Origin of the sequence: Actinoplanes auranticolor, from assembly GCF_018332655.1 — a bacterium.
Taxonomy (GTDB): domain Bacteria; phylum Actinomycetota; class Actinomycetes; order Mycobacteriales; family Micromonosporaceae; genus Actinoplanes; species Actinoplanes auranticolor.
The window spans coordinates 397,032-449,300 of the sequence record NZ_BOQL01000018.1; the positions used below are offsets into that span (position 1 = coordinate 397,032).

Genomic DNA, 52,269 nt, shown 5'->3' on the forward strand with positions numbered 1-52,269 from the left:
GCGAGCTCTGCTGCGGCTTCGCCCTCGGCGGGGGCGAAGGCGGCGACGTACACCAGGGCCTTGATCTTCGGGGAACGTGCCTTCACGTTGGTGATGACGGCGCCACCGTAGGAGTGGCCGACGAGCACCACGGGCCCGTCGATGCCGGCGAGACGTGCGTCGAGGGCGTCGGCGTCGGAGAGGACTCCGCGCAGGGGGTTCGCCACGGCGACAGCGGCGAAGCCGCGCCGCTGCAGCCGCTCGATGACAGGGGTCCAGCTGCTGCCGTCCGCGAAGGCGCCGTGGACGAGGACGATCGTGGGCTTCTGCCCGGCGGGATGGGCGGCCACCGCGTGCGAAGTGCCGAACAGAGCGGGTCCGGCGACCGCGACGAGCGCGGTCAGCAGAGCGGCGATACGTACGGTGACGCGGTTGTGCGGGTGCATGTCGGGTCTCAGTCTGCGAGGAAGGCGATCAGGGCGGCGTTGACCTCGGCTGCGTGGGTGAGCAGCAGGCCGTGCGGAGCGCCGTCGATCTCGACGTAGCGCGCATCGGGCAGGCGGTGACGGAACTGCCGGGCGGTGGCGTCGATCGGCAGGATGCGGTCGGCGGTGCCGTGCAGGATCAGCGACGGTACGTCGATACGGTCCACGTCGGCCCGGAAGTCCGTCAGCCACGCCGGGACACACGCGTACGCCGCGACGGGCGCCGAGTTGATGGCGGTAGCCCAGTTGGCCCGCAGCGCGGCCTCGCTGAGCCGGGACCCGAGGGTCTCATCGGTGTTGAAGAAGTCGACGAAGAAGTTCTCGTACCAGGCGTAGCGGTCGGCCTCGGCCTGCTCGGCGATGCCGTCGAAGACCGTCTGCGGCACCCCGGTGGGATTGTCCGGGGTCTGCAGCAGGAACGGCTGGAGCGCGCCGAGGAAGGCGGCCTTCGCCACTCGCTGCGAGCCGTAGGTACCGAGGTAGCGGGCGACCTCGCCGGAGCCCATCGAGAAGCCGACGAGGACGACGTCACGCAGGTCGAGCTGGGTCAGGACGGTGTTCAGGTCGCCGGCGAAAGTGTCGTAGTCGTACCCCGTCATGGTCCTGCTCGACCGGCCGAAGCCCCGGCGGTCGTAGGTGATGACCCGGTAGCCGGCCTTGACCAGCGCGTCGGTCTGCTTCTCCCAGGACTGCCCGTCCAGCGGGTAGCCGTGGATCAGGACGACCGGCTGGCCGGAGCCGTGGTCCTCGTAGTAGAGCTCGACACCGGTCGAGCCCTCGGTGCCGACGGTGATGGTCCCCATGGTGTACCTTTCCGCCCGTCCACCGGGTGCGGACCGGGCATGGCACGAACCTAGGGAACCGGCGGGATCGCCCGCATCCGTCAAACGACGTCTTCGGCGTACGTCATCGTGCCGCGCAGCACTGCCGCGAGCTCGCCGCGGGAGGTTACGCCCAGCTTGGGGAACATCCGCTGGAGGTGGGTGCTCACCGTCCGGGGCGAGACGTACAGCCGCTCGCCGATCTCCCGGTTCGTCAGCCCCTCCGCGGCGAGCTGAGCGACGTGCAGCTCGGTCGAGGTCAGCCGGTCGGCGGCGGCCGGGTCCCGGCGGGGGGACGACGTGCCCGCGGCGCGCAGCTCCTGCCGGGCCCGATCCGACCACGCCGATGCGCCCAGGGCGTCGAACACCTCCCGCGCGGCCTGCAAGGTCACGCGGGAGGCGGCTGGCCCGGTCCATCCAGTGGGCGTCCTCCACGACCACCAGCAGCGGCGCCTGCACTGCCGCGTCCGACAGCAGGGTCAGCGCCGCGAGGCCGACGAGGTAGAGGTCCGGCACGGCCTCGTCGACGAGCCCGACGGCTGCGCGCAACGCAGCACGTTGCGACCCCGGCAGGTTGTCGATCCCGTCCCGCAGCTGATGAACCAGCTGGTGCAGACCGGCGCAGGGCACGTCCTCCTCCGACTCCACCCCTACCGCTGTGATGACCCTATGTCCCGCGGCTCGCGGCCCGTGCTGCCGCCTCGGCGACCAGCGCCGACTTGCCGATCCCCGGAGCGCCCCGGACGACCACCGCGCCGCCCGACCCGGAGGCCGCCTGCTCGACCAGGGCAGCCAGTGCGCGGCGCTCCGTCTCGCGGCCGAGCAGCGCCCGTCGTTGCATGCCTCGCTCCGTCTTCTCCGTGCGACTCCCGGCACAATGGCACGGGCGCCGCCCGGCGGGGTACGAGGGGGTCCAGGTCCAACAGGCGTATTCGAGCACCGGCCTGGACATTCGACGTACGTGCTGGACAAGGAGATGGCTCAGGTCACGTCCGGTTGAGGAGCCCGACCGGCTCCCCAGGTGAGGGTGATCTCGAAATTGCCCTCGGTCGCGGCCCTGGCCACCAGCCAGTTCGCCGTGCCGGTGACCTTGACCCCGAACTTCACCTGAACGGTGTCGGGGGCCATGGCCCGGGTCTGCTCGAGGACCTCCCTGGCTGCCGCGATGGCCGGCTCGACGGCCCGCCGGACATGACCCGCCACCTGCTCGACACCGACGGGAACGAATCCCTCGACCGGATTGATCTCGATGGACACCGCCTCGTCATCGTCGAGGGCATAGGTCACGACCTGCGACTCGGACATCGAACCTCCTGAGAGCGGCGCTCGGGCGGAAAACCAGTCTGGACGGTTGCAGCATGTGATGCAAACATCTACGGATGGTCATCGAACGGGCGGGCGGTCGACATTTCGCCGGGCCCGGTTACGACCCCTGGACGGTGACGATCTTCGCCGGCACGGCTCGTACCCCGCTGGGCTGCGGTGTGTTGATCGACCGGCGGCGGGTGCTCACCTGCTGGCACGTGATCGAGGGCCAGAAGGCGATGACCATCGCTTTTCCCAAGGCCGACGTACCCCGGACGGTGCGGGTGGAGGTCGCCGAGGCCCGCGGTGACCACCATCTCGACGTGGCGGTGCTGCGGCTGGCCGCGGACGCGCCACCGGAGGCAGCGCCGGCCCCGCTCAGGTCACCGCGCCCGCAGGATCTGACCGGCGACCGGTGGTGGGCGTTCGGATTTCCGCGGGAGTCCGAATCCGGGGCGGACGCGCACGGGCAGATCGGCATTCGCCTCGCATACGGGCGGGTCCGCCTGGAAACACAGTCGCGGTACGTCGTCAAGGCGGGCTTCAGCGGCACCGGCGTCTGGTCGCGCGACTTCAACGCGGTCGTCGGCCTGGTCGTGCAGGCCCAGCCGGGCGGCCGCAACGCCGGCGACGCCGAGGCGATCACCCTCCACCAGATCGCCCGGGAGCTTCCGGACGAGAAAGTGCAGGCGCTGGCCGCCTGGTCGATCGCCGCGGCCGGGGACACCGCTCTCGAAGCGTGGGGCTGGTCGCTGACCACCGACCGGGAGGCGGTACGGCACTGGCGGCCCCGGGCGCGCGGCGTGTCCATCGACACCGAGGGCGGCTACCGGTTCCGTGGCCGCACTGTTGCTCTCACCGAGGTCGTCGGCTGGCTGCAGCGCGCGGTTCCGGACACCCGGGTGCTGGTGGTCACCGGATCTCCGGGGGTCGGCAAGTCGGCCGTGCTCGGACGCATCGTGACAACCGCGGACGAGGCCGTCCGCGCGGCGCTGCCCACCGACGACCGTAACGTCCGGGCACCTGTCGGCTCGGTGGCCTGCGCTGTCCACATGAAAGGCAAGACCGCGCTGGACGTGGCCGTCGAGATCGCCCGCGCTGCCTCCATCCGGATGCCTCGGACCGTCAACGACCTGGCGCCCGCGCTGCGCGACCGGCTGTCGCGGACCCGCGGCCGGTTCAACCTGATCGTCGACGCACTTGATGAGGCAGCCACCCCGGCGCAGGCGCGGCTGATCGTTTCCGCCTTGCTCCTGCCGGTCGCCCGCACCTGCGCCCCGTTCGGCGCCCAGGTCATCGTCGGTAGCCGCCGCGCCGACGACAAGGGTTCCCTGCTGCGGGCCTTCGGCAAGAGTGCCCACCTCATCGATCTCGACCGGCAGCAGTACTTCGCCGAGGCCGACCTGGAGGCGTACGCGCTGGCCACGCTCGCTCTGCTGGGAGCCGAGCGAGCCGGTAACCCCTACGCCGACAGTGCGGTCGCCGAGCCGGTGGCACGCCGTATCGCGACCCTGGCCGACCGGAACTTCCTCATCGCAGGTCTCATCGCCCGCTCGCACGGCATGTACGACGAGGAGGCCATCGAGCCCGACTCCCTCTCCTTCACCGCCACCGTTGACGAGGCGCTCACCGAATACCTCAACCGGCTGCCCCCGGTCGACGGTGTGCCGGCAACCGACCTGTTGACCGCCCTCGGCTATGCCCATCCACCGGGGATGTCGATCGACCTCTGGCGGGTCGCGCTGGAAGCTCTCGACGTGCACATCGGCCGTGAAGGGCTGCTCTCCTTCGCCGGCTCGTCCGCCGCCAACTTCCTGGTCGAGTCGAGCCACGACGCCGGTACGCCCCGGTACCGGCTCTTCCACCAGGCACTCAACGATTCGCTGGTGCGGAGACGGACCCTGAGCGACCGTCGTGGCGCCGACCAGCTGGCGCTCGCACAGCACCTCATCGGCTACGGGCGGCAGGCGGGCTGGGCGCAGGCCGATCCGTACCTGTTGCGCACCCTGCCGACCTATGCCGCCTGGGCCGGCCTGATCGACGAACTGCTCGCCGATGACGCCTTCCTGCTCCACGCCGACCTTCCGCGCCTGACTCAGCTCGCCGAGCACGCGCTGACCCCGGGTGGGCGAGCCCGTGCCCGGCTGTTGCGGCTGACCCCACACGCGCTCAATGCGTCGCCGGCCGAGCGGGCGGCCCTGTTCGGCGTGACCTCCGCCTTGGAGCAGCAGCCGAACACCTTTGCGGCCTGGCCGGGTGCGCCGTACCGGGTGGGGTGGGCGGCGGTGCCCAGCCGCGCCGAGCACAGCATTCTGGAAAGTCATACCGGCGCCGTGCGGGCGATCTGCGCCGTGACGGTCGACCGGAGGTCACATGTCGCCTCGGTCGGTGACTTTCCGTTCGTACGGCTCTGGGATCCGGCGACCGGCCAGCACTGGGCGGTGCCGATCAGGACCGGTGAACAGGGCAGGCAGGCGCAGGCCGAACCGCTCTTCGCGGTCTGCCCGGTGACCGGGGGTGAGCGGCCTCTGCTCGCGGCCGCCGGAAAGAGCGGGACGATCTACTTCATCGACGCGACCAACCGACGCCTGGAGGGTACGTTCGCCGGGCCGACCACAGCTGTCCGGTCGCTGTGCACCGTCACCATCGAACGCCGTACCCACCTGGTTGCCGGTTGCGACGACGGCATGATCCGGGTCTGGGAACTACGGACCGGCGCCCAGGTCCGCGTCATCGCGGCGCACAGCGGCTCGGTACGGACGGTGTCGGTGATCGAGTCGACCCGTGGCCCCGCGGTGTTGTCGGCGGGGGACGACTTCCTGGCGCGGGTGTGGGATCCGCACGGGTGGGAGGTCACCATTCAGTTCGCCGGTCATGTCGACCGGGTCCGCGCCGCCTGCGCCCTGACCGTCGGTGGCCGGATGTCGATCGCCGCCACCAACTACAAGAGCGTCCTGATCCACAACCGCGGTGCTCAGGGATCGCCGATCGCGTCGAACGGGCACAGCAAGGCGATCCTCGGCATCGCCCCGTGCCGGGTCAACGGCCAGACGGCACTGGCCACGGTGTCCAGCGACGGCGACGTCCGGGTGTGGGATCCGCGAAAAGGCCACTGCCTGCGGGTCCTGGCCGGTCACACCGACGTGGTCCACGCGGTCTGCACGGTCGTCCTGGACGGCCACGAGTACCTGGCGACGGGCGGGAAGGACCGCACGGTGCGGCTGTGGGATCTGACCGCCGACGAGGGCAGGGTCGGAGCAGCCCGTCGCGGTGGCCGGACCAGCGCGGCCTGCACCGTCCGGCTGCGGACCGACACGGTTGCGGGCGTGGACGGCACCAGCGGTGTGATCCGTCTGCAGACCGCCGAGACCGGCGCCGAGATCCGATTGATGGGCGGCGGCCTCGGAACCGTCAACAGCCTCTGCAAGGTGCGAGTACAAGACCGTGAGTTCCTCGTCGTCGCCAGTGACTCCGGTGTCATCCAGACCTGGGACCCCATCACCGGCAAACAGATCCTGACGGACATCCGCCGCTTCGACTATCTCCAGGCGGTCTGCGCCTTCCGCACCGAGGACGGCGAGGATCTGCTGGCGATCGCGGGCCCCCGGAACCGCGGGGTGACCCTCCAGTTCTGCCGGCCGGAAGACGGCCGGATCGTCCACCGATCGCGTCTGACCGACCGGCTCAACTTCGGCGCACCGATCGACGACATCCAGCGGGTCAATGCCATCCGGCAGCTTCCCGGCGCCGACCGGCTGCTGGCCGCAGCCGGCGACGACGACGTGCTGCTGTGGGGTCCGACCGGCCGCTACCTGACCACTCTCCGCGGACATGGCGGCACGGTCCGGGCGCTGACCGCGATAGCGGCTGACGGTAAGTGGCTGCTCGCGTCCGCGGGCGACGACCGTAAGATCCGGTTCTGGAACACTCAGACCCAGACCTGCACCGCCGTACTGACCGGCCACCTGGACGGAGTCAGCGCCCTGTGCCCGGTCACCGTCGGCGGGCGGTCCCTGCTCGCCTCCGGCGGTCGGGACAGGACGATCCGCTTGTGGGAGCCCACCGGCGGTTCCCCGATCCTGTCCATTCCCGTCCACTATCCGGTGCTGGCCTGCCTGGAGGTGTCCGGTCTGCTGTTCGTCGGCCTCACCGCAGGCTGTCTGGCTCTGAACCTGAACGCCAGTCATCAGGAACTGCCGAACTTCTGGGAACGCTGAATGATGCGGCCGCCCCCGGCTATGTGACGCGGTAGGCGGCGTACCGGACCCGGTCGGCCTCGCGGATCGCGGACGCGATGAAGACGTTCTGCTCCAGGGCGGCCAGCGCCGGCACCGAGGTCTCCAGTCGGACGCACAGGCGGAAGTAGTAGTCGGACGGGTCGACCGCGTCGCCCCGTAACAACGCTTCGAGGATCTCCGGACGCCCGCTGCGGACGCCGAACGTACGGATGTAGACGTGGCCGCCGCCGGCGGTCAGCGCCGAGTAGCGGGTGTCGATCTCGATCGCGCCGTCGGCGCGGACCAGCTGCCAGTCGGCGCCGCCGGGGAGGATGTCGGCCGTGAAGAGGCCGGTGACCCGGCCGCCGACGACCGGCACGACCCGCCGGTGACCGGCGCGGGTCACCCCGTGGTCCTCCAGCGCGCCGAGCCGGGCCTCCACCTCGAACGCGGGCTCCAGACCCGGAGCCGCCGGCGCACTCATGGGACGTCCCGGGTCTGTGTGAGGGCGTCGCGCAGGCGTTCCAACGCGGGCACCGCGGCGGCCAGAGCTGACCGGTCCCCTTCCGGCAGGGTGGCCACAGCGCGGGCGACCAGGTTCCCGCTGGCGAGATCGAAGCGGTCGAACAGGTCGAGGGCCTTCGCGGTGGCGCGGACGTCGACGTGCCGAGGGCTGTCGGGACGGGGGCGGCGCTCGACGAGACCGTTGGCCTCCATCGTGGTGAGCAGGTTGCTGACCGTCGAGCGGCTCAGGCGGAGGCGTTCGGCGAGCTCGCCGGGGGCGGCCACCGTACCGCGGGGCAACGCCCGGATGATCTCGATCTGTGCGTCCGGGATCTCCGGCAGGTGCTCCGCGGCCCGGGCGGCGGCCAGCAGTGTCCGGCGCAGTGGCGAGATGACGGATGCCAGCCGGGCCGCGTCCAGCTCAGTCGTTTCCCGGGCGGTCACGGCAGGATGCCTGAGAACGCTGTCGGTGTCAGGGAAGCGCGTTCGTTGAGAGCAGCGGGGAGAAATCCTGCTGCCTTCTTGTACCCGGTGGCGATCTCGGTGAGCTCGTCCGGGGGGATGACGTCGTGGATGTGCTCGAATCCGGCCGGCGCCCGCTCGTGGGCGAGCACCATCACGTGTTCCGGGCCGTGCCGCCGGTTGCTCAGCACCAGCGCGGTGGTCGCCGGACGCCGGTCCGCCTCGTAGGCGTCGAGCGCCTGCCGGACCGTCGGCGCGGTGGCGAGGTGGAAGGCGAGCGTCCGGGCGTCCAGGATCGCCTGCGACGCTCCGTTGGAACCGTTCGGATACATCGGGTGGGCCGCGTCCCCGAGCAGCGTCGTGTTCTGGTGGGTCCACCTGTCGATCGGATCCCGGTCCACCATGGGGTATTCGAGGATCTCGTCGGTGGCGCCCAGCAGTGCCGGCACGTCGAGCCACGGGAAACGCCATTCCTGGAAGAGCGCGATGACCGGCGCGGGATCGACGGCCTGATTCCAGTCCGCGTTCGTCCCGGCGAAACCGGGACCGCGTCGCTCGGCGACGACATTGATCAGGTCAGGACCGATCGGGTACGCGACGAACTTCCGTTCCCCGTCCCCGGCCATGATCATGGTTCGCCCGTCGAGGAATCCGGGCGCCCGCGCCGTCCCTCGCCACAGGGTGAGCCCGTTCCAGACCGGGGCTCCTTCGCCGGGCTGATGGTGCCGGCGCAGCGCCGAGTGGATGCCGTCCGCCCCGATGATCAGGTCGCCCTCGACGCTGACCTCTCCGGCTGCCGTTTCGAAGCGCGCGACGCCGTTCCGGACGCCGACGAGTCGGTGCCCGGTGCGCACCACGCCGGCCCCCAGCCGTTCCCGCACCACCGTGAGGAGTTCCATCTGGAACCGGCCGCGGTGCACGGACAGCTGCGGCCAGCGATATCCGGCGGCCAGGCCGCGCGGCTCGCTCCAGATCTGCTGGCCGTGCCGGTTGTAGTAGGCCAGCGTGCCGGGCGCGACGCCCAGCCTTTCCACGCGTTCGCCGAGGCCCAGCTCGGTGAGCTCACGGACGGCGTGCGGAAGCAGGTTGATCCCGACGCCGAGCGGCCCCAGCGCGGCCGCGCGCTCATAGACGGCGATGTCGCGAAAGCCGGCCTGGTGCAGGCTGAGCGCGGCGGTGAGGCCACCGATACCGGCGCCCGCGATCACGATCGCCACGTCGTCGCTCCCTCCGCCGCCGCAACCACCAATGGCACAGTTTTGTGACAAAAGTGTAGTCACGTCAAGGGTTTCCCGGCGAAAAACCGACGCCACCGGAATCGCTATGCCGGGGACCGAATCACATTCTTGACAATCTATGTCTTCTGCCTGACGCTGATCAGCGCGGTCCCGCGGTGCCATCGCCGCGGCGGCCACGTCGACTTCTCCGGGTGTGCCAACGTCGCCCCACGGAAGGGCTCGTCATGAAGAAGCTCACCGCCCTTGCTGTCCTCGCCGGCATCGCGATCGCCCTGACCGGGTGCACGGACTCCGATGCCACCACACCGTCTTCCGAAGCCGGTGGCGACCTGCGGAAGGTCCGCGTGGCGGCCCTGCCCATCAGTGAGACCGCCGCGCTGTGGGCCGGCATCGAGGCGGGCACCTTCCGCAAGCAAGGACTCGATGTGGAGGTGCTGCCCGCACAGGGTGGCGCGCAGGCCATTCCGGCGCTGATCAACGGTGACATCGATTTCGCCATCGGTCAGCCGTTCGGCCCGTTCCGCGCCGATCTGCAGAACCTCGGTGTCGTGATCGTCGGTAACTACGCGTCGTCCTACGCCGACGGTGACGACATCAATGCGGTGGTGGCATCGGCGAAATCCGGCATCACCCGGCCGGCCCAGCTCGCCGGGCGCAAGGTGTCCGTCAACAGCCTCGGTGCGGCCGGCGATGTCACGATCATGGCGGCGGTCGAGAAGGACGGCGGCGACCCCGCCAAGGTCGAGTTCGTCGAGGTCGCCTTCCCGGACGCCCCGGCCCAGCTCGCGGCCGGCAACATCGATGCCGCCTGGGTGACCGAACCGTTCATCACCCAGCTCCGTGAGCGCGGCGACAAGCTCGTGGTCGCGCCGTACCAAGCCACGATCCCCGGCCTCACGACGCTGACGACGATCACGTCGAGCAAGCTGAGAGAGTCCGATGCCGCGCTCGTCACGGATTTCTCCACCGCCATGAAGGAAACGCTCGCCTGGGCCAGGGATCCCGCCAACGAGGGGAGCCTTCGTCAGGCCATCAAGGACAACCTCGAGCTTCCGGACGCGGTCGCGGATTCCGTGCGCCTGCCGGCGTTCGGGTGGGAGCTCGACCGGGCCGGCCTGGAGCAACTGGCGGCGCTGGCCCGCAAGTACGGCGTCCTCGAACGGCAACCTGACTTCGACCGCCTCATCCAGCAGCAGTAGGCGGCAGTGCACAAGGTATCGCTGGGCGCCACCGGTCTGCTGGGGTTCGCCGTCGTCTGGCAACTGATCCCGGCGCTCGGGCTGGTGGACCCGCAGTACCTGCCGTACGCCACGGACGTGTTCGCCTGGCTGGTGCAGGAGGTCCGTGACCTCGCGTTCTGGCGGCGACTCCGGCTCACCATGACGTCCTGGGCGGTCGGCCTGGCGATAGCGACGCTCGCCGCGGTCGTCCTGGGCACGGCGGTCGGGCTGGTGCCGTTCCTGCGTCGCGCGACGCACACGATGGTCGAGTTCCTGCGCCCCGTACCGTCGGTCGCGCTGATCCCCCTGGCCGTCCTGATGTTCGGCCTGCAGATGCGCGCCGCGCTCGTCATCATCGTCTACGCCGCGTTCTGGCAGGTTTTCGTGCAGGTGATCTACGGTGTCGCCGACATCGACACCGTCGCGCGGGACACCGCCCGCAGCTTCGGGCTGACCCGCCGCGAGCGTTTGCGGTATCTCGTGCTGCCGACCGCTCTGCCGTACCTGATGACAGGTCTACGCCTCGCCGCGGCGGTCGCCCTCATCCTGGCCATCACCGCGGAGATGGTGATCGGCAATCCCGGCCTGGGGCGCTCGATCGAGCTCTCCCGCTCCGCCGGAGACGCTGTCGGCCTGTACGGCCTCGTCGTGGTCGCCGGGCTGCTCGGTCTCCTGGTCAACATCGTGTTCCGCTTCATCGAACGCCGATCGTTGACCTGGCACCAGTCGGTGCGCTCGGAGGAGACCCGATGAACACGCGTCCAGCCGGCCCGGTGGCCCGGGCCGCCGCGAACTTCCTGTTCGCCCTCGGGCTCCCCTTCCTGACCGTGGTGCTCTGGGGCATCTGGTCGACCGCGTCGACGAGCCGGTTCTTCGTCGGTCCGCTCACCATCCTCGACGCGTTCCGGCAGATCTGGATCGGCCCGGCGTTCGTCGACGACGTCCTGCCGAGCCTGTACCGGCTCGCCCTCGGCATCGTCGCGTCGATCGTCCTCGGCGTCGCCGCCGGCGTCACGATCGGCCGGTTCCGCCGGCTGCGCGAAACCCTCGAGCCCCTGCTGGAGTTCTTCCGGGCCATTCCGCCGCCAGTGCTGATTCCGGTGGCGATGCTCCTGCTCGGCATCACCGACACGATGAAGGTGGTCGTCATCGTGTCCGGCGCGATCTGGCCGATCCTGCTGAACACGATCGAGGGCGTCCGGGCAACCGACAGCGTGATGGTGGAGACGGCGGACTCGTTCCAGATCCCTTCCTGGGAACGGCTGTGGTTGCTGGTGCTCCCGGCGGCCAGTCCGCGCATCATGACCGGCGTACGGCAAGCGCTGTCCGTGGCCCTGATCCTCATGGTCATCTCGGAGATGTTCGCGTCGTCCTCCGGCCTCGGTTACCGGATCGCCTACTTCCAGCGGAACTACCTCATCGCCGAGATGTGGAGCGGCATCCTCCTGCTCGGTCTCATCGGCGTCTCCCTCGCCGTGCTCTTCGGTCTCGCCGAGCGCCGCGTCCTGCGCTGGTACCACGGAATGAAGGAGATCACCCGTGCCTGACGGGAGCCCCCTGCTGAGAGTCGAGCACCTGCGGAAGGTCTATGCCACCACCACGGGCGAGGTCGAGGCGATCGGGGATCTCAGTTTCACGATGAGCCACGGCGAACTGGTGTGCATCGTCGGGCCCTCCGGATGCGGAAAGACCACTCTCCTGAAATGCCTGGCCGGATTGCTCCGGCCGACGAGCGGCCGCATGGAGATGGACGGAGCGCCGGTGACGGGCCCGAGCCCGGCCATGGCCGTGGTCTTCCAGGAGTACGGCCGCAGCCTCTACCCGTGGCTGACGGTCCGGGGCAATGTCGAACTTCCGCTCCGCCACAAGAAACTCTCCCGCGCCGTACGCGACCGGATAGTCACCGACGCCATCGAGGCGGTCGGGCTGCCGCAGGCCACGCTTAGCCATCCGTGGCAGCTCTCCGGCGGAATGCAGCAACGCGTGGCGATCGCCCGCGCCATCGCGTACCAGCCCGAAGTGCTGATCATGGACGAGCCGTTCGCCGCCGTGGATGCCCAGACCCGGGCAGAGCTGGAGGATCTCGTACGCCTGCTGCACCTGACCCGCGGGATCTCGACGGTCTTCGTGACGCACGACATCGACGAGTCGGTGTATCTGGGGCAACGCGTCCTCGTCCTGTCCAACTCACCGACCCGGGTTCAGGAGGACCTCGTGATCGACCTCCCGTCGGAGCGCGATCAGCTCACCACGCGGGCGCTGCCCCGATTCACAGAACTGCGGACCCACATCTACGGGCAGATCCAGCGGGCCAGACGCGGGCCGGCCGCGGCGCCCCGATCGGCGCCGTGACCGCATAGCCGGAGGCGTACCAGAACGGTTACCTGGACATCGATCCGGCCGGCATGCTCACCGACACCGAGGCGCCGCTGCGCCCCTCGGAGCCGCCGGGACGCGCATCACAAGTGATGTCACGCCGTGACATCATCGTGTAGAGTTCGGGATATCAGTCGATCCGGGATGTCGAGATCGTCGTCATGACGCTCGTCCGGACCTCCGACGCCGAAGCCTTCCAGAATGGGGAGCGTGGACCATGATTCTCGAAATCGCCGAGTTGAGCGCCAAGCCGGGCAGCGAGAAGGACCTCGCAGAAGCGCATGCCACGGCCATGGAGGCAGTCGGGCAGGCCGAGGGAATGCTCTCGGCACGCCTCACCCAGGGGGTCGAGACCCCGACGAACTTCGTCCTGCTCGTGGAATGGACCGACCTGGCGGCGCACGAGCGCTTCCGCGGCACCGAGCAGTTCGCCCAGTGGCGCGCGGCGATCGGGCAGTACGTCACCGGCCCCGCCGCCGTGCAGCACACCCGCGTCGTCGCCTGACCCGAGCGGATCGGCCCGCGGAAACGCGGATACCCACCGGTGTCGTCATCCGGCGCCGGTGGGGTCGATTCGGCCCGGCACTGTCCCTCGGGGACGGTAGCCGGGCGTTTCCCGTCCAAGAGCGCGATACGACGCGGCCCGACACCGAAGTGGTGACGGGCCGCGTCTCTACCAGGGCTGCATCAATACCGCACCGGTCGTGAAACTGCAGGACTCGCTCACCATGAAGCAGAGGAGGTCGGCCGTCTCCGGCGCGGCAGCGATCCGGCCCATCGGCACCATGCGCTTCATGTTCTCGACGGCCTCGGGCGGCACGTCGTTCACCATCGATGCGCCCGTAGCCGCGCTCACGCATGGCGGGCCCGCATACGCGGCGTCCACATCAGACGCGATGGTGGCATCGACGACGTGTACGGAGGCGGCGGCGCTCTGACTCTGGGCGGTCTCCAGTTTGCCGGCGTCGAGATCCCACAGCGCGACACGGCCCCCCTCCGATGCGATCTGCGTCGCGACGGCAGGGCCGATTTCCGAGGCGCCGCCCGCGATGAGGGCGACGCGGTCCGTGAATCGATCAGACATGCGCTTCTCCTCGAAGCTGGTCAGATCTCAGGACCGAGCGGGCGAGAGCCGCGCCATACGACGGCGCTCGATCAGGAAGCCGGCCAGGACGCACCCGAGGCTGGGCAGGGTGGTGAAAAGCTGCGGCCAGGTGTTCTCACCGGGTGGGTCGACACTGGCAACTCCGGGATAGAGCGCGACGGACAGTTGGGTGAGGCCGTAGATGCTGGCGACGACGGCGGCGGTCGCCAGCGACGCGCGCGTCTGGGCCGGCTTCCACAGGTAGAAGAGGACCACCAGTCCCAGTGCCACGCCCATGCTCATCGTCTGCGCGTTGTGGAACTTCGCGTGCGGTGGCCACGTCGTGTTGTAGATGTGCGACTCGTTCCAGTCGGCGATGAACACGCCGATCCCGGTGCCCACCGCGGACAAGGAGATGAGCACCTTGCCGAACGGGAACGTCCTGCGATTGCTGTCTGGCACCTTGTTCTCCCTCGGGTGAAATGCGGCTCAGTTCCCGTCGTGGCGGACGAACGTCGCTTCCACCGTGACCTGGTTGTGGAGGCCGGCGCCCATCCTCGACCAGCCCATGCCCCACTTGCTCCGGTCGATCTCCGCCCGGGCGTTGATGGTCACCGAGCCGTCGCCGCCCATCCGCACTGCGGCCGGAAAGTCCACGGGCCGGGTGACGCCGCGGACGGTGAGGGCGCCCTCGACCGTGCATTGACCGGGCGCGTCCAGACGAGCGCCGGTCACCTCGAAATCCATGGTCGGGTGCCTCTGGACGTCGAAGAAGTCCGCATTCCGAAGGTGACCGTCACGCATTTGGCTCTTCGTGTCGATCGACCGGGAGTCGATGACCAGCCGACCGGTGATCCGGCCGTTGTCATCAACGGTGCCGGCTCCCTCCGGAGCATGAAGCGTGCCGTTGACCGTGCGGAACCACATCGACGTTGTCCGGAACTGGATCGTCGTCCGGCGCGGATCGAGCGCCCAGGCCCCGGTCACATCCGAGAGGGCCACCGGCTCGACGCGGGTGTTCTCCGTCATTGGCATTCTCCTTGAACTGCGGCCGGTGTCACGACCGTCAGAAACGTCTGGGCGCGAGCCGGCTCGGCCCTTCGACAGGGGTCGGAGCGGAGGAATCCAGCATCGATGTCCCGCCGAGACATCACCCTATTGATGTCTCGACGTGACGTCAACCCGGCCCGGCCGATCACTCACCGCGAAGGAAGATGCGCAGCTCACATCTCGTGAGGCCCGAATGAAGCGGACGGAGCAGCCCGGGGGCCCGATTGCTGAGACATCACCGACTCGGTGACGGTCGTCAGATCGGTGCCTTCGTTGCTCTCCAGCCACTTCCGGTAGGCCGTGCGGAAGATCCGGCTTCCCGTACTGGCCGCGAGTTCGGCGATGTCGGGGTCCACCCCGCGCTCACACAGCGCCCGGCGGAACCCGCCGGCCATCTGGTGCTACAGAGCCGCGCGGTCGAGGGATCGGTCGGCCTCGTCGAGCGGCAGTTCGTTGGTACCCGCTTGGAGCTGCAGCGCCGGGAAGCCAGCACCCGTCGCGGTCCGAGCCGGGTAGCGGAGTTCGCCGCACAGCGAGTGCGCGCGTTTCGCACATTCCTGATGCTCAATGTCGTGCATGGTGGTGAAGGAGGTTCTGGTCAGTGCACGTGTCCATCAGCGGCTGACTGCCGACGGTCTGCGGTCGGCGATGTCGGACCTGTGGGCACGTACCTGTCAGCACTGCGGTCGCGTCCTGGGCGAGGAGCCGCCGTCGCTGGCAGTCGACGACGTCGGAGAATTCATCATCGTCTCGCTGCACCATCAGTGGTGCCGTCTGCCCGGCTGGACCACCCGCCGCCAGGTTCCCGACGAGGTCGCCCATCGCAGCTTCAGCTGCCGCGCGGTCAGCCTCCCGTACGCCTGCGGCCCCGTGCCCGCACTCATCATCAATCCCGGCCTCGAGATGGTCTTCATGAACAGCGACCCCCACGGCCGGTGGCGCGTGGAGCACGAGACTGCCTTCGAACGCCTCGGACTTGCCCGCTGGTTCGACGCCACGGCAACCGACCGATCCCCCGTCAGCGGCGCCGTGGCCCGGCTGACCGCCCGGACCGTGACCGTCGCGATGATCAACCCACCGATGCTGTCCTTCCAGGCCCGGGTGCAGCCCTCCCTGCACGCTCTGATCGAGCAGCAGAGCGGCCTGCGACTGATCGTCACCCATGCCCTCGATCCGCGGGACCTGTCCACCTGGCATCTCCTGGATTGGCTGCGTCCGCAAGGACGCGCCCTGTCCGGCTGGGTCGAGCTCGACTAGTGACATCACTCGATCGGGTGAACACGGCGGCGCCTCCTCCCGGACCTAGGAACCGACACCCAGTCGTCACACGAGAGGAACGGTCGCCATGAACCACGCCGTCACCGCGGCGACGCCGCTCATCCTCATGGAGGGCGCCTGCGCCGCAGTCGTCACCGCCTTCACGATCACCGCGTCGGTCGACGTCACGGTCGTCGTCGGTGGTGTCGCCGTCGCCATGACCGCCCTGTGCACCCGAGGCGCCGAACCCCTGCCCGGCATTGCCGAGCGCACCGAGCGGGAGCCCCCGCGGGAGGACAGATGACAGGAGGAGTCAGCACGTGGACACCGACCCGGGATTGACCCATGCACCGACGAGGCCACCCACGCAACGCTCAGCGCTGTCACCTGAGGGCTTCACCCCCTTCTTCCGCCAGCACTTCCGTTCCCTGATGAGGCACGTCATGTACATCGGCGGCACGCTGCACGAAGCCGAGGAAGCAGCCCAGGCAGCCATGGAAGAGATCCTGAAACGCTGGCCCACGATCACCGACAAACTGCCCTACGCCAAACGCGCGGCGCTCAACGCGTTCCGCAAGGCGCGTACGCGCGGCCTGGACCGCACCCGCAAACGGCAGGTCGAAGCCGGTGACGTACGCGCCGACGCCGCGGCGGACGACAACCTGACGCTGTGGGAGAACACCGAATGGGTGATGTCTCTGCTCGAGGCTCTGCCGCCACGGCAACGTGAGGTCATGGCGTTCATCGTCGACGACTTCAGCCCGGCAGAGATCGCCCAGATGCTGGGCCGCACACCGACCGCGGTCCGCAACAATCTGCGCGCTGCCCGCGACCACCTGGAGCTGGATCTTCGGCGTCGGCGCGCCACCGAGAACCCCGGATCCGGAGGGGACCGACAGTGACCGATGACGACCCGACACCGGAGATCGAACAAGCATTCACCGACTTCGACGATGCCGTCGACGCACTACCCGACGATGTCGTCGAGTACCGCCTGGCCCGGACACTCGGGCGGATCGCGGTATCCGACCCCGCCGGACAGGACACGGACGCCTATCTCGACGTCGCCCTGCAACGGGGCCAAGAAGTCCTCGATCAGGCCCACGAAAAAGCGCGAGAAATCCTCGCACGGGGCAAGCAACGCGTCATCGAGCTCATCGCCGACGCCGGAAGCCATTACAGCACCGACGGCCTCGGCAACCTCTGGCCCGACGACACCGTCCGATCGGTGGCTTTCGCCCGGGAATGGATCGCCGGCAGTGGCCCGGCGGACCGGGAACCGGTCGAGGAGTTCGTGGGGCGCATCGACGACCCCGCGCCGAACCCGGCCGGCCGGCTCAGCCGCGACGAGACGGTGCAGATTCTCAAAACCCAGATGTTCGGTGCCTACCGGCACGCCACCGTCATACCCGAATCACCGGACGACCCGGATGCAGGGTAGATGTCCGTGGCGCTGGGTAGAGGTCCGGGGCGCGCTGGGTGGCCATACCTCTACCGGATGTCCAGCTGCTCGGTGAACCGGGCAAGGCCGTGGCCCGTATAGATTTTGGACGGCCTCCACGACTGTGCATCGGCGGCCGCTTACCAGGAGGACTACATGACGCTTCTCGCCCGCCGCGAGATGACCATGCAACTTCACCCCGCCACGCTGGGCGCCACCGCCCAGGCAGGCCTGATCATGTCCCTGGCGGCGACCGTGGGACTGGGCCCGATCGGCTGGGCGGCGGGCATCGGGTTCGGTGTGCTGGCGTGGCCCGTGCTGTTCCACGGCATGCGCAGATCCGGCGCCCGCAGCTGGGGACCGGCGGACACGGTCACTCTGGTACGCCTCGCCCTCACCGGTGGCGTCGCCACATTGGTGGCCGAGCAGCTCAGCGGGCACGCGGTACTGCCGGTCCTGGTGGGTCTGGCAGCGGTGGCGGCCGCTCTCGACGCCGTCGACGGTCAGGTCGCCCGGCGTACGAGGACCACGTCGGCGTTCGGTGCGCGCTTCGACATGGAAGCCGACTCCGTTTTCGTCCTCATTCTCAGCCTCTTCGTCGCCAGCTCGCTGGGCTGGTGGGTGGCCGCGATCGGCCTTTTCCGCTACGCGTTCGTCGCGGCGTCCTGGGCGTGGCCCTGGCTGTGCGGCTCGCTGCCGCCGCGCATGATCCGCAAGGTCGTCGCCGCCCTGCAGGGAGCCGTCCTGGTCGTGGCCAGCGCCGGTCTCCTTCCCCTCGGGCCGGCGCAGCTCTTCGTGGCGCTGGCGCTCGGCTGTCTGACCTGGTCGTTCGGCAGCGACATCGCGTGGTTGTGGAGCCGGCGCCGGCTCGCGTGAGCGCCGTGCGGACCCGTTGACCACGCTCGCCGGACAAAGCCGTCATACCTCTCCCGTGGGACCCGATATGACTTTTCCCAGTGCCCGTCTGCAATCGCTGAAGGCCGATCCGGCTAATTCCGGCATCCTGCGATCGCTCGACTACTACTACGGCAACGCCGGTCACGATGCGGCGATGGACGCCCTGTACGCGCAGTTCGTCAAACCCGGTGATCTGGTCTTCGACATCGGTGCGCACGTCGGCGACCGGATCGGCAGCTTCCGGCGGCTCGGAGCGAGAGTCATCGCCGTGGAACCACAGCCGCTGTGCAGCCGCGCCATCGGCGCCCTCTACGCCGGCGATGACGACGTGGTGCTGATCGAGGCTGCCTGCGGTGCGTCGGAGGAGCCGGTCACGCTCTACATCAACTCCCGGAATCCCACCGTGTCCACGGCGTCGAAGGACTTCGTCGCCGCCGCTGACGGAGCCGGCGGGTGGCACCAGGAGGTGTGGGACACCCGGGTGCAGGTGCCGGCGGTCACGCTCGACGGGCTGATCGAGACCTACGGAACGCCCGCGTTCGTGAAGATCGATGTCGAGGGCTACGAGGATGTGGTCCTTGCCGGTCTCAGCCGGGTCCTACCGGCACTGTCGTTCGAATTCACCACCATCGAACGCCCCGTGGCGCGCCGCTGCCTGGACCAGGTGGCGGAATCCGGTTCCCGGCTCTGCAACCTCTCCATGGGCGAGAGCATGCGGCTGGAGTTCGAGGACTGGATCACACCGCAGGCCATGGCCGAGCACGTCTCGGCACTCCCCCACGAGGCCAACGCCGGCGACATCTACTGCCTCGTCGAACCGAGCCGGTGACCGGCGTGGTGGACCAGACGGCACGATGCATGAAGTCGATTTCGGCGATTTCTGAGGCACGGAAGCCGTCGGCCGCTTCGCGCGGCGCACGACACGGTCGCGGTCGTGGTCGCGCGCAGCTGACACGATCCGGTGGGTCCTGAACGGCGTCGTGGAGGATCCCTATCCCCGGGGCAGTTCGTCGCTGGTCTCCGGGTCCAGGAGCCGGGTCAACAGGCCGGTCAGCACTTCCCGTTCGACGCTGGTCAGCCGCTCGTAGGTGCCCTCGAACAGGTCGTTGAGGTCAGCACGGACAGCGGCCACGCAGGCCCGTCCGGCCTCGGTGAGCTCGGCCACCACCAGGCGGCGGTTGCTGGCCGAGCGCTGCCTCACCAGCAGGCCCCGCTCGGCGAACTGGTCGCTGAACAACGTGGCGGTCGAGGCCCCCAGCCCGGCCCGGCGGGCGATCTCTCCCAGCGGCAACCCGCCCGCCGGCGCGGCGGCCAGCTCGCTGAGCAGCCACCAGCCCGCGTCGGTGAACCCGTGTCGCTGCAGCACCGTGGCCATCCGCGCGACGAACTCCCGCGCCAGCATCGCCACCAGCCGCCCCAACGGACGCTGGGTCACCAGATCTTCCACGCTCATGCTGACCGTATCGGCGTGAACCGTGCGGTTCTGAAAGCTTCGCTCGTGAAAAGTGGCCCCGGCACAATCGTCATCCGGCCGCTCCGAGCGCCGATGTTCCAGGCACGGCGGGTCGGGTGAAGGGCCCGGCGGCGATTCCGGCAGAGAGAGGCAACGATGTTTCGTACCACCAAGCGGGCGGCTGAGCAGGTCAGCAGCGACCTGGCGCAGGCTCAGGCGGACGTCGGGGCGGTCACCGCGATCCTGCAGGCGATGCAGGAAGCACCCTCGCCGGAGAAAGCCATCGGCACCGCTCTGGAACTCGTTCGCACGATGTTCGGCTGGGCGTACGGGTCGTACTGGCAGCTCGATCCGAGCGGCAAGGTGCTGCGCTTCGCGCAGGACAGCGGCAGCGTGAACGAGGAGTTCCGCCGGGTGACCCTGGAGGCCACCTTCGCCGAAGGCGTGGGGCTGTCGGGGCGCGCGTGGCGCAGCCGGGACCTGATCTTCGTGCCCGACATCGCGGACGTCAGCGACTGCGTGCGAGCGCCCGCCGCGGCCCGGGCCGGCGTACGCAGCGGCGTGTGCTTCCCGCTGATCGAGGACGGCCGGGTCGTCGGCACCATGGACTTCTTCGCCACCGAGGAGCTGCACCCCTCGGCCGGACGCCTCGCGGTGCTACGGGCTGTCGGGATGCTCGTCTCCGCCGCGTTGGCGCGGCTGCGCGAGGCGATCCGGCAGGAGAAGGCAGCCCAGGACGTCGAGGCCGTCTCCCGGGTCATCCGTGAACTCACCCAGACCACCAGCCGCGACCAGGCCCTGCGGTCCGCGCTGGAGATCATCCGCGCGGACTTCGACTGGCAGTACGGGTCGTTCTGGCAGCTGGACGACAACGACGACGTGCTGCGGTTCGCGCTCGAGTCCGGTGACGCGGGTACGGAGTTCCGGCAGGTCACCAGGTCGGCTTCGTTCGCCAAGGGGGTCGGGCTGTCCGGCCGGGCCTGGGCACGCGGTGATCTGGTCTTCGTCGAGGACCTCGGCGAGCTCACCGACTGTGTGCGCCGCCCCGCCGCCCAGGCGGCCGGAGTCAGGTCCGGCGTGTGCCTGCCGATCAAGGTCGCCGGCCGGATCGTCGGGACCATGGACTTCTTCGCGACCCGCACCCTCATCATGTACCCGGGCCGGGAGGCCGCCCTGCGCAACACGGCCTTCCTGGTCGGCCAGGCTCTGGAGCGCTTCGCCTCCACCGAGCAGCTGCACACCGCCGGGCGGGAACTGCTCACCTCGATCAGCGAGGTCCAGTCCAACGTCACCTCGGCCGCCGCCGTCGCCCACCGCGGCGAACGGCTCGCCGAGGAGGCGAACACCCAGGTCGCCGCGCTCGGCCAGGCCAGCGATGAGATCAACAAGGTGGTGAGCACGATCCAGTCCATCGCGGCGCAGACCAAGCTGCTCGCGCTCAACGCGACCATCGAGGCGGCCCGCGCGGGCGAGGCCGGGAGAGGCTTCGCCGTCGTCGCCGGGGAGGTCAAGGAACTGTCCAGCGAGACCGAACGCGCCACCATCGAAGTGAGCACGAAGGTCAGCGCCATCCAGGACCGCGTCGACACGGTCACCGCGTCACTGGCCGACATCCACACCGCCGTGGAGGAGATCAACCAGACCCAGAAGCTGATCAGCGGCGTCCTGACCGAACAGATCGCCGTCACCGGCGCCCTCCTGCCCTGACGGCCGGCGGTTGCGGTCAGGCGCCGGCAGGCAGGCGGGTGTGCCGCGGGATGCTGCCGAACTTGCCGGAGTGGAAGTCCCGGTACGCCTGTTCGATCTCCTCGCGGGTGTTCATCACGAAGGGGCCGCTGGCGTAGACGGACTCGCCGATCGGCCGCCCGGCGAACACCATCACCCTGGTCTGCTGGTCACCGTCCCCGGTGGCCAGGGCGAGCGTGGTCGGCTCCCCCGGCCGGGACACCGGATCCGACCAGGCGACCTGCCCCGCTCGCACGGGACGGCCGCCGATCGTCAGCCGGCCCGCGACCACGTACGCGAACGCCCGCTCATCCCCGGCGAGCAGCTGCCGGTAGTCGGTCCTCGGGTCGAGGGTGATCATCGCTCCGAGGATCGGCCAGTGGTTGAGCGCGGGGCCCCGTACCGTCGCGGTCTCTCCCGAGATCACCTGGACCAGCACGCCGGGCTCGGTGTGCACGGCCTGCAGGCCGGCCCGCAGGTCCTGGTAGCGGGTGGGGGCCAGCTTCCGGCCGGCCGGCATGTTGATCCACAGCTGGAGGATGTGGGCCCGCTCCGAGCGGGCCGCGACCTCGCGGTGGATGATGCCGCGGCCCGCGGTCATCCACTGCACGTCGCCCGGCCCGATCACACCGGCGTTGCCCATGCTGTCGCCGTGCTCCAGGGCCCCGTCCAGGATCACCGTCACGGTCTCCAACCCGCGGTGCGGATGCCAGTCGAACCCCGGCTGGGTGACGAGCTCCTCGCCCATCAGCAGAAACGGGTCGGTCCAGGCATTGTTGCCCGGCGCGATGATCATCGAACTGCTGTCGGACATCATGGTGGGGCCCAGATCGACCTTGTCGACGACGCGGTCCACCTTCCGGGTCACCGGCGTGGATGGTGTGGTCATGGTGCCCTCTCTCTCCTCGGTCGGGGCAAGCGTCCATCCGGCGATCAGGGTTGGCAAACACCACGCAAGTTACTTACTTTGGAGAAGTGAACAAGCCGTCCGGAGCTCCGGTCAACGAGGAAGCCTGCTTCCGCATCCTGCGAGCGATCGACATCATCGGGGTCCGCTGGACCGGCCCGATCCTGCTCGCCGGGGCCCGCGGCGCCCGCCGCTTCAAGGAATACCGCGCCATGGTCGAGGGCATCTCCGACCCGCAACTCACGCTACGGCTCAAGCAGCTGCAGGCCCGCGGGCTCATCGACCGCACCGTGGTGCCGAGCACGCCGGTGCAGATCACCTACAGTCTGACCCGCGACGCCGAAGAGCTGATCTCGGCGCTCCAGCCGCTGTCGCGCTGGAGTGAGCGGCACCTGCCGCCCGGCGACGTCTGACGCTCCGACGTGCTCGGACTACGCCTGATGGTCATCCGCAGCGCCGCGGCCGAGCAGCGCAATGCGGTCCCCTGAGAGCTCCTCACCCCCGTCCCCGCGCACCAGCCGGCTGAACCGCCAGGCGTCGGCGGCGCGGGGCAGGTTGTTGAACATCACGTACGCCGGGCCTGCGTCGACGGTCTCGGCCAGCTGGGTCAGTTCAGCGTCGGTGTACACGTGGCGGGCGCCGGTGATGCCGTGCAGCCGGTAGTAAGCCGTCGGGGTCAGGCTGGGACGCAGGAACGGATCGGCGGCGTGGGTCAGGTCGAGCTCCTCGCAGAGCCCCCGGACCACCTCATCCGGCCACGGGCCGCGCGGCTCCCACACCAGCCGGACACCTGACGGCCGGCGCGCTCTGGACATGAACTCGCGCAGCTGCGCGATAGCGGGCTCGGTCGGCCGGAAGCTCGCCGGGCACTGGAGCAGAATCGCGGTCGCTTGCAGGATCGCGGCGCACCCGAGTGTGGTCTCCCAGGCGCGTGCGACGACGGGTGTCCACCGGAAGCCGCCGACCTGGCTGCGTTCCTCGGCACTCAACGGTGTGCGCAGCCGCCGGTACGTCGAGCTTCTCGCCTCGTGCGTGATCAGCTGCCACGCTTTCATGGTGAACTCGAACGCCGGTGGAACGCCGGCCCGCCACCGCCGCAGCGTTGCCTCCCGAGGTGGCTCGTAGAACGTCTGCTGCACCTCCAGCACCCGGAAGCGTTGCGCGTAAGTCGTCAGCGCCGTGCCGGCTCCGCACAGACCCACCTTCACCGGCGTCATGCCCGGTCAGTACCCCCGATCCCGGGGCGTACGCCTTTGCCGGAGCCGGGCTCCGGGACGGCGGGGGTCAGCCCGTTGCGGGCCGGCTCGGCCGGATCGCATCCCTGCGCCACCAGGGCCCGCATCAGGTCCAGGTCGTCGCGGGCGGCGGCCCGGTCCAGGGCGAGACGCCGCAGCCTGCGCGGGCCGACGAGCGTGCCCGTCCGTAGTGCACCGCGCCAGTCGAGCACCGTCGCCTGGACGAGGTGACGCAGCTTGCCCGCGGCGGTCCGCAGCCGAGGGTCACCAGCTTTCGGACAAGGCCGCAGACGGAGCATCGGTCACCCCGCGCATTGTAGAGCGCAAGGCCGATCGGGCGAGGCGGCGTCACTCACTCTTAGTGACCGCAGGCGAACGGCATCGACGTACCCCATGGTGGTACGGCACAATCTGGCGCGACCTTGACACGGGGAGGCCTCGAGATGGCTTATGACGCTTTCATCTCCTACAGCCATGCGGCCGACGGGGCACTCGCACCGACTCTGCAGCGCGGTCTGCAACGGCTGGCCAGGCCGTGGCACCGGCGACGGGCACTGGAGGTGTTCCGCGACCAGACCGGCCTCGGTACCAGCCCGGCGCTGTGGTCGTCCATTCAGAAGGCCCTCGCCGGATCGGACCACTTCGTCCTGCTGGCCTGCCCGGAGGCAGCGGGCTCCCGGTGGGTCAACCAGGAGATCGAGGCCTGGCTGGCGCAACACCCGGTGGACCGGCTCCTCCCCGTCGTGACGTCCGGGGAATGGGTGTGGGACACCGCCCGAGGTGACTTCGACTGGGAGCGGTCGACGGCCGTACCGCCCGCTCTGCGCGGTGTGTTCCGCGAGGAGCCGCGTCACCTGGACCTGCGCTGGGCCCGCTCGGAGAGCGAACTCGATCTGCGCCACGGCCGGTTCCGCGACGCCGTCGCCGAACTGGCCGCGTCTATCCACGGCGTGAGCAAAGAGGACCTCGACAGCGAGGACGTCGCCCGGCATCGCGGGATGATCCGGCTACGCCGCAGCGTGCTCGCGGTCGTGGGCGTCCTGGTCATGCTGGCCGCCGGCACCGGCGCGGTCGCGGTGCGTAACGGGCGTACGGCGGCTGCGTCGGCGGTCGAGGCGTCGCGGCACCAGCAGCTGGCCGACCAGCACCGCAACTCCGCTGCCGCGTACGCGGCCGAAGCGCAACGTCAGCAGCAGATCGCCGGGGACGAGCAGCGCCGCGCTCAGCAGGCCACCGAGGACGCCCGGCGGCAACAGGGCAAGGCGGGAAAGGCGGCAGCCGAAGCAAAACGGCAGGAGGACAATGCCGCGCTGGCCGCCGCCGACGCGCGCCGGCAGCAGACCCGCGCCGAGCGCGCCGCGGCCGAGGCCGAACGCCAGCGATCCCTCGCCGCCGAGCAGGAGCGCAAGGCGGCCGAGGCCGCCGACGACGCGCGGCGGCAACGCGACCTCGCCGATCAGCAGCAGGCCCGGGCCGACCGCGCCGCGGCCGAGGCCGAACGCCAGCGACGCCAGGCCGCCGAGCAGCGGCGCAAGGCGGCGCAGGCCGCCGAAGATGCGCGACGGCAGGAACAGGCGGCGCGCGCCCAGCAGCGGATCGGCATCAGCCAGCGTCTGATCAGCCAGGCCGACTCGGTCCGGCAGCAGGATCCGCGTACGGCGGCAACGCTCGGTCTCGCCGCGGCGCAGCTGCAGCCGGGCGACCGGGCCGAGGCCGGGCTGGTCAACACGTTGGTCGGCACCCGTTACGCCGGGACCCTCTCCGGCCATTCCGGATCGCTGACGACGTCGGCGTTCAGTGCTGACCGGCGTCTCCTGGTGACCGGGAGCGCCGATCAGACCGTACGGCTGTGGGACCTGCCCAGGCGCGGCGCCCCGCGGAGCCTGGCCCAGCTCACCGGCCACACCGACTTCGTGGAGAGCGTCGCGCTCAGCAGGGACGCCACTGTCCTGGCCACGGGTGGTCAGGATGGGGCCGTACTGCTGTGGGACCTCAGCGACCGCCGCCACCCCCGCCGCCTGGCCCGGCTCGCCGAGCACACCGACACCGTGACCGCGGTCGCGCTCAGCGCCGACGGGCGCACCCTGGTCAGCGGCAGTTGGGACGGCTCCGCGCTGGTGTACGACCTGACCGAGCCCCGTCACCCTCGCCGCCTGGCCCGGGTGGCCGAGGGCGACGCGCAGGTGACGGATCTGGCCCTCAGCGCCGATGGGCGCACCCTGGTGACCAGCAGCTGGTACAGCACAGTGGTGTGGGATCTGAGCGACCGCCGCCAACCGCAGCGTCTCGGCCCGCTGGCCGAGCTCAGCCGATCGGCGGTCGACCTGACACTCAGCGCTGACGGGCTCACGCTCGCCGTCAGCCGGCAGGACGAGCCCGTCTCGGTGTGGGACCTCAGTGACCGCGGCAACGGCCGCCGCGTGGCCCAGCTCACCGACGGCACCGGCTGGGTGACCGCGATCGCGCTCAGCGCCGACGGGCACACCCTCGTGGCCAGCTACGCGAACCAGGCCGTACTGGGGTGGGACCTGACCGATCCTGGCAAGCCCGTACGGATCGCCCAGCTCACCAGCCACTCCGGGTCGCTGAACGCGATCGCCGTCAGCGCCGACGGGCAGCGGCTGGCCATGGAGGGCCGCAACTACACCGAACAGTTGTGGGATCTGAGCGACGGCACGGGTCCGCGACGCGTCGCTGAGGTCGCCGGCCACCGCGACGAGGTGAGCGGGGTTGCCCTCAGCGCCGACGGACGGACCTTCGTCACCGGAAGCTACGACGGCACCGCGCAGGTGTGGAATCTGTCCCAGCCCGCCGCCCCCCGCCTGCTGGGCCGGCTGAAGGGCCACCTCGACTCGCTGGACGCGGTCGGGCTCAGCGCCGACGGACGCACCGTCATCACCAGCAGCATCGACACCGTGCGGCTGTGGGACACCGCCGACCTCTCCACCAGCCACCCCGTCTTCAGGAATACCAGTCCGACGGATTGGGTGGCCGATTCGGTGCTCAGCCGGGACGGCCGGCTTCTCGCCGTGGGCCTGGGCGACGGAACGGTCCAGCTGTGGAACACGACCGACCGCCGCGCACCGCGACGACTGGCCCGGTTCGAGGGAGTCGGCAACGGGGTGGAGGTGCTGGCACTCAGCGCTGACGGGAAGACCCTGGCCGTCGGCAACGGCAAGGATGTCCAGCTGTGGGACCTGACCAGGCCCGCCTCGCCCCGGAAGGCGGCTCTGCTCAGCGATGCCGGCGCCGATATGGACGAAGTGTCGCTGAGCGCCGACGGACGGATGTTCGCCGCCTCCGGCTCGTTCGGGGTGGTGCTGCTGTGGGACACGACCGACCGCCATCGTCCCCGTCAGCTCGCCCAGGTCGTCGGCGACTTCGGCACGACCGACGCGGTGACACTCAGCCCGGATGGCCGCACGCTGGCCAACAGCGGTCCGGGCGGCGCCATTCTGCTGTGGGACCTGACCGACCGCAGCAACCCCCGCCGCCTGACCCAGCTCGACGGCACGGTCAGCTCCACGTCGACGCTGGCGTTCAGTGCCGACGGCAACAGCCTGGCCGCCGGCTTGCGCCGCTCCGCCGGGGTGTGGGACCTGACGCACCTCAACGATCTCCGCCAGGACGCGGTCAAGCGGGCCTGCGCGGTCCGCGGCGGCCTGACCCGGGCGGAATGGGTGCGCCATGTGCCCGACGTGCCGTACGAAAAGACCTGTCAGCCCAGCTGAGAAACGCACGATGGGCCGGGGCCGCTGGAGCGGCGCCGGCCCGTCGTGGTGGGTCAGCTGCAGGTGGTGCCGTTGAGGGTGAAGCCGGTGGGGGCGGCGGCGTTGCCGGTGTGGCTGGCCTGGTAGCCGATGGTGGCCGAGGCCCCCGGCGCCAGGGTGCCGTTGTAGCCGGCGTTGGTCGCGGTCACCCGGCCGGTGGCCGGGGAGAAGCTCGCGCTCCAGCCGGAGACGATGCTCTGCCCGGTGGCCAGGGTGAAGGCCAGGTTCCAGCCGTTGATGGCGGCGGTGCCGGTGTTGGTGATCGCGATGCTGGTGGTCAGGCCGGTGTTCCACGCGTTGACCGCGCTGGTGACCCGGCAGCCGCCGGTGCCGCCCGGGCTGGTGGTCGGCGGGGTGGCGGACGGCGTGGTGGGCGGTGCGGTGGTGGGCGGGGTGGTCGGCGGCGGGGTGGGCTGGCTGCCGCCGACGGCGCTCATGATGGCGTCGATGATGCCCTGCTGGGTCACCGTGGTGGAGCTGCGGTCGAACAGGCCGAAGCCGTGCTGGCCGTTCCAGCCGTTGTCCCAGTAGGCGGTGGCTGCGCCGTACTTCTTGGCGGTCGCCACCACAGCGCGGGCGTAGTCGGCGCGGTAGCGGTTGTTCGTAGAGTCGTACGTCGTCTTGTCGATTGAGCCGTACTCCCCGACGAAGACCGGATATCCGCGCGTGACGAACTTGTCGTACGTCTTCTTCAACTGCCCGTCGAGGAAGTCTTCCTGTCCCCAGACCGACTTCTTCGCGGGGTTCGTCGCGCCCGCGCCCCACTGCGTGATGGTGCCGTCTTCCTGTCCCGCGAAGTCCCACGGGTCGTAGTAGTGCACCGAGATCATGATCCGCTGCTCGCCGGCCGGGATGGACGACGACCGGTTCTGGTCGGTCGGGAGCACGAAGCCGCTGCCCACGGTGTGGTCGATGTTGGTGTTCCAGCCGGGCACCAGCAGCCACCGGGAGGCGTTGGTCCCGCCGGTACGGCGCACGGTGTCCACGAAGATCTGGTTGTAGGCGTTGATGTTCGAGTAGCACGGCTGGGTCGGGTTGCCGTACTGGCCGTCGAAGTTCTCGTTCATGGACTCGAAGATCAGGTGGTCGTTGTAGCTCTGGAACCTGGTCGCCACCTGCTGCCAGACCTTCTGGTACTTGTCCCTGACCGTTGCCTGGTCGGCCACATCGCAGATCAGCCAGGACCCGGTGACGCTCTTGAACCCGTCGCCGTGCATGTTGATCAGCACGTACAGGCCCCGGCGGTGGGCGTAGTCGACGACCTCCTGGATGCGGTTCAGCCAGGCGGCGTTGACCGTGTAACCGGGGCCGGCCCCGATGTGTCCCAGGTAGGAGACCGGGACCCGGATCGTCTTGAATCCCGACGCCCGTACCCGGTCGATGAGGGCCTGCGTGACGACCGGGTTGCCCCACGCCGTCTCGCTGGGGATGCCGTTGGTGTTGGCCTCGAGCGTGTTGCCCAGGTTCCAGCCGGCGCCCATGTCGGCGACCAGCTGGGAAGCGTTCAGCTGGGCCACGACGTCGGCCGAGGCCGGCCTCGTCACGCCGTACACCGTGCCGGCGAAGGCCAGCGTGGCGGCCAGGAATGCGAGCCCGGCCTTCCTTGCTCTCGAACTCATGGCTGTCCCTCTCCTACCGCCTCCAGCACTGATCCCGGCGAGAGTGCGGCAATGGCGCTCTAGAAGCGCTTGAAGTGCGCCTTCTTTGTTGGCACACCAGCCAAAATACAGCAGACATCAATGACCGTCCATCAACTGCACAGTTCGACGGCTTATTCGCCGTCGCGGTAGGCCAGGGCGGCCAGCACCCGGCGGTTGTCCTCGGCCGAGACGACCAGGCCGAGCTTGCGGAACACGTTGTTGATGTGCTTGTCGACGGCCTTCTCGGTGATGAAGAGGCGAGCGGCGATGGCCGCGTTCGTGCGGCCCTCGGCGACCAGGGCCAGCACCTCCCGCTCCCGTCGGGTGAGGATGCCCAGCCGGGCCGGATCGACCGATCGGCCGGCGGCAGGGTCCGGCGGGGGCGCGATGAGCGGCCGCAGCGCCCTGGTCAGCGCGTCGGTCGCGGCGGCGCCGAGGAGCACACGGGACAGCCTCATCGACACTTCCACCAGAGGCGGGGTCAGCCACCACCACAGGGCCAGGCCGGCCAGACCGGCCACTACCCAGGCCGGGCGGTACGGCAGCGGCAGGCCGAAGCAGGCGCTGGACCCGACGAACAGAGCGGCCACCACCACGGGCGGGCAGACGCCGAGCGTGCCGTTGACCGCGAGCCAGACCACGTCGTGCCCCGTCATGGGCTGGCGGACCAGCACCAGTGCCCGCCGCCACCCGGCCACTTCGGACCGGGGCGGATACGGGCTGGGCAGGCGGTCATCGGGTCGCCGCGTCAGCAGTAACCGCCGCAGGCCCGCGACGGCGAAGGGCGTCGCGCCGAAGCCGACACGTTCGCCGTCGTCGAGAGTGCTTCCGGCGAGCCACCGGGAGGCCTGGGCGAAGTCACGGATGAGCCGGACCGCACCGGCCACCACCGGTGCGCCGATCGGCGGGACCACCAGCAGGGCCAGCCCGGCCAGCAACAGGGCCAGCAGTCCGAGACCGCCGATCGCCAGGCCCACCATGACGAAGGCCCAGCCGAGCAGCCGCTGCCTTCTGGCCACCGAGACGACGGCCACCCTGATCGCCCGGAACCGGCGAGCTGGTTCCCCGACGCCTGGGCCCACCATGCGAAGATTCTGGCACATTCGACGCATCCACCGGGGTGGGGGAAACCCCACCATCGGGCCGCAGTGGGGTTGGCACCCGCGACGATCGGCCCTCCGCGTGGCCAGGCTGGCCGCTGTGCATACGTTGATGAAACACCTCCTGGCGCTGACCGTCGTCGTGTCCGCAGCGGCGAGCGGACCGCCTGCGCCCGCGGTCGCGAGTCCCGTCGACGGCCTGGTCACGACCGAGGTCTCCTTCACCGGAGGCGGCGGCGTCACCCTGCACGGGTCGGTGGTCGCCCCGGCAGCCCGGAGCGGGCCCCTACCCGCGATGGTCCTCGTGCACGGCGGAGGGGCCGGTCCCCGAGCCTGGCTCCGCCAGGAGGCCGAGACCTTCGCTCGGGCCGGGATGGTGACGCTCATCTACGACAAGCGGACCGACGGCTACTCCCTCGTGGAGCGTTCGTACGGCCGGCTCGCCGAGGATGCCCTGGCCGCGCACGAGGTCCTGCGGGTGCAGGCCGGAGTGGATCCGGCCCGCGTGGGGCTGTGGGGCGTCAGCGAAGGCGGCTGGGTCGCGCCGCTGGCTGCCAACCGGTCCGACCGGGTCGCGTTCGTCGTGACCGTCGGGGCGAGCGGGGTCACGCCGGCCCGGCAGGAGGCCTGGGCCAAGGCCAACCGGCTCCGCGCGGCGGGCGTGGGCGGTTCGATGCTGCGGGCCTACCCGGGCACTGCGGTCGCGCTCCTGACCGGCGCCGGAATGTTTCCCGAGGCGAAGTACGACCCGATTCCGCCGCTGACCCGGCTCCACCAGCCCATCCTGGCCATCTGGGGCGCCCACGACGAGGTGAGCCCACCCGCCGAGAGCATGGCGATCTTCGAGCAGGCCCTCAGCCGAGCCCGGAATGCCAGGGTTGCCCTGCGGGTCCTGCCCGACGGCGACCACGCGGGCTATCTCGCTACCGACGGCGGCTTCGCGGTCCGGAACTGGATCACCGCCGGAGGTCGATTCGCGACCGGCTACGTCGAGCTGATCCAGTCCTGGGTACGCGGCCTGACCGAGCCGGCGAGTGTCGACCGCGACGCCCGCCCGGAGCAGCCGACGATCAGTACGGCCCTGCCCTCCCCGTGGTACGCGCATCTCGGCATCTTCCCGCTGCTGTTCGTCGGCTTCACGGCGTATCTCCTGCTGGGGATCGGCCGCCGCCGCCGGGTCGTCAGGCCGGCTCGCTGGTTGGCCGTCGGGGGCGCGGTCGTGGTGTCCGGGCTGTTCGCCTACCTCGCCGCCCTGCTGATGTCCTCCGAGCAGGCGGTCGGCCCCGTTGTCCTCGGTCGTCCGGTCGTCTGGCTGCTGCTGCAGGTGACGGCCGTGTTCGCTGTCGGAGCGGGGATCGCCACGGCGGTGGCCTGGCGGCGGGTCCGGGCCGAGCTCAGGGGTCCGGCCCGGCTTCGGCTGGGTTTGCTGGGCGGCACCGCGGCGGCATTCGTGCCGTGGGCCCTGGCCTGGGGACTGCTGCTGCCCTGACCCTCGCTTTCGGCAGTCGGCGAAATGGCTAGCGAGTAGGGAGAAAGGGACATAGCGGCGCCCTGGCCAGGGACGTTGTTGTCCGGAGAGCGACGTATCGAACACATGCGAATATCCCCATGCATGCTTCTATCTTTCCGCCGGGCATTGTCCACAGGTGGGCCCTCTGCGATATTCCAATCTGGACCGCTGCCAGCGACGGTAGTCAATCAGGACTCCGTGCTGCGGTGCTGCCATCTTGTGCGGAGGACCCCGTGAAACGCCGACCTCGTCAACTCTCCATAGGCCTGGCCGTTCTTGCCCTGCTGGCGACCACCGGTGCCGCCGGAATCCACTTCGCCGGTGCCGAGGTACCGGTTCCCGTGGCCGCCGGCGGCGAGATGCCCGGCGCGCTCGGCGCCCACAACCAGAAGCTGCTGCAGTCCGTGCCGGGCAACGACGGCATGGCGCCGGACGGTCCCGGCGTCGCCGGGCAGCAGGAGTTCCTGGAGCGGGCCTACCCGGCCGCCACCATCTCCGTCGAGCAGATGGACAGGTCGAAGGCGGCGTACGCGGCCGCCGAGAAGCGCGCGGTCAGCAGCCTGCGCGGCGCCGCCGCCCGGAAGTGGACCAACGTCGGCCCGAGCGAGGCGCTGTACCCGTTCACCGAGTTCCGCAACTCGTTCAACTACGTGCCGAACGAGTACGTGGCCGGCGGCCGGGTCACCTCCATCGACATCGCCCCGGACTGCAACAACCTGCTCTGCCGGGCCTATGTCACCCCCGCCGGTGGCGGCGTCTGGGCCACCCTGAACGTGCTGGCCGCCGAGCCGAAGTGGTTCTACCTGGGCGGGCCGCTGGGGATCAACGCCGCCGGCTCGGTCCGCATCGACCGCAACGACCGCACCGGGCTGACCGTCTACGCCGGCACCGGCGAGGCGAACATCTGCGCCTCCGGCTGCGTCGCCGGCGTCGGCCTGTACAAGTCCACCAACGGCGGCGTGACCTGGAAGGGCCCGCTGGGCAAGGACGCCCTGGACGGCAAGGGCATCGGCGAGATCACCATCAAGCCGGGCGATCCCAAGACGCTGTACGTGGCCACCACCACCGCCCTGCGCGGCATGTCGAGCTCCTGCTGCACCGGCGTGACCCGGCCGGTGCCGGACGCCGCCAAGTGGGGCCTCTACAAGTCCACCGACGGCGGGACGAGCTGGAAGTTCATCCACAACGGCTCGACCTCCCCGGCCCAGTGCACGGGCAGCGCCGCGGAGTTCGCCAACACCGAGACCTGCTCGCCGCGCGGTGTGCGCTACGTCAAGCTGGACCCGCGCAATCCCGACGTCGTCTACGCCTCCTCCTACGCCCGCGGCGTCTGGCGCTCCCCCGACGCCGGCGCGACCTGGACCCAGATCAAGCCCTCGCTGAACGCGGCCGTGATCCAGACCCGCGCGGCGATCGACGTGGCCGCGCTGCCCGGCGGCAAGACCCGGATGTACGTGCACGAGGGCAACACCGGCACCCCGTACTCGCGGCTGTTCCGCAGCGACGACGTGGCCACCGGCACCCCGGCCTTCGCCGACCTGACCAGCTCGAACCCGGCCGACCCGGGTTACGCCACCTACAACCAGTGCACCGGGCAGTGCTGGTACGACCTGTTCGTGCACACCCCGGCCGGGCACCCGGACATCGTCTACACCGGCGGCTCCTACGTCTACGGCGAGACCATCGCCCACAAGCGGGCGGTCGTGCTGTCCACCGACGCCGGCGTCAGCGGCACCGACATGACCTTCGACGGCACCGACGAGCTGCACCCCAACGGCCTGCACCCCGACCAGCACGCACTGGTCACCCACCCGCGTAACCCGTACCAGTTCTTCGAGGCCAACGACGGCGGCGTGATGCGCTCCAGCGGCACCTTCGTCAACCGGTCGAGCTGGTGCGACAACCCCGACCGGGAGCTGGCCACCGCCGCCGAGCTGGACCGCTGCCGGCAGATGCTGTCGAGGATCCCGGCCAAGCTGACCGGCATCAACAAGGGCATGACCACGCTGCAGTTCATCAGCCTGTCGACCAGCCCGCACGACCCCAAGCTGCTGCAGGGCGGCACCCAGGACAACGGCACGTGGGAGAACAAGGGCCAGCGCAAGCGCTGGGTCAACACGATGATCGGTGACGGCGGTGCGTCCGGCTTCGACGTGGGCCGGCCCGAGTTCCGGTTCCACACCTTCTTCGACGCCTCACCCGAGGTGAACTTCAACAACGGCGACATCGGCAGCTGGATCACCATCTCCGACCCGATCTTCGGTCAGCCCGGCACGCTGTTCTACGCCCCCGTCATCAACGACCCCAAGGTCAGCGGCACGATGTTCGCCGGTACCGCGCGCACCGTGTACCGCACCAAGACCTTCGGTCTCGGTGACCGGAGCATCGCCGAGGCCAACGAGATCTGTAACAGCTGGACCGGCACCTTCGACGAGGTGTGCGGCGACTGGGAGCCGCTGGGCACCACCCAGCTGACCGCCGCGACCCTCGGCGACCGGGCCGGTGGCGCCGTCTCGGTGGTCCAGCGGGTGGCTTCGGACTCCTCGACCGCGTACGCCGCGACCAGCACCGGCCGGGTGTTCGTGAGCCGCAACGTCGACGCCGAGCCGGCCTCGGCGGTCACCTGGACCCGGATCGACACCGCCACCACCCCGAACCGGTTCGTCACCAGCATCCACATCGACCCGGCCGACCCGGCCCGGGCCTGGATCTCCTACAGCGGGTTCTCCTCGAACACCCCGGCCACGCCCGGGCACGCGTTCGAGGTGCGGGTGCCGGCCACCGGTGCCGCGACCTGGACCGACCGGTCGTACAACTTCGGTGACCAGCCGATCACGGACCTGGTCCGCGACGACAACACCGGCGACCTGTACGCCTCCACCGACTTCGGCGTCCTGCGGCTGGCCAGGAACGGTACGACCTGGGCCAAGGCGGCCACCGGCATGCCGAACGTCGAGGTCGCCGGACTGACCGTGGTACCGGGTGAGCGGGTGCTGTACGCGGCCTCGCACGGCCTCGGCGCCTGGCAGCTGCCGCTCCGGTAGCCGGCCATCGCAGACAACCTGGTGAGGGGCCGCAAGCGCGGCCCCTCACCGCTGCCCGGGGCAGCCGGCCGGGCCTGGCGCACCCTGGGCGCGGTCTTCGTCGTCCTGGTCTTCGTCCCGCCGCTGCTGCTGCTGGTCTCCGGATCGTTCACCCAGCCCGGGCTGCCGCCGTCACCGACACCGCAGCTGGTGCCCGATCCGGTGTCCACCGCCGGTTACCAGCAGGCCCTCGCGCTCGGCGGCCTGCGGCGCGCCTCGCTCAACTCGATCCTGGTGGCGGCCGTCGCGGTGCCGCTGAGCGTGCTGGTCGCGGCCCTGGCGGGCTTCGCCCTGGCCCGGCTGGCTCCCCGCGTCACCGCCACCGTCGTGGCCGCCTCGCTGGTCGCGCTGATGGTGCCGGCCACCGCCCTGCTCGTGCCCCGCTTCGCGATCTTCCGGCTGCTCGGGCTCACGGACACCCTGGTGCCGCTGATCGCCCCGGCTCTGCTCGGCACCTCGCCGCTCTACGTGCTGGTGTACTACCTGGCCTTCCGGGCGCTGCCGGGCGAGCTCTACGACGCCTGCCTGATCGAGGACCTCTCGCCGGTGCGGATCTGGTGGCGGGTCGCGCTGCCGCTGGTCCGCCCGGTGACCGCCGGGCTCACCGCGCTGACGTTCGTGCTGACCTGGTCGAACTTCCTCGATCCCCTGGTCTACGTCTACGACCGCGACCTGTTCACCCTGCCGCTGGCGCTGCGCTCGCTGTCGGTGCTGGACCCGACCAACTTCCCGGTCTTCCTGGCCGGGGCGGTGCTGGCCACGGCACCGGCGCTGGTCGTCTTCGTACTGGCTCAGCGGCGCTTCCTGCGTCATGACGATCCGACCGAACGGACCTGATGATGAGACTCAAGGCCCTGCTGGCGCTGCTGCTGTGCACCATGCTGGCCGCTACGGGCTGTGGCTCCGGCTCCACGTCGCCGGGCGGCGCGCCGGTGCGGTTGCTGGTCTTCGGCGCCCCCGAGGAGCTGGCCGCGTACCGGACGCTCGTCGATGCGTACTCCAAGGCCCGGCCCGGCACCGACGTGCAGCTGGTGGAGGCCAGCGACCGCAAGGACCTGCTGGCCCGGCTGGCCACCTCGGTGGCCGGCGGTGCCCCGCCGGACCTGTTCCTGATGAACTACCGCTTCTACGGCCAGTTCGCCGCCAAGGACGTCGTCGAGCCGCTCGACGACCGGATCGCCGGCTCGTCGGCCATCGACCCGGGCGACTACTACCCGGTGGCGATGGACGCCTTCAAGTGGGGCGGCAAGCAGTTGTGCCTGCCCCAGAACGTTTCCAGCCTCGCGGTGTACTACAACCGCACCCTGTTCCAGAAGTACGGCGTGGCCGAGCCGAAAGCCGGCTGGACGTGGAACGACATGATCACCACGGCGACCGCGATGACCCGGGACCCCGCCGGCCGGGTGATCAAGGGAACGGAGAGCGAGGGTGCCGCCCTGCGGCCCGCCCTGTACGGCCTCGGCGTCGAGCCGTCGATCATCCGGCTCGCCCCGTTCGTCTGGTCCAACGGCGGGGAGATCGTCGACGACCCGGCGCGGCCGACCCGGCTCACCCTGGACACCCCGGCCGCCCGCGAGGCCCTGAAGAATCTCGTCGACCTGCGGCTGGCGTACGGCGTGGTGCCCACCGACGAGGACGTGGAGGCCGAGGACGACGAGTCGCGGTTCGCCAACGGCCGTCTCGCCATGGTGCTGAGCTCGCGCCGGGCCACCACCACGTTCCGCACGATCACCGGCTTCGAGTGGGACGTCGCCCCGCTGCCGGTGTACCGCGGGCAGGTCGGCGTGCTGCACTCCGACGCGTACTGCATGACCAGGGGATCGAAGAACAAGGACGCCGCCTGGAAGTTCCTCGAGTTCGCCATCGCCGAGGAGGGACAGAAGATCATCGCGGCCACCGGGCGTACCGTGCCCTCGCACATCGCGGTGTCGACCTCGGCGGCGTTCCTCGGCCCGGCCCAGCCCCCGCGCACCGCCAAGGTCTTCCTCGACGCCATCCCGGCCGTACGGGCACTGCCCACCGTCTCGACCTGGCCGGAGATCGAGGACGCCACCGGGGGCATCCTGGAGAACGCCCTGTACCGGGGTGACAAACTCGACGACGTGATCCGTGATCTCGACGAGCAGACCCGGCCGTTGTTCGCCCGCGGCGAGCACGGGTGAGCGATCCCGGGCTCCTGCTGGAGGGCGTCTCGGCCGCGTACGGGCGCACCCCGGTGCTGCGCGGCATCGACCTGACCGTGGCCCCCGGCGAACTGCTGGTGGTGCTCGGCCCGTCGGGAGCCGGCAAGTCGACGGTGCTGCGGGTGGTGGCCGGTCTGGAGCCGGTCACCGCCGGGCGCGTGCACATCGCCGGGCGCGACGTCACCACCGACCGCCCCGGCCGGCGCAACGTGTCGATGGTCTTCCAGTCCTACGCGCTGTTCCCGCACCTGAGCGTGGCCGACAACATCGCCTTCGGCCTGGAGGTCCGCGACACCCCCCGCGCGGTCGCCCGGCAACGGGCCCGGGCGGCGGCCGAGTCGGTCGGCTGCGCGGCCCTGCTGGACCGGCGGCCCGGCCAGCTCTCCGGCGGTGAGCGGCAACGCGTCGCCCTGGCCCGGGCGCTGGTCCGCGAACCGGACGTGTTCCTGCTCGACGAGCCGCTGTCCAACCTCGACCTCGCGCTGCGCACCGAGATGCGCACCGAGCTGCGGGCCCTGCACGACCGGCTGGGCGCGACCATGGTCCACGTCACCCACGACCAAACCGAGGCGCTGGTGCTCGCCGACCGGATCGCCGTGCTGCGCGACGGCCGGATCGAGCAGGTCGACACCCCCGACGCGATCTGGCACCGTCCGGCCAGCGCGTTCGTCGCCCGCTTCGTCGGCTCTCCGGCGATGAACCTGCTCCCCGCCTCGGGCCCGTTCACCCCCTCCGGCAGCGCCCCACCCGGGCTGGCCGCGGCGGAAGAGCTGCAGATCGGGTTCCGGCCGGGGGCCGTCACGCTGCGTGCCGCCGACGACGAGGCCGGCGGGAGCGCCGCCGTCGTGGACCGGGTCGAGGTGGTCGGTGAGGACGCGTACGCGTACCTGACTCTGGCCGGTGGCCCGCCGGTCGTGGCGAGGGTGCCGGCTGATCGCCGGCCGGTCCGGGGCGCGGCGGTACGGGCGGAGGTGCGCTGGGCGGACGTGCACGTCTTCCACGCCGGCAGTGGACTGCGGTACAGCCCGTCATGAGACCGGACTCGCGTTCACGCCGTCAGCTGGTGATGATGCTGATGCCGTACCTGATCGGGCTGCTGGTTCTGGTGCTGCTGCCCGCCGTTATCACGCTGGCGCTGGCGTTCACCGAATACGACCTGCTGCGCCCGCCGCGGTGGGCCGGGCTCGCCAACTTCAGCGAGCTGATCGACGACCCGATCTTCCGGGTGGCACTGACCAACTCGCTGGTGTTCGCGCTGGTCGCCGTACCGTTGCGGGTGCTGTTCGCGCTCGGCCTGGCGCTGTTGCTGCACCGCCGGGCGCTCGGGGTCGGCAGCGCCCGCAGCGCGGCGATGCTGCCGACCGCCGTGCCGGAGATCGCCTACGGACTGCTGTGGCTGTGGCTGCTCAACCCGCTCTACGGCCCGATCAACCAGGTGCTGCGCACCGGTGGTGAGAACGGCCTGACCATGCTGGGGCGCACCCCGCCGCAGTGGCTGACCGACCCGACCGACGCCCGGGCCGCGATCATCGCGATGAGCCTGTTCACGATGGGCGAGACGTTCGTGGTGCTGCTGGCCGCGCGCCGGGCGCTGCCCCGCGACGTCTACGAGATGGCGGCCCTGGAGGACGCCACCGGCTGGGACGTGTTCCGCCGGGTCACCCTGCCGTTGATGGCACCGGTGCTGGGGCTGCTGCTGGTACGCGACGCCGTGCAGAGTCTGCACTTCACCTTCGTGCCGGCGCTCGTGGTCACCGACGGCGGGCCACCGCCGTACGCCACCACGTACCTGTCACTGTTCGTCTACCGCAACGGCTTCGAGTACCTGCGCTATGGCTACGCGGCTGCCGCGACCCTGGTCATGATTCTGCTGACGGTGGCGGCGGTGGTGGTCCAATGGCGGCTGATCCGGCGTTACCGTGCCTTCTACCGCTTGTGAGGAACCGGCCGCGGGCGGGTCGCGTCCCAGCACTGGAGGTGCCTCCCATGATCCGCAGAACAACAGTTGTCGTGAGCGTGATCGGTCTGCTGTGGCAGACCGCAGCGTGCAGTTCGGCCGGGCCCTCGGACGACCCGCCGAGCGCGCAGCCGGGTGTCGGGTCCTCGTCCGCGCCACCCGCTCCCAGCGTGGCTCCGTCCTCCGAGCAGGCTTTACCGGAGCCGGAGTCCACCACCACCCCCGCACCCCGGACCACACCGCCACGGTCGCGACCCGCGACACCGGCCGCTCCCCCGGCCCCCACCGGTGAGGTGCCCGGCCCGCTGCCCTGGGGCACCCGAACGCTCACCGGCGTGGTCGAGCGCTCGGGTGACTGCACCATGCTGGTGGTCGGCCGGCGACGGTGGGCACTGACCGGGGCGAAGGCTGCGGCACTGAGCCCGGGCGAGAAGGTAACCGTGCGGGGCAGCCTGGCCACCCGGCCCGCCGGCTGCGGCGATCGAGACCTCGCCCAGACCGTCGCGGTGGCTCGCGTCACGCCGGCCTGAGCCCGTTCGCCCCCGCGACTGTGGAAATTGGATTGCACTCCGGAACCGGTTCCGTACGGTGAGGGCGGTCCATGCCAGCACTGAGCCGGGGGTTGCATCCGCATGCCGATCGTCGAGGCGCGAGCCCTGACCAAAGTGTTCCGCCGCCCGGACAAGGGGCCCGGCCTGGCCGGCTCGGTCAAGCACCTGTTCGCCCGCCGCTTCCAGGACAAGGTGGCGGTCGACCACATCGACCTGTCCATCGAGGCCGGTGAGGCGGTGGCGTACGTCGGGCCGAACGGCGCCGGCAAGTCGACGACCGTCAAGCTGCTCAGCGGCATCCTGGTGCCGACGCAGGGCGAGGTGCGCATCGACGGGCTGCACCCGCAACGCGACCGGATGACGGTGGCCCACCGTATCGGCGTGCTGTTCGGTCAGCGCACGCAGCTCTGGTGGGACCTGCCGGTCGCCGAGTCGCTCGCCGTGCTGCGCGACATCTACGGCGTCGACCCGGCCACCTACCGCAAACGACTGGCCCGCTTCGACGAGGTGCTGGAGCTCGGCGAGATCCTCACCGTCGTGGGCCGCAAGCTGTCGCTGGGCCAGCGGATGCGCGCGGATCTGGCGGCGGCGTTGATCCACGGTCCGCAGGTGGTCTACCTGGACGAGCCGACCATCGGGCTCGACCTGGCGGTCAAGGAGCGGGTGCGCGAGTTCTTCCGGAGCATCCGCGACGAGGGCACGACCGTCATGCTGACCAGCCACGACCTGGCCGACATCGAGGGTTTCTGCCGCCGGCTCGTCATCATCGACGAGGGCCGGATCATCTTCGACGGCGACCTGGAAGCGGTCAAGGACCGCTACGCCCGCGAGCGGATCCTGCACATCGAGACCGCCCGGCCGGTGCCGCTGGAGACCCTGCGGGCGTCGCTGCCCGGCGCACAGGTCACGGTCGAGGACAGCCCTCTGCGGTACGCGGTGCGCTTCGACCGGTTCACCATGACGGCCGGGCACGCCGTGACCGCCCTCGCCGGGCTGACCGACCTGGTGGACTTCCGGGTGGACGAGCCGAGCATCGAAGACGTGATCCGCCGCGTCTACTCCGGTGAACTGGTGCTCGGATGAGGAGCTACCGCGCACTCATCCGGGCGACCGCGCGGGCCGCGCTGGCCTACCGGCTCAACCTGCTGCTCGGGCTCGGCGCCGTTCTCGTCCAGCTCATCGCGCTGCTGGCGGTGTGGCAGGTGATCCTCGCGCAGTCGCCGGTGAACGGCTTCACCTGGCCGCAGATGCGGGCGTACCTGTTGGTGGCGTTCGCCGCCGGCACCGTGGTGTCGCTGATGGGCGACTTCCGGATGGCCTTCCGGATCCTGGACGGCGACGTCGCGCTGGACCTGGTCAAGCCGATCGACTACCAGCGGGCCCGGTTCGCCGAGGCGATCGGCGGGCTGTGGATCGAGGTGGTCCTGATCGCCGTGGTCGTCGGGGTCACGCTCGCCCTGACCGGCGGTGTGGACGTGCCGGCCGGGCCGGGGCTGGCCCTGTTCATCGCGAGCATGCTACTGCTCGTACCCCTGAAGTTCCTGATCGTCTACGTGAGCACCCTGGCCTGTTTCTGGACGCAGAACTTCATGGGTGTGCAATGGGCGCGCCTGGCTGTGGTCAACCTGTTCTCCGGGGCGCTCATCCCGCTGGCATTCCTGCCGGGCTGGCTGGCCACGACCGCGCAGTGGTCGCCGTTCGCCGGGCTGACCTCCACCCCCGCGCTGATCTTCCTGGGCCGGGTCGACCCGGGGCACGGGCTGGTCCTGGTCGGGGTGCAGCTCGCCTGGGTCCTGGCGCTGTGGTTCGGCGCGCGCCTGGTGTGGCAGGCGGCGCTGCGCCGGCTCACCGTGAACGGAGGCTGAGATGCGTACCGTACGGCTCTATTTCCGGCTGCTCGGCGCCCACTTCCGGTCCCTGCTGGAGTACGAGGCCGACTTCCTGATCCTGGCCGCGGCCACCGTGCTGATGCAGGTCGTCAACATCGTCTTCCTGGCCGCACTGTTCGCGAAGGTGCCGGCGCTGAACGGCTGGACGTTCTGGTCGGTGCTCATGATGTTCGGCGCGGTGGCCCTGGCCGAGGGCGTCGGCTCACTGTTCTTCGACGGCATGTGGAGCCTGGCCTGGCAGATCAACCGTGGACAGCTGGACTACTTCCTGGTCCGGCCGTACCCGGTCGCGCTGCAGTCGAGCAGCGCGGCGATCGGCATCAACGGGCTCAGCAACATCATCATGGGCGCGATCATGATCGGGACGGCCCTGGCCCACGTGGACGTCGCCTGGACGCCGTGGCTGGCGCTGCTCGGCGTCGTCCTGCTGATCAGCTCGGTGGTCATCAAGGTGTCGATCAACCTGGCCACCAATGCCGTGTCGTTCTGGCTGGCCAGCCCCACCCCCATGTTCGCCTTCGCGATGCACCAGGTGGGCGACCTGGCCCGCTTCCCGCTGACGATCTACCCGCTGGCGCTCAAGGCCGCGCTCGGGGTGGTGCTGCCGTTCGCGTTCATCGGCTTCTTCCCCATCGCATTCCTGTTGGACACCGGGCAGTCGCGGTGGATCGGGCTGCTGACGCCCCTGGTGGCGGCGTACTGCGCCGGCGCGGCGATCCTCATCTTCAAACGCGGGCTGCGCCGTTACGAGAGCGCAGGCAACTAGCGGGCTTGACCCAGCCGCCGCCGTCAGTCGGTGATCAGGGCGCCGTACAGGAAAAGGTTGACGATCTGGTCGGCCGGAAGTGGCTGAACTTCGTTCGGGGCCCGGGTGCAGAATCGCGACATGCTGAGGAAGATCTCCGCGAGGGCTTCGGCGGGCAGGCGCAGACGTTGCCCGTCCGGTTTCAGCAGTTTCGCGACGGCCTGCTGAATCTCGGGCAGGCTGCCGAGCCCGGCCCGGGTCGAACATCGCGCCGAGGGGGTTCGCCGCCAGCATCCCGATCGGCGTGAGCAGTATGAGCAACGCCCAGGCACCCCGAGAGTCGCGCCGGGCGGCCAGGCCGAGGGCGATCAGCAGCGTGCCGATCAGGAGCGCGACCGCGGCGACAGGCAGGGCCGTCCGGGTGAGATCGAAGTATCCGGTCAGGAAATCCAAGCTGGGCGCGGTATCGGCGGCGACCCGTGCATCGGCTCACCGGCCAGGGCGGTGAGCATCAGGAACGTGGGTTCGCGCAGCGGAGTCTCCACACCCGGAAATATCGGCTGCGAAGGTATACCGATAGGCCGCCATCCCGGCCGGCCGCGAAAGCCCGCCCACGCCGAACGGAACCATCCGGCGGGTCCAGGGCCATTAATAGGGTATGGGCACGAAACGCAAGGCGGAACTCGGCAGCTACGAGGACTTCGTCGCCGGCCGGTACGGCGAAATCGTCCGCTTCGGCGCACTGCTGGCCGGTGACGCGCGGCTCGGCGAGGATCTCGCCCAGGAGGGCCTGATCGCGGCCTACCGGTCCTGGAACCGGCTCGGCGTGCGGGACGGGCGGCCGGAAGCGTACGTGCGGCAGGTCATGATCCGCACCGCGATGCGGGCCAAGCGAAGACGGTGGCACGGCGAGGTGCCGACCGAGGTGCTGCCGGACGGGTCCGGCCGTGACTTCGCGGATCAGTCGGATCTCACCGTTCAGGTACTCGCCGCTCTTCGCCGGCTGCCGCCGGACCAGCGGGTGGTGCTCGTGTTGCGGTTCTGGGCCGACACATCCGAGATCGAGGTGGCCCAGACCCTCGGCATCGCGGTAGGGACGGTCAAGAGCCGCACGTCCCGCGCCCTGGCCGCGTTACGCGCCGCCGGCCTCGTGACCGAATCTTCCCGGGAGACGTCGTGAAACCCCACCATGTCAGTGAACTCCTTGACCGCGTAGCCGCCTCCGTGACGCCGATGGAGACCGCTCCCGCCGCCAAGCTGGTCAGCCTCGGTCGGCGCAGCGTGCGTCGCCGCCGTTCCTGGGCGTTCGCCGCCGGCGTCGCTCTCGTGGCCACCGTCGCCCTGCCCTTCGTGCTGCTGCCACGGGAGAAGGCCACGCTCCCCCCGGCCACCACCGTGAACTTCGGCGGTCTGGCGATCAGCGTCCCGAAGGGGTGGAAGGCGATCGAGGTCCCGATCTTCAGCACCTGCACCGCCCAGCCGCGAACCGTCTATCTCGCTCCGAAGTTCGACTTCTCGTACGGGCAGCCGAGCGAAGGCCCGCCGGGCGACAACAAGCCCGTCGAGTGCCCCGGGAAGGGCAAGGAGTGGATCGCCGCCGTGCAGTCGGGCTTCAGCGGCGTGAGCGTCAACCCGCAGCAGCTCATGGCCAAGGACGGGCAGTTGCTCGAGGTCCAGAAGCTTGACGAGTACCGCCCCTCCGAACCCGACGTACGGCTCTACGGCTCGTTCAGCAAACCCTTCGTCACCCCGACGGTATTCATCTCCGGGCCCGATGAAGCCCGTGACCGGCTGATCAAGAACATCACCTGGCCCGCCGGCCCGTCCGCGCCACCCGGCGGCGGTCTGGCGCTGCCCAGCCGGGTCACCAGCGGCACCGCCGAGGAGGTCACCGACGGACCGCCCTACCACCGCATGGTCGCCGCGTCGGATGCCAAGACTCTGAACCAGATCCGCAGCGCTCTGGCCGCGCTACGGGAACCCGTGCCCACCGACGAGGCGTGCGATCTGAAGAAACCCGGTGCGATCGGCATCATTCTGAGCGACGGCGAGAACGACTCCGCCCACGTGGTGATCGGCGACGAGACCTGCCCGGTGGCGGTCTCGACCGGCGGCGGTCAGGTCCGGGTCCCGCCCGAGCTGGGCAAGCAACTGCTCGCCCTCATCGTGGCCAGCGACAAGGCCGCAACCGAGCGCGCCAGGAACTGATCGCTCCAGGGGCCGGAGACGAGCCTGGTGTCACCCGACGTTGCGCCGAGGGGCATGATTCGACGCATGAGCAAGACTGTGCCGGTCAGTTTCGGGGACCAGTTCCTCTGGGCCTATGACGTCAGCTTCGGCATCCTGCTCCTGGAAGCGATCGACGGGGCCGCCGGGATGTCGCAGCCCGAGGGGGCCGGCGACGTGCTCGAGGGTTTGCGCGCCCACGCCCAGGTCGGTGCATCGGCGGCCTTCGCCCTCGATGACCAGCGGTGGTCGCCGTCGCAGCGGACCTTCGTTCATCGGATCATCGCCGAGGCGGGCCGCCGTATGCGCGAACGCGGCATCATGACCCGCCTCGAGGCCGAGGCCAGGTATGTGACCGGTAACGAGCCGTTCGCTCTGCGCTTCGAAGAGTACGTCGACGGCGCAGTGGTGGCCGAGCTGGCCGAAGCGATGAACCACCTGATCCACGACGACCTGCCGCCGGTGCCGGATGCCGGCCGCCACTGGTTCTACGGCGTCGAGGACGGCCCCCGGACAACCTAGGACGCCGCCTGCGGCCCCTACGTGGAAGACGTCTGGTGGGGCGCCGGGAGGTGGCTGGTGGGAATCGCTGCGGTGCTGACCTTCCGTCCGGCATCGTCGTCCTTCCGCCGATCCTGTACGGCGCCGAGGAACTGAATCTGTTCAGCACGTCGGATCTGGCCGATGCCGTTGTGGTGGCTGCTGCTTGGATAGCTGCCGGGCACAGGATGTGGCGCGGTCCGGATGACCACGCCACAGTGCCTGTCAAGGTGGTGCGTGAGCGTCAGAGCGTGGCGCCCCAGCGGTCCAGGATGGACCTCATCGAGTTGAAGCGCACCATCTCCGAGCAGAACCGGCCCGGCGCCGGAGCACGGGTGCAGGTCTGCAGTTCCGAGGCGGCACCGATGATGGTCCCGGCATAAGCCCACCGCGGGCTCTTGATGTGCACGGGTCCGCCACTGTCTCCGTTGCCGGCGGACTGGGTGCCCCAGACCCCTGCGGTCGACACGCCGCAGACCAGGCGACCGGTGATGTCGGTGCAGTAGTCCGTCTTGATGACTTTCTGGCCCGCGCAGATCTGACCGCTGTAGGCCCCGTTGAAACAGACACCGGATCCTTCCACGGCGACCCACGGGGTTGTCGACATGACCTGGTACGCCGAGTCGGTGACGTACATGTACGGCCCGCCCTGGCCGGTGATGATGGCGGTGTCGGTGGTGCGGTCGCCCTGATCCACCCAGTTCGCAGTGCCCACGACCTGGCCCCCGTTGGCGAACACCTGACCCGGGAAGTCGACGCAATGTGCCGCAGTCAAGAGGTAGGTGCTTCCGTTGCGCTTGATGTGGGGTCCTGAGGTGCAGTCGTTGAGGAAGGCGCTGGAAGCCCACGGAGCGCTGTCGTTGGTGCGGCTGAACAGGCCGCCGTCGGTGGGGATCTCGCTGGCCTCGATCTCCACGTCCGCGCCGAAGCGGGCGCGCAGCTCCTCCACGGCGGCCGGCGTCGGATCGGCCACGGAGAGGCGGAGCTTGTTGGTGGCCACGTGGGGGCCCCACTCGGTGACGTGGATACCGGCCTTCCGCAGCGACCGGACCTGGTCGCTGACTGCGTCCCGCTTGGCTTTCAGATCCCGGTACGTGTAGCGCGCACCACTGTGGACCGTGATGCCGGCGGACATCGAGCGCTTCGCGGTGGCGCTGCCACGGTACGACACGTGCGGTACGTTGCGGTCGTCGACCCACATCCCGGCGAAGTCGGGATCAGCGCTCGCCGTGTCCCAGCTGTCGTTGGCCAGAGCCGAGGCCCGGGTGAGTTCGGCGCCGGACGGCGCGGCCGCGGCACTGCCGGGAACTGCAGCGACGGCCGCGACCGCCGTCAGGAGCAGAGCGGGTAGCAAGGCAAGACGTCGAGACATCGAAATTCCTCCCCGTGCTTGGTTTGACACGGAGCGTAAGTGATCGACACATTGATGTCCATTGTGGTTTTCCCACCGGGCATGGTTGACTCGGGCGGCCAACGGTCCTGCGGGGGGATACATGCGAACTCTTGTGCTGCCGGCGTTCACGGCATTGATGATCCTGATTTCCGGTGCTGCCGCCCACGCTGACCAGGGACCGGTGGACCGGGTGACGCTGGCGGAGGAAGTGAGCTTCGTGCCCGGCGCGGGCCTCACCCGGATCGTCGGCACCACGCTCACGCTGGCGGCGGGCGAGTCGCGTCACCTGCGCGGACGGCTCCAGGCGAAGAGCGACACCGAGAACATCGTCGCGATGAACGCGACCATCCGCTGCCTCTCCGGGTCCACCCAGGTAGGTGTCTCCTCCAGCGCCTCGCGGAATCACGAGGGATCCGACACCGAGTCCTACAGCGTCGACGGCCAGCTGCCCCTCACCGCGGACCTGCTGTTCACCGCTCCGACGGCCGGGTCGTACCAGTGTGGCCTGTACGGCGTGACCGCCAGCAGCTCGACCACCGGCTACACCCTGACCGCCGTGCCCGGCAGTACGTGGGTGGAGGCGAGCCGCAGCGACCAGCCCGGCGCACACTGGTGGCAGAACCCGGTGTGCAACAGCACCGGCACATCGTCGACGTGCTCTTACATCGGTCCGGGACAGCCCGCCTCGGCATTCGTGTTCTACGAGCCCGGCCTGCCCCACGACCAGTGGACCGTCGGCGCCGGAACCACCGCGGTGCAAGCGCTCGCGAACGTCACCCTGACGACGTGCTACCGGCTCACCGCTTCCTGCTCCCCCTCCCAGGTGCCGGAGGCCGTCCGGCTGCCGAGAGGTCCGGGCAGCAAGTCCGTGGTCCGGCTCAGGCTCGAAGCACTGCAGATGAACGCCGCAGGCTCACACACCTGCGAGAACAACGCCACCACGCTGACCACGGCGACGATCCTGGATGACGCCCACCACTACACCGCGAACCTCTCACTGCCGCGCATCCCGGTGCTGTCGACCTGCGGCCGCAAGTTCATGCTGCGGGTGTACGTGGAATACGTGTCCGGGAGCCCCGTCAAGATCGACGGCCTGCAGAGCACCTCCCTCACCAACGGCATGATGCTCAACCTCTGAGCATGGTTTGCGGGACCGCGGCGGTCTCGGAAACGGCGTTGGTCAGGTGGTGGCGCCCGGGCGTCACGATAACCACTTGCAGGGCAAACGCCGAATTCGCTTAGAATGGCCTCATGCGTTTGTTCTTCCTCTGACGGCTGAGCAGGTCCACAGCGCTCGTTGAGCAACTCCGAGCCTGGGCCTCCGCTCGTTCTGACCCCCTCCGGGGTCGCCGTCATCTGCGTACCCGTCCGCCTTGCGGCTCGTGGTGCGCCGTATCGAGGGATTCGAATGCCAACCCTGGCCGACCGCCATCCGGCGCGCCTTCGCGCGCAGCTCATCGCCTCCGACGTCTCGCTGACACGAGGGGCCACATCCGTTCTCCATCACGTCGATCTCGCCATCACTCCGTCCTCACGTGTCGCGATCGTGGGAGAGAACGGGCGCGGCAAGACCACGCTGCTGCATGTACTCGCCGGCACACTGCTGCCGGACAGCGGAACGGTCCAGCGCATCGGCACCCTCGGTCTCGCCGAGCAGGAGATGACCGCCACCGGAGGCAGGACAGTGGGGCAGGCTGTCGCGGAGGCGATAGCGGAACCGCTCGCCGCGCTGGCGGCACTCGACGCCGCCGCTCACGCCCTCGCCGAAGCCAGGCCCGGCGCTGCCGAGGAGTACGCGACCGCGTTGGAGCTTGCCGAAGCGCTCGACGCGTGGCATGCCGAGCGGCGCGTGCAGATGGCGCTCGAAGCGCTCGACGCGGAGACCGACACCACGCGGCCACTCGCTGATCTCTCGGCGGGACAGCGGTACCGGGTGCGCCTGGCATGCCTGCTGGGATCCGATGACGATTTCCTGCTGCTCGACGAACCCACCAACCACCTCGACCGCAACGGGCTCGAGTTCCTGACCGTGCAGCTGCTTGCCCGCAGCGGTGGTGTCGTCGTCGTCAGCCACGATCGGGCCCTGCTGTCCGACGTCGCGGAGACCGTCGTCGACCTCGACCCGACACCGGATGATCGCCCTCGCGTCTACGGCGGCGGCTATGCCGGCTACCGAAAGGGACGTCCGGCCGAACGGGAACGCTGGGAGCAGGACTACGACCGCCAGCAGGCGGAACATGCGCGACTGCAGGACAGCCTGAGTGCCGCGCAGAACCGGCTCGTCTCGGGATGGCGACCGGAGAAGGGCACCGACAAGCACGGGCGAGCCACCCGTGCGGGTGGACTCGTGCAGAGCATCCATCGGCGTCAGGAGGCACTCGACGCGCACGCGGTCACCGTGCCGGAACCGCCGCAGCTTTTCCGGTTCCCCGGCCTACCCACCCGGACCGGCGTGGTGCTGCTCAGCGTCGATCGTGTCAGTGTCGCCGGGCGGTTGGAGCAACCGGTGTCGTTCGTGATGTCGCACTGCGGCCGGCTCGTCGTGACCGGCCCGAACGGTGCCGGCAAGTCGACACTGCTGAGCGTGGCCGGAGGCGAACTGACACCCGGCACCGGAACGGTCCGGATGCCTCAGGGCACCCGGCTGGGATTTCTTCGCCAGGAGTCAGCGCTGCCGCTGGATCAGCGGGCGAGCGAGGTCTACGCAGCACGCGCCCATCCGTCAGCGGACGCGATCGAGCTGTCTCAGCTCGGCCTCTTGCGGCCCCGGGAGACGAGCAAGCGAGTGGGGGAACTGTCGATGGGACAACAGCGCCGGCTCGATCTGGCGCTCGTGCTCGCCACGCGACCACACGTTCTCCTCCTCGATGAACCCACCAACCACCTTTCCATCGCCCTGGTGGATGAACTCACCGATGCGTTCGGGGCGACGGAAGCGGCCGTTGTGCTGTCGACCCATGATCGGCAGGTGCTCCGTGACGTCAGCGAGTGGCCCCACCTCCACCTGAGCGAAAAGAGAAACAGATCACTCGTATGCAGTACTGTATCTGGATACACCTGCGGATCTGGAAGTGGGACGATGTGACACGGCTGAGCCGGGCCGAGAGTCAGGCGCGGACCAGGAAGCGGTTGCTGGACGCAGCGGCGGCGATCATCGCGGAGCGCGGGATCACCGGCATGTCGGTGGAACACATAGCCGAACGCGCCGGTTTCACCCGCGGGGCGTTCTACGGCAACTTCGCCGACAAGCACGACATCGTCATGGCACTGCTGGAGCAACGGACGCAGGGCGAGTTCGACGAGCTGCGCGCCATGGGCCGTGATGCCGGATCCTTCGAACGCATGCTCGACCAGATGCGGCAACGGCACCGGGAACGGGCGCGACATGCCGACGAGTGGTTCGTCCTGCGCACGGAGCTGTGGCTCTACGCTCTGCGGCACACCGAGGTCGCCGATCGGCTGGCCCGGCACCAACGCCGCGCCCGCGCCGCCATCGAAGCGGGGATCACGCACGAGTTCCGGACGGCGGCCGTCCAGCCACCGGCCGACCCGGCGCTGCTGGCCCTCATCGTGCACGCCCTCGGCGACGGGCTGCTCGCGCAACGCATGCTCACCCCGGATGAGATACCGGACGAGATCATCGTCGACGCCGTGAGTCTGCTCCTGCGGTCCTGGACCGCCCTCGCGCAAGCACCGGAAGGATGACATGACATCGCGACACCCAGCCCTCACCCGCCGTGCTCTGCTGGGTGCGGCAGCGCTCCTGCCGATGGCCGCATGCACGAAGGAGACGACGCCGCCTGCCAATCCCCTGCCTTCCAGTTTCGCTCCTTCCGCTTCGGCCACGAAGGAGCATCACGCTCGCCTGGTCGCCCTGGAGCGAGAGTTCAGCGCGCGCCTCGGTGTGTACGCCCTGGCCACCGGCACCGGCACGACCGTCACCCACCGGGCGGACGAGCGATTCGCGTTCTGCTCGACCTTCAAAGGGCTGGCAGCGGCCGCTGTCCTGCATCACAAGCCGCTGTCCTACCTGAACACCGTTCTCCCGTACACCAGCAAAGACCTCATGAAGAGCTCCGTCATCACGAGGGAGCATGTGGCCACCGGGCTGACGATCCGTCAGCTGTGTGACGCCGCCGTCCGCTACAGCGACGGCACGGCCGGCAATCTCCTGCTCCGCGTTCTCGGCGGGCCGGCCCAGTTGACCGCGTATCTGCGGAGCCTCGGCGACACCGTCACCCGGATGGATCGGACCGAGCCGGCGATCGTGCAGGCCACGCCGGGAGACCCCCGGGATACGACCTCTCCCCGAGCGTTCGGCACCGACTACCGCCACGTCGTCCTGGGCGACGCCCTGCCGGCCGACAAACGCGCCTTTCTTCGCGACCTGCTGGAACGCAACACCACCGGCGGGCAACGTATCCGCGCCGGCGTACCGCGCGGATGGACCGTGGCCGACAAGACGGGGACCGGTGACTACGGCACGCTCAACGACATAGCGATCGTATGGCCCCCCGGGTCGGAGCCGCTCGTCATCGCGATCATGTCCAGCAAGGCTGCCGAGAATGCCGAACGTCAGCAGGCTCTGTTGGCCGAGACCGCCCGATATGTGGTGACAAGCCTCACGTGAGCGCCGACCGGCACCGAATGTGCTCTGGCACTGCTCGACTCCGCGCACGGTCCGCTCGGTGCGGAACTCGCGATCGGCGTCCTGCAGGTCGAGCGGGTCAGACGGGAACTGGTGACCGGGGCGCCGGTCGACGACGATCGCTACTGGTTCCGCGTCCTCGGCGAGCCGGGCGGGGACGAGCCGTGGGGCTGGCGCGTCAACGGCCACCATCTCGCCGTGCACGTCGTGGTCGCCCAGGGCCGGGCGAGCGTCACCCCGCATTTCATTGGCGCCGAACCGGCGGAGCTGCCCTCCGGCCGCCGCCTGCTCGGCCCGGAGGAGGACATCGCGCGCGATCTCCTGGCCGGCCTGGACCCCGGCCGGCGCCGCGTCGCGGTGTTCTCGGCCACCCCACCCGACGACATCCTGACCCGGGCCGATCCGGTGGCTGATCCGCGCCTGCTGCCGGAGGGCCTTCGGTACGGCGACATGACGCAGCCTCAGCAGGGCGTCCTGCGGCTCCTGGTGCGCCGGTACCTGGACCGGGCCCCGGCCGGGTATGCCGATCAGTGCTGGGCGGAGACCGTCGAAGCAGGGCTGGACCGGATCAGCTTCGCCTGGGCCGGCGGCGCGGAACGCGGTGCGCGGCACTACTACTGCGTCTCCGCGCCGCACTTCCTGATCGAGTACGACAACACCCAGGACGAGGGCAACCACGCGCACTCGGTGTGGCGGCACCTTCGCGACGACTTCGGTGCCGACCTCCTGCGCCTGCACTACGGGACCCGGCACGCCACCTGGCCGGGATGACCCGCCCGCCGTGCTGTCAGAACGGTGCTGGTCCCCGGCCCGACAGCGACATCAGCAACTGCGTGGCGAGCAGCTTGCGCATGCCGGTGACCGCGACTGTCCCCAGCCGATCGTAGGGCAGTTCCAGCTGCAGCCCCTCGGTTGCGTCGCGAAGGTCCGTGGTGATCTCGTCCGGACGGAACGTGCCGCCCCATCCGTCGATTCCGCCGCGCTGGTTGGTGCTGAGGGAGGCCATGCCGGAAATGCACGCGCCGTCGGCCAGGATCAGCCTCGCAGGACCGGAGTACGTCGTCGTCATAGTCATCACCTTCAGGAGGAAACGCCGTGCATCCACGGTCCTTGCCGCCCGGCGGTCGATCAAGCGAGGCGTCGCGGCGATGCGAAATTCGGCGGGGGCCGACAAGCTTCGATGTGTGCGTGGGATGGAGGGAACGGAGAACGGCGGCCCGCTGAATCAGTGGGGCCGCCGTTCGCAGTACGTGGATCAGAGCGGGCGGATGTTCTCCGCCTGCGGGCCCTTCTGGCCCTGGGTGATGTCGAACTCGACCTTCTGGTTCTCGTCGAGGCTGCGGTAGCCGCTCGTCGCGATCGCGGAGAAGTGGGCGAA

Annotated in this window: 54 protein-coding genes (1 of these 54 cut by a window edge); 33 read left to right on the forward strand and 21 right to left on the reverse strand. The window is 69.8% G+C overall.

The features are described 5' to 3' along the window. From Aau02nite_RS11125 to Aau02nite_RS11145, 5 genes are all read right to left on the reverse strand, one after another. Positions 1–425: the 5' portion of an alpha/beta fold hydrolase gene (locus Aau02nite_RS11125; protein WP_212988262.1), read on the reverse strand. The gene continues 388 nt to the left of window position 1, outside the view; 425 of the gene's 813 nt are visible here — the first part of the coding sequence; the start codon lies at positions 423–425; its stop codon lies off the left edge, out of view. 8 nt (positions 426–433) lie between these two features. Beyond that, a complete protein-coding gene (locus Aau02nite_RS11130) occupies positions 434–1,267 on the reverse strand; it encodes an alpha/beta fold hydrolase (protein ID WP_212988263.1) in 834 nt (277 codons plus the stop codon). Positions 1,268–1,347: 80 nt separating this feature from the next. Further along, complete coding sequence (locus Aau02nite_RS11135) at positions 1,348–1,677, reverse strand: helix-turn-helix domain-containing protein (RefSeq protein WP_212988264.1); 330 nt, start codon at positions 1,675–1,677, stop codon at positions 1,348–1,350. A 275-nt stretch (positions 1,678–1,952) separates the two neighbouring features. After that, a complete protein-coding gene (locus Aau02nite_RS11140; protein ID WP_212988265.1) occupies positions 1,953–2,126 on the reverse strand; it encodes an ATP-binding protein in 174 nt (57 codons plus the stop codon). Between the two features lie 140 nt (positions 2,127–2,266). Next, a complete protein-coding gene (locus Aau02nite_RS11145) occupies positions 2,267–2,590 on the reverse strand; it encodes a CU044_2847 family protein (RefSeq protein WP_212988266.1) in 324 nt (107 codons plus the stop codon). A 74-nt stretch (positions 2,591–2,664) separates the two neighbouring features. Between Aau02nite_RS11145 and Aau02nite_RS11150 the strand changes: the two genes are divergently transcribed. Then, on the forward strand, positions 2,665–6,807 hold the full coding sequence (locus Aau02nite_RS11150; RefSeq protein WP_212988267.1) for a trypsin-like peptidase domain-containing protein: 4,143 nt from the start codon (positions 2,665–2,667) through the stop codon (positions 6,805–6,807). Positions 6,808–6,826: 19 nt separating this feature from the next. Here Aau02nite_RS11150 and Aau02nite_RS11155 read toward each other — a convergent pair whose 3' ends face one another. Genes Aau02nite_RS11155 through Aau02nite_RS11165 form a run of 3 tightly spaced genes read right to left on the reverse strand, consistent with a single transcriptional unit; the run spans position 6,827 to position 8,990 of the window. Further along, positions 6,827–7,291 carry a DUF3237 domain-containing protein gene (locus Aau02nite_RS11155; protein ID WP_212988268.1) on the reverse strand — a complete coding sequence of 155 codons (465 nt, stop codon included), beginning with the start codon at positions 7,289–7,291 and terminating at the stop codon, positions 6,827–6,829. After that, a complete protein-coding gene (locus Aau02nite_RS11160; RefSeq protein ID WP_212988269.1) occupies positions 7,288–7,755 on the reverse strand; it encodes a MarR family winged helix-turn-helix transcriptional regulator in 468 nt (155 codons plus the stop codon). The genes Aau02nite_RS11155 and Aau02nite_RS11160 overlap by 4 nt, the downstream gene beginning before the upstream one ends. Further along, positions 7,752–8,990 (reverse strand): flavin-dependent oxidoreductase, encoded by a 1,239-nt coding sequence (locus Aau02nite_RS11165; RefSeq protein ID WP_212988270.1) that lies wholly within the window; start codon positions 8,988–8,990, stop codon positions 7,752–7,754. Before Aau02nite_RS11165 ends, Aau02nite_RS11160 begins: the two co-directional genes overlap by 4 nt. 245 nt (positions 8,991–9,235) lie before the next feature. Here Aau02nite_RS11165 and Aau02nite_RS11170 point away from each other — a divergent pair, with 245 nt between their 5' ends. From Aau02nite_RS11170 to Aau02nite_RS11190, 5 genes are all read left to right on the forward strand, one after another. After that, positions 9,236–10,210, forward strand: a complete 975-nt coding sequence (locus tag Aau02nite_RS11170; protein WP_212988271.1) for an ABC transporter substrate-binding protein — start codon at positions 9,236–9,238, stop codon at positions 10,208–10,210. A 6-nt stretch (positions 10,211–10,216) separates the two neighbouring features. Next, positions 10,217–10,984 carry an ABC transporter permease gene (locus tag Aau02nite_RS11175; protein ID WP_212988272.1) on the forward strand — a complete coding sequence of 256 codons (768 nt, stop codon included), beginning with the start codon at positions 10,217–10,219 and terminating at the stop codon, positions 10,982–10,984. After that, complete coding sequence (locus Aau02nite_RS11180; RefSeq protein ID WP_212988273.1) at positions 10,981–11,778, forward strand: ABC transporter permease; 798 nt, start codon at positions 10,981–10,983, stop codon at positions 11,776–11,778. Before Aau02nite_RS11175 ends, Aau02nite_RS11180 begins: the two co-directional genes overlap by 4 nt. Then, positions 11,771–12,583, forward strand: coding sequence for an ABC transporter ATP-binding protein (locus tag Aau02nite_RS11185; protein WP_212988274.1), 813 nt, complete (start codon positions 11,771–11,773; stop codon positions 12,581–12,583). The genes Aau02nite_RS11180 and Aau02nite_RS11185 overlap by 8 nt, the downstream gene beginning before the upstream one ends. A gap of 241 nt (positions 12,584–12,824) precedes the next feature. After that, entirely contained in the window at positions 12,825–13,112 is a 288-nt protein-coding gene (locus tag Aau02nite_RS11190; protein ID WP_212988275.1) for a putative quinol monooxygenase, read from the forward strand. A 168-nt stretch (positions 13,113–13,280) separates the two neighbouring features. On the opposite strand, the gene Aau02nite_RS11195 is transcribed toward Aau02nite_RS11190, so the two are convergent. The 4 genes from Aau02nite_RS11195 to Aau02nite_RS11210 form a co-directional block, all read right to left on the reverse strand. Further along, entirely contained in the window at positions 13,281–13,691 is a 411-nt protein-coding gene (locus tag Aau02nite_RS11195; RefSeq protein WP_212988276.1) for a hypothetical protein, read from the reverse strand. Positions 13,692–13,718: 27 nt separating this feature from the next. After that, positions 13,719–14,153 (reverse strand): DUF6640 family protein, encoded by a 435-nt coding sequence (locus tag Aau02nite_RS11200; protein WP_212988277.1) that lies wholly within the window; start codon positions 14,151–14,153, stop codon positions 13,719–13,721. 27 nt (positions 14,154–14,180) lie between these two features. Then, on the reverse strand, positions 14,181–14,720 hold the full coding sequence (locus Aau02nite_RS11205) for a YceI family protein (RefSeq protein ID WP_212988278.1): 540 nt from the start codon (positions 14,718–14,720) through the stop codon (positions 14,181–14,183). 194 nt (positions 14,721–14,914) lie between these two features. After that, entirely contained in the window at positions 14,915–15,097 is a 183-nt protein-coding gene (locus Aau02nite_RS11210; protein WP_212988279.1) for a hypothetical protein, read from the reverse strand. A 220-nt stretch (positions 15,098–15,317) separates the two neighbouring features. Here Aau02nite_RS11210 and Aau02nite_RS11215 point away from each other — a divergent pair, with 220 nt between their 5' ends. From Aau02nite_RS11215 to Aau02nite_RS11240, 6 genes are all read left to right on the forward strand, one after another. Continuing rightward, positions 15,318–15,998 (forward strand): hypothetical protein, encoded by a 681-nt coding sequence (locus tag Aau02nite_RS11215; protein ID WP_212988280.1) that lies wholly within the window; start codon positions 15,318–15,320, stop codon positions 15,996–15,998. Positions 15,999–16,086: 88 nt separating this feature from the next. Further along, positions 16,087–16,302: a hypothetical protein gene (locus Aau02nite_RS11220; protein ID WP_212988281.1), complete on the forward strand. Its 216-nt coding sequence runs from the start codon at positions 16,087–16,089 to the stop codon at positions 16,300–16,302. A 16-nt stretch (positions 16,303–16,318) separates the two neighbouring features. Continuing rightward, positions 16,319–16,900 (forward strand): RNA polymerase sigma factor, encoded by a 582-nt coding sequence (locus tag Aau02nite_RS11225; protein ID WP_212988282.1) that lies wholly within the window; start codon positions 16,319–16,321, stop codon positions 16,898–16,900. Continuing rightward, complete coding sequence (locus tag Aau02nite_RS11230) at positions 16,897–17,439, forward strand: hypothetical protein (protein WP_212988283.1); 543 nt, start codon at positions 16,897–16,899, stop codon at positions 17,437–17,439. Before Aau02nite_RS11225 ends, Aau02nite_RS11230 begins: the two co-directional genes overlap by 4 nt. A 156-nt stretch (positions 17,440–17,595) precedes the next feature. Then, positions 17,596–18,315 carry a CDP-alcohol phosphatidyltransferase family protein gene (locus Aau02nite_RS11235; protein ID WP_246595053.1) on the forward strand — a complete coding sequence of 240 codons (720 nt, stop codon included), beginning with the start codon at positions 17,596–17,598 and terminating at the stop codon, positions 18,313–18,315. Positions 18,316–18,382: 67 nt separating this feature from the next. Further along, positions 18,383–19,165 carry an FkbM family methyltransferase gene (locus Aau02nite_RS11240; RefSeq protein ID WP_212988332.1) on the forward strand — a complete coding sequence of 261 codons (783 nt, stop codon included), beginning with the start codon at positions 18,383–18,385 and terminating at the stop codon, positions 19,163–19,165. A 162-nt stretch (positions 19,166–19,327) separates the two neighbouring features. Here the strand turns inward: Aau02nite_RS11240 and Aau02nite_RS11245 are convergent, their stop codons facing one another. Beyond that, positions 19,328–19,789 (reverse strand): MarR family winged helix-turn-helix transcriptional regulator, encoded by a 462-nt coding sequence (locus tag Aau02nite_RS11245; protein ID WP_212988284.1) that lies wholly within the window; start codon positions 19,787–19,789, stop codon positions 19,328–19,330. A 156-nt stretch (positions 19,790–19,945) separates the two neighbouring features. Between Aau02nite_RS11245 and Aau02nite_RS11250 the strand changes: the two genes are divergently transcribed. Continuing rightward, complete coding sequence (locus Aau02nite_RS11250) at positions 19,946–21,496, forward strand: GAF domain-containing protein (RefSeq protein ID WP_212988285.1); 1,551 nt, start codon at positions 19,946–19,948, stop codon at positions 21,494–21,496. Between the two features lie 16 nt (positions 21,497–21,512). On the opposite strand, the gene Aau02nite_RS11255 is transcribed toward Aau02nite_RS11250, so the two are convergent. Further along, positions 21,513–22,403, reverse strand: coding sequence for a pirin family protein (locus Aau02nite_RS11255; RefSeq protein ID WP_212988286.1), 891 nt, complete (start codon positions 22,401–22,403; stop codon positions 21,513–21,515). Positions 22,404–22,489: 86 nt separating this feature from the next. On the opposite strand from Aau02nite_RS11255, the gene Aau02nite_RS11260 reads away from it, so the two are divergent. Continuing rightward, complete coding sequence (locus Aau02nite_RS11260) at positions 22,490–22,834, forward strand: winged helix-turn-helix transcriptional regulator (RefSeq protein ID WP_212988287.1); 345 nt, start codon at positions 22,490–22,492, stop codon at positions 22,832–22,834. An 18-nt stretch (positions 22,835–22,852) separates the two neighbouring features. On the opposite strand, the gene Aau02nite_RS11265 is transcribed toward Aau02nite_RS11260, so the two are convergent. Continuing rightward, positions 22,853–23,638, reverse strand: coding sequence for a DUF72 domain-containing protein (locus Aau02nite_RS11265; RefSeq protein ID WP_212988288.1), 786 nt, complete (start codon positions 23,636–23,638; stop codon positions 22,853–22,855). Beyond that, a complete protein-coding gene (locus Aau02nite_RS11270; protein WP_212988289.1) occupies positions 23,635–23,955 on the reverse strand; it encodes a hypothetical protein in 321 nt (106 codons plus the stop codon). Before Aau02nite_RS11270 ends, Aau02nite_RS11265 begins: the two co-directional genes overlap by 4 nt. A 144-nt stretch (positions 23,956–24,099) precedes the next feature. On the opposite strand from Aau02nite_RS11270, the gene Aau02nite_RS11275 reads away from it, so the two are divergent. Continuing rightward, complete coding sequence (locus Aau02nite_RS11275) at positions 24,100–27,387, forward strand: TIR domain-containing protein (RefSeq protein WP_212988290.1); 3,288 nt, start codon at positions 24,100–24,102, stop codon at positions 27,385–27,387. Between the two features lie 53 nt (positions 27,388–27,440). Here the strand turns inward: Aau02nite_RS11275 and Aau02nite_RS11280 are convergent, their stop codons facing one another. Both Aau02nite_RS11280 and Aau02nite_RS46345 read right to left on the reverse strand, forming a co-directional pair. Next, positions 27,441–29,045, reverse strand: coding sequence for a cellulase family glycosylhydrolase (locus Aau02nite_RS11280; protein ID WP_212988291.1), 1,605 nt, complete (start codon positions 29,043–29,045; stop codon positions 27,441–27,443). 152 nt (positions 29,046–29,197) lie between these two features. Then, positions 29,198–30,151 carry a helix-turn-helix domain-containing protein gene (locus tag Aau02nite_RS46345; protein WP_212988292.1) on the reverse strand — a complete coding sequence of 318 codons (954 nt, stop codon included), beginning with the start codon at positions 30,149–30,151 and terminating at the stop codon, positions 29,198–29,200. Between the two features lie 127 nt (positions 30,152–30,278). On the opposite strand from Aau02nite_RS46345, the gene Aau02nite_RS11290 reads away from it, so the two are divergent. The 13 genes from Aau02nite_RS11290 to Aau02nite_RS11350 all read left to right on the forward strand — a co-directional run bounded on the left by Aau02nite_RS11290 (position 30,279) and on the right by Aau02nite_RS11350 (position 44,832). Continuing rightward, the gene (locus tag Aau02nite_RS11290) at positions 30,279–31,655 is read left to right on the forward strand and encodes an alpha/beta hydrolase family protein (protein WP_212988293.1); all 1,377 of its coding nucleotides are present in this window, start codon (positions 30,279–30,281) and stop codon (positions 31,653–31,655) included. 254 nt (positions 31,656–31,909) lie between these two features. Next, positions 31,910–34,720, forward strand: a complete 2,811-nt coding sequence (locus tag Aau02nite_RS11295; protein WP_212988294.1) for a WD40/YVTN/BNR-like repeat-containing protein — start codon at positions 31,910–31,912, stop codon at positions 34,718–34,720. A 21-nt stretch (positions 34,721–34,741) separates the two neighbouring features. After that, positions 34,742–35,596 (forward strand): carbohydrate ABC transporter permease, encoded by an 855-nt coding sequence (locus Aau02nite_RS11300; RefSeq protein WP_212988295.1) that lies wholly within the window; start codon positions 34,742–34,744, stop codon positions 35,594–35,596. Continuing rightward, positions 35,596–36,921, forward strand: a complete 1,326-nt coding sequence (locus Aau02nite_RS11305; protein ID WP_212988296.1) for an ABC transporter substrate-binding protein — start codon at positions 35,596–35,598, stop codon at positions 36,919–36,921. Before Aau02nite_RS11300 ends, Aau02nite_RS11305 begins: the two co-directional genes overlap by 1 nt. Then, a complete protein-coding gene (locus tag Aau02nite_RS11310; protein WP_212988297.1) occupies positions 36,918–37,976 on the forward strand; it encodes an ABC transporter ATP-binding protein in 1,059 nt (352 codons plus the stop codon). The genes Aau02nite_RS11305 and Aau02nite_RS11310 overlap by 4 nt, the downstream gene beginning before the upstream one ends. A 35-nt stretch (positions 37,977–38,011) precedes the next feature. After that, positions 38,012–38,881 carry a carbohydrate ABC transporter permease gene (locus tag Aau02nite_RS11315; protein WP_212988333.1) on the forward strand — a complete coding sequence of 290 codons (870 nt, stop codon included), beginning with the start codon at positions 38,012–38,014 and terminating at the stop codon, positions 38,879–38,881. A gap of 47 nt (positions 38,882–38,928) precedes the next feature. Beyond that, positions 38,929–39,429 carry a hypothetical protein gene (locus Aau02nite_RS11320; RefSeq protein ID WP_212988298.1) on the forward strand — a complete coding sequence of 167 codons (501 nt, stop codon included), beginning with the start codon at positions 38,929–38,931 and terminating at the stop codon, positions 39,427–39,429. Positions 39,430–39,531: 102 nt separating this feature from the next. Continuing rightward, positions 39,532–40,533, forward strand: coding sequence for an ABC transporter ATP-binding protein (locus Aau02nite_RS11325; protein ID WP_212988299.1), 1,002 nt, complete (start codon positions 39,532–39,534; stop codon positions 40,531–40,533). After that, positions 40,530–41,315, forward strand: a complete 786-nt coding sequence (locus Aau02nite_RS11330) for an ABC transporter permease (RefSeq protein ID WP_212988300.1) — start codon at positions 40,530–40,532, stop codon at positions 41,313–41,315. The genes Aau02nite_RS11325 and Aau02nite_RS11330 overlap by 4 nt, the downstream gene beginning before the upstream one ends. Position 41,316: 1 nt before the next feature. Continuing rightward, complete coding sequence (locus tag Aau02nite_RS11335; protein ID WP_212988301.1) at positions 41,317–42,105, forward strand: ABC transporter permease; 789 nt, start codon at positions 41,317–41,319, stop codon at positions 42,103–42,105. Positions 42,106–42,742: 637 nt separating this feature from the next. Beyond that, the gene (locus tag Aau02nite_RS11340; protein WP_212988302.1) at positions 42,743–43,264 is read left to right on the forward strand and encodes a SigE family RNA polymerase sigma factor; all 522 of its coding nucleotides are present in this window, start codon (positions 42,743–42,745) and stop codon (positions 43,262–43,264) included. A 53-nt stretch (positions 43,265–43,317) separates the two neighbouring features. After that, positions 43,318–44,292, forward strand: a complete 975-nt coding sequence (locus tag Aau02nite_RS11345) for a hypothetical protein (protein WP_212988303.1) — start codon at positions 43,318–43,320, stop codon at positions 44,290–44,292. A gap of 66 nt (positions 44,293–44,358) precedes the next feature. Continuing rightward, positions 44,359–44,832, forward strand: a complete 474-nt coding sequence (locus Aau02nite_RS11350; RefSeq protein WP_246595054.1) for a hypothetical protein — start codon at positions 44,359–44,361, stop codon at positions 44,830–44,832. 262 nt (positions 44,833–45,094) lie between these two features. Here the strand turns inward: Aau02nite_RS11350 and Aau02nite_RS11355 are convergent, their stop codons facing one another. Next, positions 45,095–46,222, reverse strand: coding sequence for a chymotrypsin family serine protease (locus tag Aau02nite_RS11355; RefSeq protein ID WP_212988304.1), 1,128 nt, complete (start codon positions 46,220–46,222; stop codon positions 45,095–45,097). Positions 46,223–46,343: 121 nt separating this feature from the next. On the opposite strand from Aau02nite_RS11355, the gene Aau02nite_RS11360 reads away from it, so the two are divergent. The 5 genes from Aau02nite_RS11360 (at position 46,344) to Aau02nite_RS11380 (ending at position 51,662) form a co-directional block, all read left to right on the forward strand. Continuing rightward, positions 46,344–47,381, forward strand: a complete 1,038-nt coding sequence (locus Aau02nite_RS11360) for a hypothetical protein (RefSeq protein ID WP_212988305.1) — start codon at positions 46,344–46,346, stop codon at positions 47,379–47,381. Between the two features lie 270 nt (positions 47,382–47,651). Next, on the forward strand, positions 47,652–49,328 hold the full coding sequence (locus Aau02nite_RS11365) for an ABC-F family ATP-binding cassette domain-containing protein (protein WP_212988306.1): 1,677 nt from the start codon (positions 47,652–47,654) through the stop codon (positions 49,326–49,328). Further along, the gene (locus Aau02nite_RS11370) at positions 49,325–49,948 is read left to right on the forward strand and encodes a TetR/AcrR family transcriptional regulator (protein ID WP_212988307.1); all 624 of its coding nucleotides are present in this window, start codon (positions 49,325–49,327) and stop codon (positions 49,946–49,948) included. The genes Aau02nite_RS11365 and Aau02nite_RS11370 overlap by 4 nt, the downstream gene beginning before the upstream one ends. A gap of 1 nt (position 49,949) precedes the next feature. Beyond that, positions 49,950–50,873 carry a class A beta-lactamase gene (gene bla, locus Aau02nite_RS11375; protein ID WP_212988308.1) on the forward strand — a complete coding sequence of 308 codons (924 nt, stop codon included), beginning with the start codon at positions 49,950–49,952 and terminating at the stop codon, positions 50,871–50,873. 24 nt (positions 50,874–50,897) lie between these two features. Further along, a complete protein-coding gene (locus Aau02nite_RS11380) occupies positions 50,898–51,662 on the forward strand; it encodes a DUF3500 domain-containing protein (RefSeq protein WP_212988335.1) in 765 nt (254 codons plus the stop codon). Between the two features lie 16 nt (positions 51,663–51,678). Here Aau02nite_RS11380 and Aau02nite_RS11385 read toward each other — a convergent pair whose 3' ends face one another. Both Aau02nite_RS11385 and Aau02nite_RS11390 read right to left on the reverse strand, forming a co-directional pair. Beyond that, positions 51,679–51,960 (reverse strand): hypothetical protein, encoded by a 282-nt coding sequence (locus Aau02nite_RS11385; protein ID WP_246595055.1) that lies wholly within the window; start codon positions 51,958–51,960, stop codon positions 51,679–51,681. 186 nt (positions 51,961–52,146) lie between these two features. Next, a partial coding sequence (locus tag Aau02nite_RS11390) for a cold-shock protein (RefSeq protein WP_212988337.1) occupies positions 52,147–52,269 on the reverse strand: 123 nt, incomplete at its 5' end.

Coding starts and splice junctions, on each gene's coding strand:
- Aau02nite_RS11240 (WP_212988332.1), top strand. CDS start 18,383: ATGACTTTTCCCAGTGCCCGTCTGCAATCGCTGAAGGCCGATCCGGCT.
- Aau02nite_RS11355 (WP_212988304.1), bottom strand. CDS start 46,222: ATGTCTCGACGTCTTGCCTTGCTACCCGCTCTGCTCCTGACGGCGGTC.
- Aau02nite_RS11215 (WP_212988280.1), top strand. CDS start 15,318: ATGGTGGTGAAGGAGGTTCTGGTCAGTGCACGTGTCCATCAGCGGCTG.
- Aau02nite_RS11195 (WP_212988276.1), bottom strand. CDS start 13,691: ATGTCTGATCGATTCACGGACCGCGTCGCCCTCATCGCGGGCGGCGCC.
- Aau02nite_RS11280 (WP_212988291.1), bottom strand. CDS start 29,045: ATGAGTTCGAGAGCAAGGAAGGCCGGGCTCGCATTCCTGGCCGCCACG.
- Aau02nite_RS11290 (WP_212988293.1), top strand. CDS start 30,279: ATGAAACACCTCCTGGCGCTGACCGTCGTCGTGTCCGCAGCGGCGAGC.
- Aau02nite_RS11205 (WP_212988278.1), bottom strand. CDS start 14,720: ATGACGGAGAACACCCGCGTCGAGCCGGTGGCCCTCTCGGATGTGACC.
- Aau02nite_RS11350 (WP_246595054.1), top strand. CDS start 44,359: ATGAGCAAGACTGTGCCGGTCAGTTTCGGGGACCAGTTCCTCTGGGCC.
- Aau02nite_RS11155 (WP_212988268.1), bottom strand. CDS start 7,291: ATGAGTGCGCCGGCGGCTCCGGGTCTGGAGCCCGCGTTCGAGGTGGAG.
- Aau02nite_RS11245 (WP_212988284.1), bottom strand. CDS start 19,789: ATGAGCGTGGAAGATCTGGTGACCCAGCGTCCGTTGGGGCGGCTGGTG.
- Aau02nite_RS11365 (WP_212988306.1), top strand. CDS start 47,652: ATGCCAACCCTGGCCGACCGCCATCCGGCGCGCCTTCGCGCGCAGCTC.
- Aau02nite_RS11255 (WP_212988286.1), bottom strand. CDS start 22,403: ATGACCACACCATCCACGCCGGTGACCCGGAAGGTGGACCGCGTCGTC.
- Aau02nite_RS11170 (WP_212988271.1), top strand. CDS start 9,236: ATGAAGAAGCTCACCGCCCTTGCTGTCCTCGCCGGCATCGCGATCGCC.
- Aau02nite_RS11305 (WP_212988296.1), top strand. CDS start 35,596: ATGATGAGACTCAAGGCCCTGCTGGCGCTGCTGCTGTGCACCATGCTG.
- Aau02nite_RS11150 (WP_212988267.1), top strand. CDS start 2,665: ATGGTCATCGAACGGGCGGGCGGTCGACATTTCGCCGGGCCCGGTTAC.
- Aau02nite_RS11190 (WP_212988275.1), top strand. CDS start 12,825: ATGATTCTCGAAATCGCCGAGTTGAGCGCCAAGCCGGGCAGCGAGAAG.
- Aau02nite_RS11385 (WP_246595055.1), bottom strand. CDS start 51,960: ATGACGACGACGTACTCCGGTCCTGCGAGGCTGATCCTGGCCGACGGC.
- Aau02nite_RS11335 (WP_212988301.1), top strand. CDS start 41,317: ATGCGTACCGTACGGCTCTATTTCCGGCTGCTCGGCGCCCACTTCCGG.
- Aau02nite_RS11340 (WP_212988302.1), top strand. CDS start 42,743: ATGGGCACGAAACGCAAGGCGGAACTCGGCAGCTACGAGGACTTCGTC.
- Aau02nite_RS11265 (WP_212988288.1), bottom strand. CDS start 23,638: ATGACGCCGGTGAAGGTGGGTCTGTGCGGAGCCGGCACGGCGCTGACG.
- Aau02nite_RS11130 (WP_212988263.1), bottom strand. CDS start 1,267: ATGGGGACCATCACCGTCGGCACCGAGGGCTCGACCGGTGTCGAGCTC.
- Aau02nite_RS11275 (WP_212988290.1), top strand. CDS start 24,100: ATGGCTTATGACGCTTTCATCTCCTACAGCCATGCGGCCGACGGGGCA.
- Aau02nite_RS11180 (WP_212988273.1), top strand. CDS start 10,981: ATGAACACGCGTCCAGCCGGCCCGGTGGCCCGGGCCGCCGCGAACTTC.
- Aau02nite_RS11345 (WP_212988303.1), top strand. CDS start 43,318: ATGGAGACCGCTCCCGCCGCCAAGCTGGTCAGCCTCGGTCGGCGCAGC.
- Aau02nite_RS11360 (WP_212988305.1), top strand. CDS start 46,344: ATGCGAACTCTTGTGCTGCCGGCGTTCACGGCATTGATGATCCTGATT.
- Aau02nite_RS46345 (WP_212988292.1), bottom strand. CDS start 30,151: ATGGTGGGCCCAGGCGTCGGGGAACCAGCTCGCCGGTTCCGGGCGATC.
- Aau02nite_RS11270 (WP_212988289.1), bottom strand. CDS start 23,955: ATGCTCCGTCTGCGGCCTTGTCCGAAAGCTGGTGACCCTCGGCTGCGG.
- Aau02nite_RS11140 (WP_212988265.1), bottom strand. CDS start 2,126: ATGCAACGACGGGCGCTGCTCGGCCGCGAGACGGAGCGCCGCGCACTG.
- Aau02nite_RS11330 (WP_212988300.1), top strand. CDS start 40,530: ATGAGGAGCTACCGCGCACTCATCCGGGCGACCGCGCGGGCCGCGCTG.
- Aau02nite_RS11320 (WP_212988298.1), top strand. CDS start 38,929: ATGATCCGCAGAACAACAGTTGTCGTGAGCGTGATCGGTCTGCTGTGG.
- Aau02nite_RS11250 (WP_212988285.1), top strand. CDS start 19,946: ATGTTTCGTACCACCAAGCGGGCGGCTGAGCAGGTCAGCAGCGACCTG.
- Aau02nite_RS11325 (WP_212988299.1), top strand. CDS start 39,532: ATGCCGATCGTCGAGGCGCGAGCCCTGACCAAAGTGTTCCGCCGCCCG.
- Aau02nite_RS11235 (WP_246595053.1), top strand. CDS start 17,596: ATGACGCTTCTCGCCCGCCGCGAGATGACCATGCAACTTCACCCCGCC.
- Aau02nite_RS11145 (WP_212988266.1), bottom strand. CDS start 2,590: ATGTCCGAGTCGCAGGTCGTGACCTATGCCCTCGACGATGACGAGGCG.
- Aau02nite_RS11220 (WP_212988281.1), top strand. CDS start 16,087: ATGAACCACGCCGTCACCGCGGCGACGCCGCTCATCCTCATGGAGGGC.
- Aau02nite_RS11315 (WP_212988333.1), top strand. CDS start 38,012: ATGCTGATGCCGTACCTGATCGGGCTGCTGGTTCTGGTGCTGCTGCCC.
- bla (WP_212988308.1), top strand. CDS start 49,950: ATGACATCGCGACACCCAGCCCTCACCCGCCGTGCTCTGCTGGGTGCG.